At 38.1% G+C, this 57671-nt stretch carries 61 protein-coding genes and 1 riboswitch; of the genes, 21 read left to right on the top strand and 40 right to left on the bottom strand.

The annotated features are described in order from the left end of the window. Positions 1 to 52: 52 nt before the first annotated feature. The 3 genes from RZN25_01310 to RZN25_01300 all read right to left on the bottom strand — a co-directional run bounded on the left by RZN25_01310 (position 53) and on the right by RZN25_01300 (position 2216). Positions 53 to 517 (bottom strand): respiratory nitrate reductase subunit gamma, encoded by a 465-nt coding sequence (locus RZN25_01310; GenBank protein ID MEQ6375473.1) that lies wholly within the window; start codon positions 515 to 517, stop codon positions 53 to 55. A 170-nt stretch (positions 518 to 687) separates the two neighbouring features. Continuing rightward, entirely contained in the window at positions 688 to 1809 is a 1122-nt protein-coding gene (locus tag RZN25_01305) for a TIGR04053 family radical SAM/SPASM domain-containing protein (GenBank protein MEQ6375472.1), read from the bottom strand. Between the two features lie 167 nt (positions 1810 to 1976). Beyond that, positions 1977 to 2216, bottom strand: a complete 240-nt coding sequence (locus RZN25_01300) for a DUF2249 domain-containing protein (GenBank protein MEQ6375471.1) — start codon at positions 2214 to 2216, stop codon at positions 1977 to 1979. 273 nt (positions 2217 to 2489) lie between these two features. On the opposite strand from RZN25_01300, the gene RZN25_01295 reads away from it, so the two are divergent. From RZN25_01295 to RZN25_01275, 5 genes are all read left to right on the top strand, one after another. Then, positions 2490 to 3179, top strand: a complete 690-nt coding sequence (locus RZN25_01295; GenBank protein ID MEQ6375470.1) for a Crp/Fnr family transcriptional regulator — start codon at positions 2490 to 2492, stop codon at positions 3177 to 3179. Between the two features lie 83 nt (positions 3180 to 3262). After that, entirely contained in the window at positions 3263 to 3499 is a 237-nt protein-coding gene (locus RZN25_01290) for a DUF2249 domain-containing protein (protein MEQ6375469.1), read from the top strand. Positions 3500 to 3507: 8 nt separating this feature from the next. Further along, the gene (locus RZN25_01285) at positions 3508 to 3723 is read left to right on the top strand and encodes a DUF2249 domain-containing protein (protein ID MEQ6375468.1); all 216 of its coding nucleotides are present in this window, start codon (positions 3508 to 3510) and stop codon (positions 3721 to 3723) included. A gap of 2 nt (positions 3724 to 3725) precedes the next feature. Beyond that, entirely contained in the window at positions 3726 to 4973 is a 1248-nt protein-coding gene (locus RZN25_01280; protein MEQ6375467.1) for a hypothetical protein, read from the top strand. A 15-nt stretch (positions 4974 to 4988) separates the two neighbouring features. Further along, a complete protein-coding gene (locus RZN25_01275) occupies positions 4989 to 5288 on the top strand; it encodes a metal-sulfur cluster assembly factor (GenBank protein MEQ6375466.1) in 300 nt (99 codons plus the stop codon). 336 nt (positions 5289 to 5624) lie between these two features. On the opposite strand, the gene moaD is transcribed toward RZN25_01275, so the two are convergent. The 5 genes from moaD to RZN25_01250 all read right to left on the bottom strand — a co-directional run bounded on the left by moaD (position 5625) and on the right by RZN25_01250 (position 8160). After that, positions 5625 to 5858 (bottom strand): molybdopterin converting factor subunit 1, encoded by a 234-nt coding sequence (gene moaD / locus RZN25_01270; GenBank protein MEQ6375465.1) that lies wholly within the window; start codon positions 5856 to 5858, stop codon positions 5625 to 5627. Beyond that, positions 5855 to 6325, bottom strand: coding sequence for a molybdenum cofactor biosynthesis protein MoaE (locus RZN25_01265; GenBank protein ID MEQ6375464.1), 471 nt, complete (start codon positions 6323 to 6325; stop codon positions 5855 to 5857). The genes moaD and RZN25_01265 overlap by 4 nt, the downstream gene beginning before the upstream one ends. Next, positions 6322 to 6819, bottom strand: a complete 498-nt coding sequence (mobB, locus tag RZN25_01260; protein MEQ6375463.1) for a molybdopterin-guanine dinucleotide biosynthesis protein B — start codon at positions 6817 to 6819, stop codon at positions 6322 to 6324. Before mobB ends, RZN25_01265 begins: the two co-directional genes overlap by 4 nt. 148 nt (positions 6820 to 6967) lie before the next feature. After that, on the bottom strand, positions 6968 to 7279 hold the full coding sequence (locus RZN25_01255) for a metal-sulfur cluster assembly factor (GenBank protein MEQ6375462.1): 312 nt from the start codon (positions 7277 to 7279) through the stop codon (positions 6968 to 6970). 116 nt (positions 7280 to 7395) lie between these two features. Further along, positions 7396 to 8160 carry an alpha/beta hydrolase gene (locus RZN25_01250; protein MEQ6375461.1) on the bottom strand — a complete coding sequence of 255 codons (765 nt, stop codon included), beginning with the start codon at positions 8158 to 8160 and terminating at the stop codon, positions 7396 to 7398. A gap of 224 nt (positions 8161 to 8384) precedes the next feature. Here RZN25_01250 and RZN25_01245 point away from each other — a divergent pair, with 224 nt between their 5' ends. The 4 genes from RZN25_01245 (at position 8385) to RZN25_01230 (ending at position 10037) form a co-directional block, all read left to right on the top strand. Next, a complete protein-coding gene (locus RZN25_01245) occupies positions 8385 to 9203 on the top strand; it encodes a Cof-type HAD-IIB family hydrolase (protein MEQ6375460.1) in 819 nt (272 codons plus the stop codon). Positions 9204 to 9300: 97 nt separating this feature from the next. Continuing rightward, a complete protein-coding gene (locus RZN25_01240) occupies positions 9301 to 9444 on the top strand; it encodes a hypothetical protein (GenBank protein ID MEQ6375459.1) in 144 nt (47 codons plus the stop codon). 2 nt (positions 9445 to 9446) lie between these two features. Further along, positions 9447 to 9644 (top strand): DUF3813 family protein, encoded by a 198-nt coding sequence (locus tag RZN25_01235; protein ID MEQ6375458.1) that lies wholly within the window; start codon positions 9447 to 9449, stop codon positions 9642 to 9644. A gap of 132 nt (positions 9645 to 9776) precedes the next feature. After that, positions 9777 to 10037, top strand: a complete 261-nt coding sequence (locus RZN25_01230) for a NifU N-terminal domain-containing protein (GenBank protein ID MEQ6375457.1) — start codon at positions 9777 to 9779, stop codon at positions 10035 to 10037. A 60-nt stretch (positions 10038 to 10097) separates the two neighbouring features. Here the strand turns inward: RZN25_01230 and RZN25_01225 are convergent, their stop codons facing one another. Both RZN25_01225 and RZN25_01220 read right to left on the bottom strand, forming a co-directional pair. Beyond that, the gene (locus RZN25_01225; GenBank protein MEQ6375456.1) at positions 10098 to 11006 is read right to left on the bottom strand and encodes a BsuPI-related putative proteinase inhibitor; all 909 of its coding nucleotides are present in this window, start codon (positions 11004 to 11006) and stop codon (positions 10098 to 10100) included. Between the two features lie 63 nt (positions 11007 to 11069). Continuing rightward, on the bottom strand, positions 11070 to 11912 hold the full coding sequence (locus tag RZN25_01220; protein MEQ6375455.1) for a YitT family protein: 843 nt from the start codon (positions 11910 to 11912) through the stop codon (positions 11070 to 11072). A 405-nt stretch (positions 11913 to 12317) separates the two neighbouring features. Between RZN25_01220 and RZN25_01215 the strand changes: the two genes are divergently transcribed. From RZN25_01215 to RZN25_01205, 3 genes are all read left to right on the top strand, one after another. Then, entirely contained in the window at positions 12318 to 13178 is an 861-nt protein-coding gene (locus RZN25_01215) for a DegV family protein (protein MEQ6375454.1), read from the top strand. Positions 13179 to 13326: 148 nt separating this feature from the next. Next, the gene (gene yppF / locus RZN25_01210) at positions 13327 to 13533 is read left to right on the top strand and encodes a YppF family protein (GenBank protein ID MEQ6375453.1); all 207 of its coding nucleotides are present in this window, start codon (positions 13327 to 13329) and stop codon (positions 13531 to 13533) included. A gap of 114 nt (positions 13534 to 13647) precedes the next feature. Further along, on the top strand, positions 13648 to 14514 hold the full coding sequence (locus RZN25_01205) for an SDR family oxidoreductase (protein ID MEQ6375452.1): 867 nt from the start codon (positions 13648 to 13650) through the stop codon (positions 14512 to 14514). Positions 14515 to 14586: 72 nt separating this feature from the next. Here the strand turns inward: RZN25_01205 and RZN25_01200 are convergent, their stop codons facing one another. From RZN25_01200 to RZN25_01170, 7 genes are all read right to left on the bottom strand, one after another. Beyond that, positions 14587 to 16851 carry a glycoside hydrolase family 65 protein gene (locus RZN25_01200; GenBank protein MEQ6375451.1) on the bottom strand — a complete coding sequence of 755 codons (2265 nt, stop codon included), beginning with the start codon at positions 16849 to 16851 and terminating at the stop codon, positions 14587 to 14589. Positions 16852 to 16926: 75 nt separating this feature from the next. Continuing rightward, complete coding sequence (locus RZN25_01195; GenBank protein ID MEQ6375450.1) at positions 16927 to 17958, bottom strand: LacI family DNA-binding transcriptional regulator; 1032 nt, start codon at positions 17956 to 17958, stop codon at positions 16927 to 16929. A 26-nt stretch (positions 17959 to 17984) separates the two neighbouring features. Next, on the bottom strand, positions 17985 to 20357 hold the full coding sequence (locus RZN25_01190; GenBank protein MEQ6375449.1) for a glycoside hydrolase family 31 protein: 2373 nt from the start codon (positions 20355 to 20357) through the stop codon (positions 17985 to 17987). A gap of 28 nt (positions 20358 to 20385) precedes the next feature. Next, positions 20386 to 21906, bottom strand: a complete 1521-nt coding sequence (locus RZN25_01185; protein ID MEQ6375448.1) for an alpha-amylase family glycosyl hydrolase — start codon at positions 21904 to 21906, stop codon at positions 20386 to 20388. 25 nt (positions 21907 to 21931) lie between these two features. Beyond that, entirely contained in the window at positions 21932 to 22774 is an 843-nt protein-coding gene (locus RZN25_01180; protein MEQ6375447.1) for a sugar ABC transporter permease, read from the bottom strand. After that, entirely contained in the window at positions 22774 to 24066 is a 1293-nt protein-coding gene (locus RZN25_01175; GenBank protein ID MEQ6375446.1) for an ABC transporter permease subunit, read from the bottom strand. The genes RZN25_01180 and RZN25_01175 overlap by 1 nt, the downstream gene beginning before the upstream one ends. 60 nt (positions 24067 to 24126) lie before the next feature. Continuing rightward, positions 24127 to 25440 carry an extracellular solute-binding protein gene (locus tag RZN25_01170; GenBank protein ID MEQ6375445.1) on the bottom strand — a complete coding sequence of 438 codons (1314 nt, stop codon included), beginning with the start codon at positions 25438 to 25440 and terminating at the stop codon, positions 24127 to 24129. Positions 25441 to 25768: 328 nt separating this feature from the next. Here RZN25_01170 and RZN25_01165 point away from each other — a divergent pair, with 328 nt between their 5' ends. Next, positions 25769 to 27514: an alpha-glycosidase gene (locus RZN25_01165; protein ID MEQ6375444.1), complete on the top strand. Its 1746-nt coding sequence runs from the start codon at positions 25769 to 25771 to the stop codon at positions 27512 to 27514. A 71-nt stretch (positions 27515 to 27585) separates the two neighbouring features. Here RZN25_01165 and RZN25_01160 read toward each other — a convergent pair whose 3' ends face one another. After that, positions 27586 to 28308 (bottom strand): AraC family transcriptional regulator, encoded by a 723-nt coding sequence (locus tag RZN25_01160; protein MEQ6375443.1) that lies wholly within the window; start codon positions 28306 to 28308, stop codon positions 27586 to 27588. A gap of 267 nt (positions 28309 to 28575) precedes the next feature. On the opposite strand from RZN25_01160, the gene RZN25_01155 reads away from it, so the two are divergent. Next, positions 28576 to 29931 carry an MATE family efflux transporter gene (locus RZN25_01155; GenBank protein MEQ6375442.1) on the top strand — a complete coding sequence of 452 codons (1356 nt, stop codon included), beginning with the start codon at positions 28576 to 28578 and terminating at the stop codon, positions 29929 to 29931. 491 nt (positions 29932 to 30422) lie between these two features. Here RZN25_01155 and asnB read toward each other — a convergent pair whose 3' ends face one another. Then, positions 30423 to 32270: an asparagine synthase (glutamine-hydrolyzing) gene (asnB, locus tag RZN25_01150; GenBank protein MEQ6375441.1), complete on the bottom strand. Its 1848-nt coding sequence runs from the start codon at positions 32268 to 32270 to the stop codon at positions 30423 to 30425. Positions 32271 to 32507: 237 nt separating this feature from the next. Further along, positions 32508 to 32885: a DUF1516 family protein gene (locus RZN25_01145; protein MEQ6375440.1), complete on the bottom strand. Its 378-nt coding sequence runs from the start codon at positions 32883 to 32885 to the stop codon at positions 32508 to 32510. 244 nt (positions 32886 to 33129) lie between these two features. On the opposite strand from RZN25_01145, the gene RZN25_01140 reads away from it, so the two are divergent. Further along, on the top strand, positions 33130 to 34326 hold the full coding sequence (locus RZN25_01140; protein MEQ6375439.1) for an ornithine--oxo-acid transaminase: 1197 nt from the start codon (positions 33130 to 33132) through the stop codon (positions 34324 to 34326). Between the two features lie 466 nt (positions 34327 to 34792). Here the strand turns inward: RZN25_01140 and RZN25_01135 are convergent, their stop codons facing one another. The 12 genes from RZN25_01135 to RZN25_01080 form a co-directional block, all read right to left on the bottom strand. Beyond that, the gene (locus RZN25_01135) at positions 34793 to 35140 is read right to left on the bottom strand and encodes a CPBP family intramembrane glutamic endopeptidase (protein ID MEQ6375438.1); all 348 of its coding nucleotides are present in this window, start codon (positions 35138 to 35140) and stop codon (positions 34793 to 34795) included. Positions 35141 to 35666: 526 nt separating this feature from the next. Then, positions 35667 to 36572: a type II secretion system F family protein gene (locus RZN25_01130; protein ID MEQ6375437.1), complete on the bottom strand. Its 906-nt coding sequence runs from the start codon at positions 36570 to 36572 to the stop codon at positions 35667 to 35669. Positions 36573 to 36574: 2 nt separating this feature from the next. Then, the gene (locus tag RZN25_01125) at positions 36575 to 37540 is read right to left on the bottom strand and encodes a type II secretion system F family protein (protein MEQ6375436.1); all 966 of its coding nucleotides are present in this window, start codon (positions 37538 to 37540) and stop codon (positions 36575 to 36577) included. Then, entirely contained in the window at positions 37540 to 38982 is a 1443-nt protein-coding gene (locus RZN25_01120; GenBank protein MEQ6375435.1) for a CpaF family protein, read from the bottom strand. The genes RZN25_01125 and RZN25_01120 overlap by 1 nt, the downstream gene beginning before the upstream one ends. After that, positions 38979 to 39872: an AAA family ATPase gene (locus RZN25_01115; GenBank protein MEQ6375434.1), complete on the bottom strand. Its 894-nt coding sequence runs from the start codon at positions 39870 to 39872 to the stop codon at positions 38979 to 38981. Before RZN25_01115 ends, RZN25_01120 begins: the two co-directional genes overlap by 4 nt. Positions 39873 to 39896: 24 nt before the next feature. Next, positions 39897 to 40568 carry a Flp pilus assembly protein CpaB gene (cpaB, locus tag RZN25_01110; GenBank protein ID MEQ6375433.1) on the bottom strand — a complete coding sequence of 224 codons (672 nt, stop codon included), beginning with the start codon at positions 40566 to 40568 and terminating at the stop codon, positions 39897 to 39899. Positions 40569 to 40581: 13 nt separating this feature from the next. Continuing rightward, complete coding sequence (locus tag RZN25_01105) at positions 40582 to 41484, bottom strand: pilus assembly protein TadG-related protein (GenBank protein ID MEQ6375432.1); 903 nt, start codon at positions 41482 to 41484, stop codon at positions 40582 to 40584. Positions 41485 to 41487: 3 nt separating this feature from the next. Further along, positions 41488 to 41868, bottom strand: a complete 381-nt coding sequence (locus RZN25_01100) for a pilus assembly protein (GenBank protein MEQ6375431.1) — start codon at positions 41866 to 41868, stop codon at positions 41488 to 41490. Between the two features lie 19 nt (positions 41869 to 41887). Beyond that, complete coding sequence (locus RZN25_01095) at positions 41888 to 42394, bottom strand: prepilin peptidase (GenBank protein ID MEQ6375430.1); 507 nt, start codon at positions 42392 to 42394, stop codon at positions 41888 to 41890. A 180-nt stretch (positions 42395 to 42574) separates the two neighbouring features. Beyond that, positions 42575 to 42775, bottom strand: a complete 201-nt coding sequence (locus RZN25_01090) for a Flp family type IVb pilin (protein MEQ6375429.1) — start codon at positions 42773 to 42775, stop codon at positions 42575 to 42577. A 17-nt stretch (positions 42776 to 42792) separates the two neighbouring features. After that, complete coding sequence (locus RZN25_01085; protein ID MEQ6375428.1) at positions 42793 to 43134, bottom strand: DUF192 domain-containing protein; 342 nt, start codon at positions 43132 to 43134, stop codon at positions 42793 to 42795. Between the two features lie 80 nt (positions 43135 to 43214). Further along, positions 43215 to 43299, bottom strand: a riboswitch (cyclic di-GMP riboswitch). Positions 43300 to 43735: 436 nt separating this feature from the next. After that, on the bottom strand, positions 43736 to 44908 hold the full coding sequence (locus tag RZN25_01080; protein MEQ6375427.1) for a DUF418 domain-containing protein: 1173 nt from the start codon (positions 44906 to 44908) through the stop codon (positions 43736 to 43738). A 335-nt stretch (positions 44909 to 45243) separates the two neighbouring features. Here RZN25_01080 and RZN25_01075 point away from each other — a divergent pair, with 335 nt between their 5' ends. From RZN25_01075 to RZN25_01050, 6 genes are all read left to right on the top strand, one after another. After that, a complete protein-coding gene (locus RZN25_01075) occupies positions 45244 to 45465 on the top strand; it encodes a spore germination protein (GenBank protein ID MEQ6375426.1) in 222 nt (73 codons plus the stop codon). Between the two features lie 12 nt (positions 45466 to 45477). After that, a complete protein-coding gene (locus RZN25_01070; GenBank protein MEQ6375425.1) occupies positions 45478 to 45678 on the top strand; it encodes a spore germination protein GerPB in 201 nt (66 codons plus the stop codon). A gap of 60 nt (positions 45679 to 45738) precedes the next feature. Then, positions 45739 to 46323: a spore germination protein GerPC gene (gene gerPC, locus RZN25_01065; protein ID MEQ6375424.1), complete on the top strand. Its 585-nt coding sequence runs from the start codon at positions 45739 to 45741 to the stop codon at positions 46321 to 46323. A 15-nt stretch (positions 46324 to 46338) separates the two neighbouring features. Beyond that, positions 46339 to 46548, top strand: coding sequence for a spore gernimation protein GerPD (locus RZN25_01060; protein ID MEQ6375423.1), 210 nt, complete (start codon positions 46339 to 46341; stop codon positions 46546 to 46548). Continuing rightward, on the top strand, positions 46520 to 46879 hold the full coding sequence (locus RZN25_01055) for a spore germination protein GerPE (protein ID MEQ6375422.1): 360 nt from the start codon (positions 46520 to 46522) through the stop codon (positions 46877 to 46879). Before RZN25_01060 ends, RZN25_01055 begins: the two co-directional genes overlap by 29 nt. 87 nt (positions 46880 to 46966) lie before the next feature. Beyond that, the gene (locus RZN25_01050; GenBank protein ID MEQ6375421.1) at positions 46967 to 47185 is read left to right on the top strand and encodes a spore germination protein; all 219 of its coding nucleotides are present in this window, start codon (positions 46967 to 46969) and stop codon (positions 47183 to 47185) included. A gap of 47 nt (positions 47186 to 47232) precedes the next feature. On the opposite strand, the gene addA is transcribed toward RZN25_01050, so the two are convergent. From addA to RZN25_01010, 8 genes are all read right to left on the bottom strand, one after another. Continuing rightward, complete coding sequence (gene addA / locus RZN25_01045; GenBank protein ID MEQ6375420.1) at positions 47233 to 50940, bottom strand: helicase-exonuclease AddAB subunit AddA; 3708 nt, start codon at positions 50938 to 50940, stop codon at positions 47233 to 47235. Next, the gene (gene addB, locus RZN25_01040; GenBank protein MEQ6375419.1) at positions 50937 to 54413 is read right to left on the bottom strand and encodes a helicase-exonuclease AddAB subunit AddB; all 3477 of its coding nucleotides are present in this window, start codon (positions 54411 to 54413) and stop codon (positions 50937 to 50939) included. Before addB ends, addA begins: the two co-directional genes overlap by 4 nt. Before the next feature lie 480 nt (positions 54414 to 54893). Next, entirely contained in the window at positions 54894 to 55145 is a 252-nt protein-coding gene (locus RZN25_01035; GenBank protein ID MEQ6375418.1) for a hypothetical protein, read from the bottom strand. A 43-nt stretch (positions 55146 to 55188) separates the two neighbouring features. Next, complete coding sequence (locus RZN25_01030; GenBank protein MEQ6375417.1) at positions 55189 to 55356, bottom strand: hypothetical protein; 168 nt, start codon at positions 55354 to 55356, stop codon at positions 55189 to 55191. A 19-nt stretch (positions 55357 to 55375) separates the two neighbouring features. Further along, positions 55376 to 55630: a hypothetical protein gene (locus RZN25_01025; GenBank protein MEQ6375416.1), complete on the bottom strand. Its 255-nt coding sequence runs from the start codon at positions 55628 to 55630 to the stop codon at positions 55376 to 55378. A gap of 21 nt (positions 55631 to 55651) precedes the next feature. After that, positions 55652 to 56011 (bottom strand): hypothetical protein, encoded by a 360-nt coding sequence (locus tag RZN25_01020; protein MEQ6375415.1) that lies wholly within the window; start codon positions 56009 to 56011, stop codon positions 55652 to 55654. A gap of 175 nt (positions 56012 to 56186) precedes the next feature. Continuing rightward, complete coding sequence (gene lepB, locus RZN25_01015; protein MEQ6375414.1) at positions 56187 to 56726, bottom strand: signal peptidase I; 540 nt, start codon at positions 56724 to 56726, stop codon at positions 56187 to 56189. Positions 56727 to 56803: 77 nt separating this feature from the next. Continuing rightward, complete coding sequence (locus RZN25_01010; GenBank protein MEQ6375413.1) at positions 56804 to 57451, bottom strand: TVP38/TMEM64 family protein; 648 nt, start codon at positions 57449 to 57451, stop codon at positions 56804 to 56806. Positions 57452 to 57671: the final 220 nt, after the last annotated feature.

The following is a 57671-nucleotide window of genomic DNA, read 5'->3' as shown; positions in this document are numbered from 1 at the left end:
CAGTCCCACCACGAGGGCTCGCAGGATGCGAGTCCGTTCGGTGTTGCATTTGTTAAAATTCTGATCCATCCTTTTCCATTTCCAAAGATGGGACGGAAGGGTTTTTAAAAAATGAGAATTGCTGTCTTCCCCAAATAAAGGGAATCGTAATATAATTCATATATTTGGTAAATGGTAATAGTCCTAATAGACTAAATAAAAGTAATCCATGAATTTTAAATAGCCAAGTACTGCCTAGCATCCAATTCATTTCAGGTTGGAAGGTAACTAAACTCATAAACCATCCGGTCATATGATTGATCTGTTCATACGTCCCTAATCCTTTGGCTATTAGACCCGTACCAATCACAAAAACGAATAACCCCAAAAATATATATGACTGCCAGTTGGATTGTGACTCTTTGTTTTCTGTTTCATTTTCCTCAAATTGATCATATTTCCAGATCAATCCCATCAGGAAAATTAAAAACATCATATATGGAAAAACGACCCAAACTATCCACATTGGAAGATTCATTATCTTCCCCCCCTATCGTGATGCATTTCCTCTTGTTACGTATCATAACTTATTTCCACTGTTTTCACTGTGACAATCATCACGCGCAGACAAGAAATAGACAAAATTTATTCACAAAACGTCAATATTTACTAAAAGGCCCGCCTAATGGCGAGCCTTTCTCTTTTTTTCTATGCTTTTTGTTTCCGAAGACCTTTAGGGATATATACACAAAACGGTTCACTTTCCATGTAATCGCCAGTCATTGCATAAGCTCTGGAACGAGAGCCACCGCAAGCATGACGAAATTCACAGACTCCACACTTTCCTTTATATTTATCCGGATTTCTTAAGTTTTGGAAAACTTCAGACTCCCTATAAATTTTGCTAAGTGGTGTTTCTCGAACGTTCCCTGCTTTAATTGGCAAAAGACCACTTGGATATACATCCCCAATGTGAGAAATAAAGACAAACCCATTTCCGTCATTTACACCCTTCGGCGCACGACCTAATCCATCAATAGTTCCTGTTGCTCCTTTATTTAAAGCATCTTCGTAAAAAATCTCTGATCCTTCACTCAAACTTCTCTGTTCTCGCATCTTGTTTTGAATTACCACACGTCTATAATGTTGAGCGGCAGTAGTTTTTATGTCAAAAGGTACACGTTTAGAAAGTTCATATAGCCATTGAAAAGTCTTTTCATGTTGCACTGGCGTAATCATATCCTTTTCCTGACCGCGCCCTGTTGGGACAAGGAAAAATACGCTCCATAAGACACACTCTAAAGACTCTACCATTTCAGCCATTTCATCTAAATAATCTATATTATAATTAGAAATTACCGTATTAATTTGAATAGGTAGCTCAAGTTCATGGAGATATTTAATGGCATTCATCGTTAAATCAAACGATCCATCAGTTCCTCTGAAATGATCATGAATCTTGGCATTCGGTCCATCAATACTAAAGGCCCATCGAGCTAGTCCTACTTCCTTTGCACGCTCCATCGCCTCTTTTGTTACATTTGGAGTTGCACTTGGCGTCATGGAAACACGAACTCCCTTATCGATTGCATACTTGGCAATGTCAAATACATCTTCCCTCATTAAAGGATCTCCACCAGTGAACACGAGCATTGGATTACCCATACTATGAATCTCATCAATTAATTTTTTTCCTTCTTCAAATTTTAATTCAAATGGATTCCGCTTATATTGTGCTTCTGCTCTGCAGTGAAGACATTTTAATTGGCAAGCTCTTGTTAACTCCCAAATCACAATGAATGGATTTTCATCGTAGTTTTGAGGAAACATGAGAAATCCCCCCTCTATTTAAATACAGAACGTAAATTGTTATTTCCACTATGTTCATGTGTCCATTGTACATGGTTCTTTTTGCGAACGTTGTGACGTATCTCACAGATAGAATTGTCAATAAGGAAAAAAGCTACCTAAAAATAGGCAGCTTTCATAATGAACATCTATTTTTTTGATATGGCAACTCTCCATTGCATAGGTCCTTCTTCAAGATATTGCCATTCAAATTGGTCTTCACGCTCTATCATAAACTGATAATGAAGTGGGCGTGGATCATGGTCATTGGTTAACTCCATAACCTCTCCTGTTGCTAAACCATCAAATACTTCAAAAATTCTTGGATGACGAAATCTTGGTTCAATCTCTGGTGCGTAAATCTTGGCTGCAAAAGTATCTTTATTCATAGTAATCTCTCCTTCAATAATGTTTAACTACAATTGGAAACTCGTTTCCTTTTCTTGCTTCTCTCTATCTGACCCTTATAATACTCTCCTCTATTAGTTAGGGCTGTGAGCTAGAACAAACGCAGGGTGTGTTTTTCATCACATCACTCACTTTTCAGACAATAAGTTTAAAAAGTGTTCATATTTGTTTATTTTTCTCTTCCTACATAATGGTACACTCAATAAGAAGATACTAACATAACCATAGTAGAAAATAAGACAGGGGGAGACATAGTGGCGCACACTTCCGTAAAAGAATTACTTCACAATGTACCATTATTCAACGATTTAACTGAGGAAGAGATGACACCTATTTTAGATATGGCGATGACACGTCGTTATCGCACTGGATCACATGTATTTATGCAAGGAGACCCATTAACCAATGTATACTTTATCGACCAGGGTCTTGTTAAAATTTATAAAACTGATTTTCATGGAAAAGAGCAAATTGTGAATGTCCTTCAACCTGGTGATATGTTTCCTCATGCAGGTTTTTTTAGACAGGACCAATGCCCAGCTCATGCAGAGGTAGTAGATGATATTATTCTTATCTATATCCCGATTCAACTTTTTGAACAGTTTTTAATCAAAAACCCCGAGATTTGTATTAAGTTGTTTCGTGTTTTAGGTGATAAAATAGTAGATCTGCAAAACCGTTTAGAGGAGCAAATTCTTCATAATACGTATGAACAGATCATCATGCTTTTGCTTAGACTTGCTAAACTTTATGGTGAAGACCAAAATGGTGTTGTTCGTTTAAACAACTCATTTACCAACAGAGAACTAGCTAATATGATTGGGTCAAGTCGAGAAACAGTCAGTCGTACATTAACTCAACTTCGTAAAAAAGAGATGCTTGATACAGACGAGGCTGGAAAATTTATTTTAAAACTTGAAGAATTGGAAGAAGAATTATTTTAATATGTGATCCACATCACTACCTCCTCTATTGAAAATAATTATCATGTAGATAGAATCAAAAATCTTAGATGAGGTGATAACTTATGGAAAATCAAACTATTGTTGAATTAGATGTTCGTGAAGATTTGAAATTAAAAAATGATCCTTTCCACAAGATCATGGGAGTCGTTGGTGGGTTGAAAGGTGGAGAGGTATTTGTTCTTCACGCACCTTTTAAACCAACACCATTATTGGGTGTTATGAAAAAGAAGGGATTTTCCAATAAAGTTGAGGAAATAGACAGTAAGCACTTTAAAGTAACATTTTACAAAGAAGGGTAGTGATCTTAATGATCCTCAATAATCGTGGGCTAGAACCCCCACAACCGATGATGAGAACACTCGAGGCGCTCGAAACCTTAGAAGGTGGAGAAACCCTTGCTATAATTAATGATCGTAGACCTATGTTTTTATTTGCTGAATTAGATGAGCGAGGCTATAGCTATGAGACTGAGGAACAAAAAGATGGAAGTTTTAAAATCACAATCACTAAGCCGGGTGGATAATCATGGGACCTGGACTGAGCATGAAAACAGAAACAAATGCAAAACTTCCTTTTTCCTTTATTTTATTTAGTCTCATTGGCTTTATTACCGCACAATGGTTTTTATTTTCAAATAGTGAATTTCTAGCACAAGGTATTTACAGAACACCAAATCTATGGATGGCTGCCCATTTTCTCATTTTAAGCTGGGCAGTAATGGTTGTCATGGGAGCCATGTATCAACTGGTACCAGTCGCTTTTCTTACCCCCATTTGGAGTGAAAAATTTGGATTTTTTCAGTTTGTAGTTACCGCGATAGGAATTATCGGGCTTTCCGTCACCTTTAGTATTCGCCCTACATTTGCCATTTATCCTGGTATTCTAGCAATTGTAGGTATTCTACTTTTCTTGTTCCAAATGTTTATGACCATTCGAAAGCAAGAGAAGAAGACAATAATAACAGGATTTGTTCTTTCTGCACTTGTGTTTTTCTTTTTAACCATAGTAGCAGGTGGTGCCTTAGCCGCAAACTTTGCATTCGGTGTCCTTATCGACCATGAGCCATTATTTTACTCGCACTTATTATTTGGGATTACGGGTTGGTTTACCCTACTCATCTTTGGTTTTTCTTATAAGATGGTCCCTATGTTTAGTTTAAGTCATGGTTTCAAACAAAGATGGGCTATAAAAGCACTAGCATTTTATTTAATCGGGATGATCATTCTTTTTGCAAGCTTTTGGTTAGAAAAAATGCCTGTTGCTTCTGCAGGTTGGTTTATCTTATGGCTGGCTTTTAGCCTGTATGTTCTAGATATGCATGATATTATTAAACGTCGCTTAAAAAAGAAACTTGATCGACCATTCCAATTTTCCTTAGTTGCTATTATGTTAGGTTGGGTTCTACATGGAATCTTATTTTTTACAAGTATTCTTGCACCTACCGATCAAAAGCTTTGGAGCCTTTGGGTCTATCTTTATATTATGATGTGGATTATTTTCAGCATTTTAGGTTATCTCTATAAAATTGTTCCTTTCCTATGGTGGACCTACAAATATTCTGCCAAGGTTGGGAAGGAAAAAGTTCCTGTTTTGAAGGATATGATTAATGAAAAAATGGGAGTTGTTTTATTCCTTTCCTTTAGTCTTAGTATGGTAGGGATTGGAATTTCCGGATTTACCTCCTTCGAAATGGGGATGCAGCTATTCCAAGGAATTCTTTTAGTAACCACTATTCTTTATAGCGGAACCATCTTTATAGTTTTGAAAAAATAGAAGGGAGTTTTTAGGATGACATTAGAAGAGCAGGTTTGGGAATCTCTTAAAGGGGTCATTGACCCTGAGTTAGGTATAGATGTTGTGAATCTCGGTCTAGTATATGAAGTCAATGTAGACGATGAAAATAATGTATTTGTTAAAATGACGCTAACTACACCTGGTTGCCCTTTGCATGACAGTATTGTTAATGGGGCAAAATCCATGATTCTTTATCTAGATGAAGTTAATGATGTAGACGTTCAGCTCGTATGGGAACCTGCATGGAGCCCAGATCGAATGAGTAGAGAAGCAAGAGAATCATTAGCGTTTTAAATATCGAGTTTGAAGCCCGCCGTTTCAGGCGGGTTTTTTACAAGATAAGAAATCATAAAATTTGTCTAGCTCCAGCGAAAAAGCTTCATCGAGTAATCTTCGCCCCTAGTAATCGCACAAAGGAAAGTTACTTAGAGCTACTTCGCAGAAACAAGTGATTTTCTTGTTTCAAAGGTTGCTTGCGCTTTTCTTATTGGCTTTATTAATTTGTGCTCCCTTGCCCCTATGAAGAATAAATTTTGAGCTTCTCCTCACCGATTTGTACTTCATCGTCCTTATGAATTTCAATATAAAAAGCCACCTATTCCAAATCGGTGGCCCTTCCCTTCAATATAATCAACCTCCACTAACTGGAGGAATAAAGGCTATAACATCTCCTTCATTCAGTATAGTAGTGTCATTAGCATATTCTTCATTGACAGCTACCATTGCACGGTCAATCGACAACAATTCGTATCGATCCTTTAAGAAAGTGCGAACCTCTTTCACTGATTTTCCCTCTCCGTCTATTTCCAACTCAGGCTTTCCAACGGTTTCCTTCAACTGAGCAAATAATAGTGCTTTTATCATGATAAGTCCTCCTGTTCAGGCTTCCCACTAGGATAGGATTTTTTTTCTAACTGATCTCCAATCCACTCTTGTCCATTCTCCCAATGTTCTTTTTTCCAAATCGGTACGATCTCTTTTATTCTTTCAATCGCATATCGACTGGCTTCATAGGAATCTGCTCTATGTGGAGTGGATACAGCAATAACTACAGCGATATCCGTTATATCTAAATGACCTACTCGATGAACAATAGCCGTTTTTGCATCTGGCCATTTTTGTTGAATCTCATCGCCAATTTGCGCAAGTTTTTTTTCAGCCATTTCCACATAGGCTTCATACTTTAAATAAAGAGTCTTTTTCCCCTTGGTAAATTCTCTAACGGTTCCAATAAAAGTATTAATGGCCCCGGCCTCTCTTCGAACAACCAGTTCAACTACTTCATTTGTATTAATGGGTTTATCAGTGATCCAAAATAGCTTATCCATTATTGAATTCTCCTTACTATCCATTTTTTGATCATGGAAATATATTCTTTGTCTTTTGTTAACAAATAAAAATCGTTCCGTTCTTCATGATGTATTCTACATATAACAGAGGTACAACTGCCAAGCAAACTCTCATCCTCCTTATTTCTATATATAACTGCTTTAGGAAAGTCCGCTTCTTTAAATCCCTCTACGATCACAATCTGCATCCCCTCATAAAATGAAAGCAATTGATCCAGAGTCCAAGAACCTGTCATATCCAGTTGAAACAATCCATCGCCTTCTACACCTGAGATAATGGCTCCTGCGTGGCGGTGACGACTGCTATCGGTTCCTGCAGGCAAGGTTGGCTTCCCACCATGTCCATGATGCTTTAAAGTTCCAACCTTAAGATCTTCTTTTGTTAACTCACGAACTAGCTTTTCCACTAAAGTGGTTTTCCCACTATTTTTATAACCAATCACTTGAAAAACAATAAAAGGATATGTGCTATTCATTTCTATGTCTCCTTGAGCAGGATTAACACTACACTCACTGAAATTCATGCATCTCTATTGTAAACTATTTTTCATCGAAAAAAGGGAATTTTTATCGTTTGTCAAATAAAAGACAAAAACCCCTGAATATGTTCAGGGGTTCATACCATTAATCTGGAATACCAAGAGCTATTTTCGCATAGCGGGACATACGATCCTTTGTCCATGGAGGACTCCAAACAATGTTTACATTAATCGCATTTGCCTCAGGAATATCTTCAAGTACACGTCGTACATCCTGTTCAATATGTCCCGCTAATGGGCAGCCCATTGCTGTTAAGGTCATCGTCACAGTAACGACACCATCGTCATCCATATCGACATCATATACAAGGCCAAGGTTCACTATATCGATCCCAAGCTCGGGATCGATAACATTTTCCAGGGCACCCAAAATATTTTCTTTAAGTGCTTGATCCATAGGTACTTCCCCCTTTTTCATTGATCACTCTTATTATAACCAAAAACAGGGCCTGTTTGAAATGATCCAGATCACTTTATTTTATTTCTGTAGGAAAAACTTTTCAAATATTGGTTTTAAAGATGAAGTTCAAACCATTCAGCAGTTTCCATTAAAGCAAAACGACTTGTCTTATGGTCTCGACCAGGTTCACGAAGAAAACGGATGTTTTCAGGATTTTTATAATGTTTAATAGCAGCATTATAAAAATCATAGCTATGGTCAAACGGAACGGTACGATCTGCATCCCCATGCCAGAAAAACAGCGGTCGCCCGCCTATGGCTTCCATATTTTGAGATAAGTCGATTTTGGTTAAAGACTCCCTAACCTCTTGAAGTTCCTCATCTGAGAACGGAATATTCACTCCATTTTTAGAAGCTCCTTCTAATAAATAATCAAAAAAGCGAACTGTCTTAGGAGATCCCATTAAGCATGCACCAACCTTAATCCAAGGATACATGACTAATGCTGCACAAGTCGTAATGCCTCCCATAGAAGTACCAGCTACTCCAAATCTTCCGTCTAACAACAATCCTCTTTCTTCTAAATCATCCTTCAAAGTTTGAATATCTTTTAGGTTTTGGTTTACAATATCCCAAAAAAGGATGTCCATCTCATTATTTGAGAGTTCATTTTTTCGTTCTCCGTGATAAAGACAATCCATAAGAACCACTCGATACCCTTTACTTGCTACCCAATAAGCAAGGGATAAATTGATTTCCTTTGAACTTGTGAACCCATGAATATATAACAAAGTTGGAAGTGGCGCATTTTGATTATGATCTTCTGAAACGATTAATAAAGGAATGTCATAACGTGTTTCCTTATTGACTACTATCATTTTTTTACTTCCTCTCAGTAATTTATCCAATTCCTTTTATTGTAACATGGTATCATTTTCCTTTTAACTTGAAAAGTAATAGGGATCTTTTCTTTACACATCCTTGAAGTCCATATACACTATATTAGAAAACTGGTATCGCCATTCCTTTTGGCAAAACCTTAATTGCATATTTATCCAGGTAAGAAACTCCATACTTATCTGTTACATACGAGGTGAGAAGGATGAAAAGACATTTAATTACGTTAGATTTGGACGGAACACTACTGACAGATGAAAAGGTGATCAGTCCACTAACGAAGAAAGTAGTACTTGAAGCGATACAAGAAGGACATATCGTTTCCATTGCAACAGGGCGTCCTCATCGTGCAAGTATTAATTATTATCATGAATTAGGACTAGACACTCCCATGGTTAACTTTAATGGAGCTCTTATACATCATCCAACAGATCGCAGATGGGATGCTATTCACTCTCCAATGCCTCTTCGAACAGCTAAGCTAATTATTCATCGAAGCCAGGAAGTAGGGGTCAAAAACATCCTTGCAGAAGTAATGGATGATGTTTACTTACATCAATATGATGAAGAATTTATGGAAATCTTTCACACAGCGGCAGATGAGAGCCCCATTAGAATAGGAAGTTTGTTATCCGAATTAAAAAGTGACCCAACCTCCTTGTTAATCCATCCATACCCTGAGCAGGTTCAAGAGCTACGAGCCCATCTAACAGATGAGCACGCAGAGCTTATAGAACATCGAAAATGGGGAGCACCTTGGAATGTGATTGAAATAGTAAGAGCAGGACTAAACAAAGCAGTTGGTGTTCATAAAATCGCCCATTATTATGGTATTTCAAAAGAAAATATCATTGCTTTTGGAGATGAAGATAATGATCTTGAAATGATTGAATATGCGGGAATTGGCGTTGCTATGGGAAATGCGATTTCCGAATTAAAGGATGTTGCTACCCATGTTACTGGATCAAATGAAGAAGATGGAATTGGAAAGTTCTTGATGGACTACCTGAAGATCAAAGTATAGCTTCCATCCATTCCCTGTCATATTTAGGCCTTCATTACCTCAAACTAATAGGGAACGCACGCGTTGGCGTTCATGCTTTCTAAATGGGGGGATTATGTTGGGTACAAAGTCTAAACGTTTTGTTCAACAAAGTGTAGATGCTGTTAAGAAGCATGATGAACGTTTTCCTTATCGTGAAAGATTTACTGACAAAGAAAGAAAACGTGAACAAGTAGACCAGCATACACTAGGAGGGTTTTAGTCATGGCAATGGCCAACCAACTTTTCCAGGAAGCAAAAGAAGCAGTTAGCCGTATCACCAATGCTGGAGGCGGAGTTTCAGAAAATGAGCGTCAGATTGCACGCGATGTTATACAAGCTGCCTATCAGAACGCTTCCTCTGAGGAGCGTCAGGAGCTTCAACAATTGGAACAACGTCTTCAACAGCATGGGGAACTGTAACCCCCAGCTGAGGCCGGCACAATGCCGGCCTCTTTTTTTCACAAATCTGAAGTCTTCCTTTTCCTCTTCTGGATTGGACATGTTATGATTACAATAATTAAAATAAAAATATATATTGGGGAGGAATTTGAGATGTCAATCAATGTTGAAACAACACCAAATCCAAATGCTATGAAATTCACTTCAGATTCAAATTTTTTCGAAGGTGATGGCAGCGTTTCTGTCATGAAGGGACAAACAAGTGATTATACAATTATGAACGAATTGCTAGCACTTGATGGAGTAGACAATGTATTCGGTTATCAGAACTTTATAACTGTTAATAAGGGGTTTAATGCCGATTGGGACCAACTTCTCCCACAAATAGAAGCGATTTTTTCAAAAAACGAATAGGAAATTTTTAAAAAGCTATCTTCCCGAAGAGAACCTCTCCAAAGAAGATAGCTTTTTATACTAAAATTTTTCCAATGGAATAATCCATTCATTTGTTGGATTTCCATCCTTTGGACTTGCTTCAAAAAGTACCATAGTGAGTGTTCCGTTTTCAGGTAAATTACTCTCATCAATTTCTACTTTTATTTCAAAGTCTGACCATGCAGGTGCACCTGCATTTACTTGAACCGGAGTATCTCCAATTAATTTGTAGTGCCCATCTTCCACGTTATACATAAAGGACCCCTCAAAGACTCTAGCTTCTCCAGTAACAGTATAATGTCCATTTTCACCTGTTACTTGAACATCACGAAACGCACTGTTAGATAACTGTGGGATTTCAAAACTTTTTTCTACGGAAAATGGATTTTGGTCAATTGGCTTATCATTGATAGACATCTGTAATAAGGTTACCTCTGCCTCGTAACTACCACCTTCAATGGACTCTGGAAGGGCCCATTCATCCTTCCAGAAAAGTTCCTCGTCAATGGAAAGTTCCTCATAAATTAAAGCCTCGGTAAAGCTTTTACCTTCTGAAAATTTATAGACTTCATTCCCCTCACTATCCTTAATGATAACTTCAAACTGTTGACCAGATGAAAATCCTAGTTTCACCACATCCGAATGATGGTTAACGAGCTTCATATCAACCACGACTTTTTCTTGTGAAGGGGTTATCTCTACTGCGAAATCTATTTTTTCTAATAAAGCAGAGATGTCTTCTTGAACAGAGTTTGATCCATCCGTATCTGTATTGTTTCCATAAGGATCTTGGTTCCCATCAGAATCTTGGATGGGCTCACCGCTACCTTCATCTCCACTAGTTGCATCTCCATCATTATAGGACGAATTGTTGGAGGCTGAATCAGATGTTCCACAGGCACTAAGAATAAACATTCCAACGAATAGAAATATAGCCCACTTTTTCATTTTACCTCTCACCTTTCTCTTTATCTTATTAGTCGTAGAAAAACGAAAAAAGTTGCAGTAGGCTTATTCTTTTCGGAAGAAACCAAATATCCCCGCAGTTTGTACGATATTCGTAAACGCATTTTGATCCTCTTCTTTAATAATTCTTTCTAAATCATAGAGTTCGTATCTGGTCACAACAATCATAAGCATTTCTCTATCTTGATTAGAGTAGACTCCTTTAGCCGGAATGGTTGTAATCCCTCTGACCATTTTAGAATGAATGGCATTTGCTAATTCTGTAGCCTTGGTAGTAACAATGAGGGCAGTTAACTTTTCATGACGAGTATGAATAGTATCAATAATTCGTGATGATACATAAAGGGTGACAAGGGTATAAAGAGCTTTTTCGGCTCCATATAGAAGTCCTGCAGCTGTAATAATAAAACCATTCATAATTAAAAAATAAGAACCAACTGGGCGATCCTTCATTCTGGACAACACCATTGCGATGATATCCATTCCTCCAGTAGAGGCCCCCCATTTCAGCGTAATACCCACACCTACACCAGCTACTACCCCGCCAAACACTGCATTCAATAAAATATCTGGCGAGAGACTAACCACTGGAATGAGTTCAAGAAAGAGTGTAGATGCACCAACAGATAATAAACTGTAAATCGTGAAGCCTTTACCAACCTTAAGCCATGCAAGGATAATAACGGGGATATTTAAAAGGAGGAGCAATATCCCTGTTGAAACAGGAAACCCTGTATAGTCCATAGAAATGCTAGACAAGAGCTGAGCGATTCCGGTAAAACCACTTGCATAGACATTAGCTTCAATTAGAAAAAGATTTAAAGATAATGCATTCAATAGAGCACCAATGATTACGATCAGCAATCTTTTTGTTTCCATAATAAACACAAATAGCCACCTCACTGCTTGTATTCTTTCCTCTTTTTGACGAAAATAAAACCTATCATCAGCTGTAAATAAAGTGAAACTTCAATCAGTGGCCGTCCCCCCACTGGATTGTTAGCACCTGAAGGCCCTTGAACCTATCGGACATTTACGGATGTTTATCCCCCACCTACTCTTTTCGTTCACTTAAAACTTGAGGTGAGGTATTACTCCCATGAAAATAAAACATTAAATTTTTCATCCTTGTTGATGAAGCTTGCTTCATGGTTGGCTGCCCGTTCATGCGGGATAAAAGGCGAACTTTATGAATTTTGCGCTTTTTTTCTAAAGTAATGCAGAAATATTTTGACGTTATTCTAGGAAAAGCTTACACTTAAGCTAATAAGTAATTGGATAGAAGGTGAATGTATGACGGTTAAAATTGTGGCAGATTCAGCATGTGACTTACCTAATGAACTTTATCAAGAATATAACATAAAAATGGTTCCCCTAGTCGTAACGTTGGACGGACAAGAATATGAGGATTCAGTAACCATCTCACCAAAGACAGTCTATGATGCAATGAGGTCAGGAAAAGCCCCAAAAACATCCCAAGTTTCTCAACAGGCCTTCCGTGAAGTTTTTATGGAATACGTACAGAAAAAGATTCCATTAGTTTACTTTGCTTTTTCATCGGAACTGTCTGGAACCTATCAATCAGCTAAGATCGTTCAACAAGAAATAAAAGAAGAATATCCGGATGCAGAGCTTCACGTTGTAGATACGAAAGGTGCCTCCTTAGGGTATGGACTAGTTATTGTTCGTGCAGCTCAACTAGCTATAGAAGGAAAAAGCGTTGAAGAAATTATTACAACTGGCCTTTACCACGCAACACATATGGAACATATCTTCACTGTTGACGATTTAGAATACCTTTATCGTGGGGGACGAGTTAGTAAAACAGCAGCCTTCGTTGGAGGTCTCTTAAAAATCAAACCTCTATTAGACGTTGAGGATGGGAAACTTATTCCTATTGAAAAAATACGTGGAGCAAAAAAGGTCTTAAAGAGAATGGTAGAAGTCATGGAAGAACGTGGAAAAGACTTTGAAAACCAAACCATTGGAATAAGCCATGGGGATGATCTTGAAAATGCTGAAAAATTAAAAGAACTAATCCAGGAAAAGTGGAATTGTAAAGATTTTATCATCCATACTGTTGGAGCTACCATTGGTGCCCATTCAGGTCCAGGGACAATTGCCTTATTCTTTTTAAATGATGATTATAAATAAGATTTAATGAAGTAAAAGTGGAATGAAAATTATCACTACTTCTTTTTTCGATTAAATTCGATGTTTATTGAAAAAAATGTCGTTCAATACCCTCTTCAATGTTCGGAAAATGATTGATACCATAGAATACATATAAGGAGGGATTTTCGTGCAGTACAACGAACTAGTTTCAGCCTTTAAAAAGGTACATCAAACAGGTCCAGACTCACCGAACTCATTATTTGATTTTTGCCAAAAATTGTATATTTCTGGCCAATTATCGAGTCAAAACTATCGCAAATTACGGAAAGTATTGCATGAGAAAGGTGCAACCTCAGCACACGATACGGAAGAAATAGAAAAAGCAACCAAATAATTTAAAATTCATCGAGACTGCCTATGCGCAGTCTTTTTTTTGTGATTTGCGTTTCATTCATAGGAGTTTGGGCATCGGGGAAAATATAAAGAGATTGTGAAGGAGGTATAACAATTGATTGATAATATACAAGGTCAAGGCCAACCGCCACAACACCAAGATCGACAACCTGGTCTTGAATCCCAAATGAATCCTCTACCGGAGGTCATTAAATCTTCCTATAAGCCAAGTGGAAAGCTAAAAGGAAAAGTCGCAGTTATTACTGGAGGAGATAGCGGTATTGGTCGTGCGATTTCGGTTCACTATGCCCAGGAAGGCGCAAATGTCGCAATCGTATACTTAGATGAACATGAAGATGCAGAAAAAACAAAAACAATGGTGGAAGAAACCGGCCAAAAATGTCTTTTGATAAGTGGAGACATAGGAAATTCCGCTTTTTGCGAAACTGCCATCCAACAAGTGTTAAATACTTTTGAAAAAATTCATATTCTTGTGAATAACTCGGCGGAACAGCACCCTCAGCAAAGTATACTGGATATTACAAACGAACAATTAGAGAAAACTTTCCGAACCAATATTTTTGGCTACTTTTACATGACGAGGTCCGTTTTGCCACACTTATCAAAAGGTGACTCCATTATCAATACAACATCTATTACGGCTTATAAAGGAAATAAAACTTTGCTAGATTATTCATCAACAAAAGGAGCAGTAACATCCTTTACTCGATCCTTAAGTCAGAACTTGGCCAACCAAGGAATTCGGGTAAATGGTGTAGCCCCAGGTCCAATTTGGACTCCTTTAATCCCTTCTACTTTTGATGAGCAACAAGTTGCCCAGTTTGGTACTACTACTCCTTTGAAACGAGCTGGACAGCCTAGTGAACTGGCACCTGCTTATGTCTACTTAGCCAGTGACGAATCATCTTATATGACAGGACAAATTCTTCATATTAACGGAGGAACGATAGTGAACGGATAAAATCCAAAGTACTTCTATCCCATTTGTTGTTTAAAAAGGCTTCCGCAACAACGGAAGCCTTTCTTTGAAATTCTATACAGTTACTTTTTTCCCATGAAGATTTAGTACAAGATTATCCCCATTTTCCTGCGCAATAGTAGTTCCCTCATGGTTAACCTTTACTTTTAGTAAGTGACCTCTGAAGTTAATTTTAAAAGAATATTCTTTCCATGCCTTTGGAACAAATGGAGATAAATAAAGCTCACCTTCCCGAACTCGCAGACCAGCAAACCCATGAACAATAGATAACCAAGAGCCTGCCATACTTGTGATGTGCAACCCATCCTCAGTATCATTGTTATAGTTATCTAAATCAAGTCTTGCTGTACGTAAATACATTTCATAAGCCTTTTCTTCTTCTCCTATTTCAGCAGATAAAATAGAATGAACACAAGGAGATAAAGATGATTCATGCACTGTTAATGGCTCATAGAAAGCAAAATGGCTTCTTTTTTCCTCTACAGTGTAGCGATCATTTAGAAAATACATTCCTTGAAGGACGTCAGCTTGCTTTATATAACAAGATCTAAGGATGCGGTCCCACGACCAATTTTGGTTAATGGGTAAATGTTTTGGATCTAACTCTGCAACTGGAAGCAACTCTTTATCCATAAATCCATCTTGTTGCATGTAAAGTCCTGTTTTCTCATCAATTGGATAGTACATCCGATTATGAATATCTTTCCACTTCGCCAATTCTTCATCAGAAAATCCTAATCTACTGCTTAACTGAGCATATACCTTAGCATGATTTCCCTTCACCCATGCAGCAGTTTCTAATGTGTACTCAAGCGTCCATGCCGCAATTCTATTAGTGTAATAATTGTTATTGACGTTATTCTCGTATTCATTAGGACCTGTCACACCAAGCATCATATACACTTCTTTTCGCGGATTCCAATGGACTCTGCTTGCCCAGAACCGGCTAATTTCAACCAATACTTCAAGCCCATACTCATGCAAGTATTCTTGATCACCTGTATAGTTCACATAATTCCAAATTGCATGTGCAATAGCACCGTTTCGATGGATTTCTTCAAACGTGATCTCCCATTCATTATGAGACTCTTCCCCGTTCATGGTTACCATAGGATAAAGGGCACCTTCAAGTCCAAGTTTTGCAGCATTTTCCTTTGCCTTCTCCAATTGTTGATATCGGTACAACAATAGATTTTTGGAGATGGATGAATCTGCAGTACTTAAATAGAACGGTAAACAGTAGGCCTCTGTGTCCCAATAAGTACTTCCACCATACTTTTCTCCTGTGAAACCTTTCGGACCAATATTTAAACGAGGATCTTCTCCGGTATAGGTGTTATATAGTTGGAAGATATTAAAACGGATTCCTTGCTGCGCTTCTGCATCTCCTACAACTTCAACATCCGCTTGATTCCAGCGCTTTTCCCAAGCGCTTTTCTGTTCAGTGAAAAGCTGTTCAAAACCCTTTTGTTCAGCAGTTGCAATGAGTTTTTCACCTTCAGAAACTAGATCTTCACGACCATAATCTCTACTAGTTGTAACTGCAATATATTTATTAAAACTTACTTTTTCATTCTTTTTAACTTGAACTTTGTAAACATGATCCACATACTCTTCTTCATCATGAGATTCAGAAACCTCATGATGAAGCCCACCGGTGGCAGCATAGGACATAGTAGTTGTTACATCGAATTCTGTTTTTCTTGTTCGCATAGTTAAACTTCCACCATTTGAAAAAACTTGATGATGAATAGGTTCCCAGAAATCCTCATCATAGTTTGCATCTTCATTACGAACCTCTCCATTTAAGAACGGAATAAAAGTTATTTCACCGTCAAAATTCAGAGGTGTAACCTCATAGTTTACAGCTACTATCTGATGATCTACAATCGAGAAAAAGCGGGTAGCTTTCGCTAATATCTGCTTGCCACTTTCGCTCGTAGCACGAAAAGTTCGAACTAGGTATCCATGTTGCATATTGAGTGTTCGTTCAAACTCGTCAACTTTCCATGTATGAAGATCGAGTTCTTCATTCCCCACAAACACTCGAATGCCAATAAAATTAGTAGCGTTTAATACTTTTGCAAAATATTCAGGATAGCCGTTTTTCCACCACCCTACACGAGTTTTGTCTGGATAGTAAACTCCACCCACGTAAATTCCAAGATGAGTATCACCTGTATACGTTTCTTCAAAATTTCCACGCATTCCCATATGACCATTACCTAAACTCATCAAACTCTCCGCAAGACGATTGTCATCGGGGTGCAATTCTTTTTCAATGATTTTCCATTGATCTACTTCGATTAATCTTTTCAAAAATCTTCACCTCTATTATACTGAATAGCGCAAACGATTGCGCATCAAAGCTGCGAAAAGCTCGGATTACCCGAGCTATGTTTGATTCACTTTTCTAGAGTAGGTTGAGCTTCTTTCTACAATCTCAAAAGGAACAATAATACGCTTAGACGGTTCATTTCTATGCTTTGCTTTTTCAATCAAACACTTTGTTGCTTGGACACCTAACTCATGGATATGAATATCCACAGTAGTAAGTGGTGGTCTTGTCAGTTGAGAAAGATAAACATTATTAAAGCTTACGATTGAAATATCTCTCGGAACATTCAACCCAAATTCTTCAAGCATTTGAATAACTCCGAAAGCCATCAAATCATCGGCGATTACTAAACCTGTGGGTGGGTCCATTAAGTTAAGAAGCTTATAAACAGCCTCTTGCCCTCCAGATTGTAAAAATTCAGCATGAATATGATACTCATCTTTAACAGGAAATCCTGCTTTTTCTAAAGCTATCTGGTAACCTCTCATTCGGTCTAAAGTTACAACTAACTCGGTATCCCCACCGATAAAAGCAATACGTTCATGACCCAATTCAATCAAATGATTGGTTATTTCCTGTGCTGCACTTAAATTATCATTATCCACATGAGAAATGGAATCCATCTGTTCATATGGCTTTCCAATGACTACAAAAGGAAATTTATGCTCAATTAAGAAATTCCTGACCTCATCCTCCACACGAGAATAAAGTAGGATGATTCCATCGACACGGTTGCCTTGAACCATTCGAAGAACCCCTTCAAAGATCTCCTCATCCGTTTGACCAGTGGATATATAAAGAGAATAATCTTTGTCGTGAGCCACCGAACTTATTCCTCTTAGGACCTCCGGAAAAAAGGGATTCTGTAAGGCTTTATCACTTGAAGGCATAACCACACCAATAGCTTGTGTCGATTTATTAGCTAGACTTCTAGCATTCACATTAGGATGGTATCCCAACTCTTTCATTGCCTTTCGAACCTTTTTCTTTGTTGCCTCACTAATCCTGGGGTGGTCAGCTATAACCCTTGATACGGTGGATGGAGCCACACCAGATACATTAGCAACGTCCTTAATTGTCACACCCATGTCGATTCATCCTTTTCTCATTACTACTATAGAATTGGAACGGTAAGTGTTATTTGGTTTTCCTTATCTACAGCTATTTTTTGCATCTTGCCATTGATATAAATGGATTCCCTACCTTTTAAATCATGGAAGACGATTTTATAATTTTGATAATCTGGCTGATACTCGCCTAGACGTTCCTTAACTTGCACTTCTATTTTACCTTTTTCAAATAAAAATGAAATGGTTTGTTTTAAAAATTGTTCGGATTCGTAACCAAAACTTTCCCCATCATCATCATAGTGGTGAAGTTCATAACTTCCCTGTTCTGACGGATATACATGAATTTCACAATCAGTTTGAGGCTCCATTGTAGATAACCGCACATTTCCATGTACAATTGCCGAGCCTTTCCTTATGAAGATCGGTAGTTGATCAAGCTCCGCATGAATAAGGTGAGTATCATTTCCTGAAAAAGTTTCTTCAGTATCGTACCGAATCCAATCACCCTTAGGTAAATAAACAACCCTATCTGTTGTTTTTGGAGTCATAATAGGAGCTATAATCACATTATCTCCAATCATAAATTGATCAGAAATGGAATAGGTCTTGACGTCATTTGGATACTCAAGAAATAAAGGACGCATCACGGGAGCCCCTACGTCATGGGCTTCTTTAAACCATCGATAGAGTTGAGGCAACCAACGATAACGTAATTCAATGAATTTTCTCATGATATCCTCATGTTTATCACCAAATTGCCAAGGCTCTTGATAACGAAAACCAATAGCTGAATGATTTCTAAAGTATGGTGTAAAGGCACCTACTTGAGTCCATCGAGTCAACAACTCAGCATTTGTATCGTGTGCAAATCCCCCCACGTCTGGTCCTGTAAATGCAACACCCGATAACCCTAAATTCATACACATTGGCAGTGACATCTGCAAATGTTCCCAAAAGCTCCGATTATCTCCTGTCCAGACAGCAGCGTATCGTTGAATCCCTGAAAAGCCAGCACGCGTTAGCAGAAAAGGACGCTTACCTTGTAGAAGTTTTTTCATCCCTCCATAAGTTGCTTCTCCCATTAAAAATCCATATAAATTGTGAAGTTCTCTATGAGTCTTTGGGTCACCATCATTTCGGTGGACAACTGACAAATCCATGGTTTTTGACTCGTTAAAGACGGCAGGTTCATTCATATCGTTCCAGATACCTTCTATTCCAAGGTCGGAATAAAACTTGTGATTTTTACCCCACCACTCTCTGACTTTCTCGTCCGTAAAATCAGGAAATGCACTTATTCCTGGCCAAACTTCACCAAAATAGAGATCTCCCTCAAGGTACTTACAGAACATATCCTGCAAGACACCTTCCTGGTACGTCAGATATTCAGGTTCTTTCTTAACTCCTGGGTCCACGATTGGAACAATCCGAATCCCAGCTTCTTTTAAATCTTGCACCATTTGTTTTGGTGAAGGGAATCTCTCAGAATCAAAAGTAAAGACTCGGTATTCATTCATATAATGAATATCCAGATAAATGACATCAACTGGGATCTTTTTTTCTTTAAAAGTATTCGCTAATTCTCGGACCTCTTGTTCCGTTTCATAGCTGTATCGTGATTGATGATAGCCTAATGCCCATTTCGGTGGGATAGGCATCCGCCCTGTTAAATAAGTGTACTGTTCAATAACATCTTTTGGTGTAGGACCTGCAAAAAGAAAATAATCGAGCTGCCCGCCCTCTGCAGAAAAAGAATAGTGATCTTCCTCAGACTTCATGTCAAAAGATGTTTTAAAGGTGTTATTAAAATATAAGCCATGTGCCTTCCCTTCTCTAAGAGTCATAAAATAGGGGATTGACTCATAGAGAGGATCTGTTTCAGGATTATGGGGCGCATAAACATCTGTATTCCACATTTTATAGGATTCGCCTCGCTTTTCTAAGAAGCCCGCTTTTTCTCCAAATCCGTAAAAATGATCTTGTTCTTCCATTACTTTGTACCCGATAACTTCCCCGGACTCATTAAACCCCATACCTCGGTCGTCTTCATAAACAAGGGCGCGACCGTCCTTATCGTAAAATCCAACCCGAAATGGATTTTTTTGAATTTCAACTTGTAGCATATCGCTTGATAATAAAATGTTTTCATCCGTTTCTTTTACTTGGACTTGGACATGTTTTGGATTCCCAATAACAGCCTTTGTTGTCTTGTGATCCGGCATTTGTTTCGGGTTCATAATGACCCTAACAATATCCTCGCGGTAAAAAGAAACATCGACCCATCCATGTTGACAAACAAAAGACATCTTATCTTTTGAATGATGGAACTTAATCAATGACCCAATGTCATGGTAAGATGTTTTTCCTAATTTTTTCTTTGCTCCTGGATGGATCGCAAAACTAGTCTCTTCTAGCATACGCATCCCCCTCTTTCTATGGTAAGCTCTAGTTGGTTTTGTTTTTTCGAGATGTCACAAAAACAAACCCGATAAATAAAAGAATGACAGCACCTATAGAGAATACAAACAAGAGATTCACACCTTGATCCTCTTCTATTTTAAATATTTCTACAGATTCAGGACCTACCCCGATTTTGTATAGATTATCATCATTCATTCTTACCAGATCATCATTTAGGAGTCCTCTTAGCTGATACCCCTCTTCCAAATCTGAAATTTCTGCACTTTTTTCACTTGTACTATTATTAATCGCAACGTACAGGGTCTCTTCATCGTTTTCTCTCTTAAAGACCAAAAATCCATCCCCTGCTTCAATCTCTTCCATTGTTCCATTAACTAAAGCAGGGTGTTGATCTCTAATCGTTGAGAGTCGTTGCAAATGTTTCTCGAGTACTCCATCTCCACTATTAAAATCCATCATTTGACGGTTATCGGGGTCATTTCCACCTTCCATTGGAACCTCTGATCCTTGATAGATGATAGGGATCCCGGGAGTTGTATAAAAGTAAGATAGCGCCAATTTCCATCTTGCTTCAGGTCTCTGTTGCTCCGATAAAGCAAGAGTCGTAAATCTCGGATTATCATGATTATCTAAAAATTTACCTAATAAATATGGACGCTCATAAAATGTTTTATTTCGATTCCAAACGGACATTAGCTCACTAAGGTTTTGATCGACCTTTTTAAAGGAATTTGTTGCAGCTTCATAGAGTGGATAGTCAACAAAAGTGTCAATCCCAGTATTTTCATAGTCAGCAATATACCTTGGATCACTATTCCAAACTTCTCCAAGTAAAAAGAAATCTTCTTCAATGTTCTTTACAAAAGCGGAAAATTGTTCCCAAAAATCCCTTGGTACATGCTTCACAGTATCTAAGCGAAATCCGTCTACACCTGTTTCCTCAATCCAAAAACGAGCGGAGTCAAATAGGTACTCTCGAACTTCTGGATTTTCCGTATTTAAATCAGGTAAACCAGCTAACCATGCAGTTTCCAGTACTTCTTGATTTTCGCCCATCATCTTTTTTTCTGGATGAAACCAATCTTCTTTCGTTGGGTCTTGTAACCAAGGATGATTGTATCCTGTGTGATTCACGACAAAATCAAATATAACTTTTATATCTCTTTTATGAGCCTCATCAACAAGACGTTTAGCATCCTCTAGTGTCCCAAAGTGTTCATCGACGTTTTTAAAATCTTTAATCCAATAGCCGTGGTATCCACCTTCCATATTATCCATAATGGGAGTTAACCATATCGTTGTAAAACCCATACCTTTAATGTAATCAAGTTTTTGAATGATACCTTCAAGATCCCCCCCGTGATAAGCGCGAGGGTCATTAGGGTCAATATCAAAATCATTATCCGACGTTCCATTCATAAATCGATCCACCATAATGAAATAAATACGTTCGTCTTCCCAATCGTGCCCCTCTTCACCATATACACTGATAGCTGGTATGAGAAGTGTAAATATGAAACCAAGAACAAATAGCTTTTTTTTCATAAAACATACTCCTATACAATCAAATTTACCCCTTTGTCGCTCCAGATGTTAATCCTGAAATTAAATAGCGTTGTAGTAAAAGGAATACTAAAGCGATAGGTACAGCTATTAATATAGCACCAGCAGCAAACCTTGTGAAGTTTGTAGAAAACTGCTGATTGATAAAGTTGAACAACCCTAAGGCTAACGTGTAGTTTTCTTTACTACTCAACACAATTCTTGGGAGCAAGAAATCCATAAATGGAGCCATAAAATTGAATAGGGCAACAACCGCTAAGATTGGTTTTGCTAACGGTAGCATAATGCTAAAGAAAACTTTAAAATGTCCTGCTCCATCAATACGCGCTGCTTCATCCAATTCTCGAGGAATCGTGTCAAAATATCCTTTAACAAGCCATGCATTAAATGGAATTTGACCTCCAATGTAAATTAGCATTAGGCCATATAAGCTATCTAGTAATCCCATGATGTTCAGGAGAATATACAAAGCTACCATTCCCATTAAAGCTGGGAACATTTGCAAAAGCAAAAAGGCATACAAGCCATACTTTCTTCCAACAAATTGATAACGAGAGAAGGCATAAGCAATTAAAGCTGTTAAAAATACTGAAACTGCTGAGTTCACAATGGCTACATACAGACTATTTTTATACCAAATCAAATAATCACTATTTGGATCTGTAAATAACCACTTATAATGTTCAAGTGACCAATTGTCAGGAATCATTTTTGTCGTATACATGTTTGTTCCTGGATTTAAAGAAATTCCAACTGTCCATAATAGTGGATAAAAAATGATGACAGCCATAAATAAAAAAAAGAGATAAATGAGGGTAACTTCAATTTTTGACTTCATTTTTGCACTCATTAGATTTGTCCCTCCTCTTTAAAGGATGCCGTTCTTCTAAATTGGAAGAAGGCAAAGATAGATACAATTAATCCCATAATAATGGTAATAGCTGCTGCCATATTATAGTTGTTTGTATCAAAGGTAAGCTTATAAACCCAAGAAATTAAAATATCGGTACCTCCTGCGTTTTGTCCACGAACTGCAGGTCCACCTTCATTGAAGAGGTAGATAATATTAAAGTTATTAAAATTGCCTGCATACTGCATGATTAACAATGGCGCAGTTGAAAACAGGACAAACGGGAATGTAATATTCCTGAATTTTTGCATTCGGGTTGCCCCATCTACGTCTGCTGCCTCATACATATCAGTAGGAATACTTTGAAGTACCCCTGTGAATAGGGCAAAAACGAATGGGAACCCAAGCCATGTTTGGATTAATATAAGTGCAATCTTAGACCAGAACGGGTCTAACATCCATGGAACTGCCATTCCCAGTGGTCCTAAAATCTCTCGGTTAATGGCGCCAAATTCTCCATTAAATAATGCCGAGAAGATTAGGATAGATACAAAAGCTGGTACAGCCCAAGGCAGGATAAGCACTGTCCGAATAGTACGTTTAAATTTAATACGTTTATCATTAACTAATAAAGCAAGGAAGAGGCCTAATGCAATTTGCAGTGTAGTTGCCACTACAGTCCAAACAACCGTCCATGTAAATACACTAAAGAACGTATCTTTCCAGATCCCTGCTTCAAGTAATTTTCCGAAGTTAGCGAAACCTACCCAATCCAAAAGGTTACGAGGTGGTGAATTATAAAGATTGTAGTTTGTAAAGGCTAAAGAAATCATGAATAGTAAAGGCAAAATAACTACAAATACAAGCATGATAAATCCTGGAAGAATAAGCATATAAGGGAAACCCTTGTCATATGTGTTTTTCATTTCTTGCACTAAGGATGGAAGCTTCTCCCCCTTGGCAAGCTTAATTGCATCCTTTCTCGCATCAACTACATTGAAAATATACAAAGCAATGGCAAAAGCTAAAACTAAAACAGCAATAATCCCTTGAATTAACAAAATAATGGAATGGTCAACTCTCGGAATCGTACCAAGGGTGACAATTCCCCATAAACCAATATTTAAGAAATCATACATAGTGATAATAAAGGCGGCTTCAATAACTAAAAAAAGTAACCCTTTAACAAATCTACGGTTGTACAATTGACCAAGGCCAGCAAAAAGAATTGACAATACGAGTGCTACAGTTGGATTATGTTTTCTTATGTTTTTTTGTCGTGGACTAGCCATCTTTAATCCTCCCTTGTAAGAATAAGGTGGATAGGACAACTCCTATCCACCTTCTCCTTTTTATTGTCCGCTTGCAGCAGCAATATTATCCTGAATAATTTGTACAGCTTCGTCTAACACTTCTTTTGGATCATCACCGTTAGCGATGAATTGAAGCGCAGCATTAGCTGGGTCCCAAACTTGTTGCATTTGAGGAATACCAGGCATTGGCTCACCATAAGAAGCTTGCTCTAAGAAAGCAGCCACAATTGGATCCCCTGTAATAGCTGGGTCTTCTAAAGAATCATTACGTGCAGGTAATTCACCAGCAGTTGTAAAGTAGTTAATGGCTTCTTCAGTGTTAGTTAAATATTTCATTAATTCAGTAGCCCACTCTTTATTTTCAGAGTAGTAGGAAAGCATGAATGTCTTCACACCTACGAAAGATTTTGGATGCTCACCATTTTCAAGTAATGGAAGAGCTACAGCACCCAGACTGTCACCAAGAGCTTCTTTATATTCACCCATCATCCAAGGTCCATTAATAACTGTTGCAACTTTACCATCTTTAAATAGACCATTTAAGATATCTGCAGTTATTTCTTTAGGCATATATCCATTCGTAAACCAGGATTGAATTAATTCTCCACCTTTTGCAGCGCCCTCATTATTCAACCCGATGTCAGATGGATCATAAGTTCCATTATCATTAGCAAATACATAGCCGCCATATCCAGCAAAGTATGGATACATAAAGTAGAAGTTATTTGCTTCTGCTAACATACCGTACTCATCATTTGCAGTATTTGTATAATCTTTCATAATTGTTTCAAGTTCTTCCATAGTAGTTGGAACTTGATCTCCAATAATATCTTTATTGTAGTATAAAGTATAAGTTTCTACTACAGCAGGAACTCCCCATGTATCTCCTTCATAAGTAACAGCTTGGATAGCCGTATCTGTGTAATCACCGGCACTGTCTCCAAGATCAACTACTTCTGCAAGTCCGCGGATAACAAGGTCACCAATACGGTCATGTGGTTGGAAGAAAATATCAGGCCCATTTCCACTTGGTCCATCAAGATCAAGTTTCTCTACTTGATCAAGCATTGTTACACCTTCAACATTCACTTCAATTCCAGTTTCTTCTGTGAATCTAGAAGCAGAAGCCTCAATAGCTTCTATTTGATCTTCTTCATCATTCATCCAGATAGTAAGTGATTCTGGTTTCTCAGGCATATCTGAAGTTGCTTCGTTATTCCCCTCATTAGTTCCTTCATTCTCAGTTGCTGCATTGTCATTACCGTTATTAGTGTCTTCTTCACGGTCTGGTCCACATGCAGCCAGCACAGCAACAAGCATTAAACTAAATAGTACTAGTAACGCTTTTTTCATTAACGACCCCTCCATATAGGAATTTTTATTTTGCACAAACGTTTGCACAAACTGAACAATTAAAAATCGCTCTGCCGTTTGTGAAAGCGATTGCACTGTTTGATTACAATTCAAATTATGCCATGGTTTTTTAAATTTGACAACCTTTTTTTTAAATAATTTTTTAGGGCCATTCCCTCAATTTAAAGCACTTTTCATGTAATCCTTTTAAACCATTGACTTTTAACAAAGAATAAACTAGTCTAAAACCAAATAAAGTTGCGTTTTGTACCTATATGAGCAATCGATTGCACAAACTTGACCATAAAAAGAAGAAGGGATGTTAAACATGTTAAAAGAAGGTATATACCACCGTCCTAAAAATAATTTTGCCTACAGTTACGACAAAAAAACCATTCATATCCGTCTCCAAACTAAAAAAAATGACGTCCAAAAAGTAGATTTAATTACAGGTGATCAGTATGAATGGGAAAACGATAAATGGGTATATCATACACAACCCATGGTGAAGAGTGGGTCAGATGACTTATTTGATTATTGGTTTGCTGCCTATGAACCACCATTTCGAAGACTCCGATATGGTTTCGTCATTGCTGATCAAACAGAAACTACCGTCTATACAGAAAGAGGGTTTTTTGATCAGCTCATAGAGGATCCTGCTTATTACTTTTCTTTCCCATTCTTAAACGAAATTGATGTGTTTGATGCACCTGATTGGGTAAAGGATACTGTTTGGTATCAAATTTTTCCTGAACGATTTGCCAACGGGGACAGACCCAACGATCCTGAAGGAACACTTGCCTGGGGAAGCGAAGAACCAACTCCTACCAATTTCTTTGGTGGGGACTTCCAAGGTGTTATGAATCACCTGGACCATTTGGTGGATTTGGGTGTCAATGGAATTTATTTCACCCCGATATTCAAAGCTTATTCAAACCATAAATATGACACTATTGACTATATGGAAATTGACCCACAATTTGGGGATAAGCATACTTTTAAAAAATTAGTTTCAGAATGTCATGCGCGAGGCATTAAAGTTATGTTGGACGCTGTTTTTAATCACAGTGGCTATTATTTCCCTCAATTTCAAGATGTTCTTAAAAAACAAGAAAAGTCTGAGTATAGACATTGGTTTCATTTAAGGGAGTTTCCGATCCAAACTGAGCCGAAGCCAAATTACGATACCTTTGGTTTTGTTGCTTCCATGCCTAAGCTGAACACAGAGAATCCTGAAGTAAGAGATTATCTGTTAGATGTCGCGCGTTATTGGATTGAAGAATTTGATATTGATGGATGGCGTCTAGACGTTGCAAACGAAATTGATCATTCTTTTTGGAGAGATTTTCGCCGAGTTGTTAGAGAGGCAAAACCGGACGCCTATATTTTAGGGGAGATTTGGCATGACTCCATGCCTTGGCTTCAGGGAGATCAGTTTGATGCGGTTATGAATTACCCATTTACCCATGGAGCTATTGAATTTTTCGCAAAAGAAGCCATGTCTGCTTCCCAATTTGCGAATACCATTACCAGAGTGATTCACGCTTATCCTGAAAACGTGAACGAAGTCGCTTTTAATTTGTTAGACAGTCATGACACACCACGTGTTCTCACACTTGCAGATGGCAACAAAGATCGAGTGAAACTTCTTTATTTATTCCAACTTTCCTTTACTGGGACGCCTTGTATTTATTACGGAGATGAAATTGGAATGGCTGGTGGACAAGACCCGGGTTGCCGCAAATGTATGGTTTGGGAAGAAAAGGACCAAGACAGAGAATTATTCAATTATCTTCAAAAATTATTAAAATTACGGAAAGATGTTCCTGCTTTTGGAAATAACAGCACCTTTAAATTTTTGTATACCAATGATGATACGAATGTAGTTGTATACGAAAAAACATCTGGATCCCAAAGGCTTCTATTTATTCTGAATCGAAATGACCATGAACAAATGATGGATCTAAGTTCATTATCTTTAGGTTCAGGTAAAACCCTTTTAGGTAATGACCAAGTAGATTTACAACAACAACTTACCCTTAGTCCCTACGGATTTGTAGTTGTAGAACTTTAGGATCAAAAAGTTAATCTAGGAAAGATGATTCCAATGAGGAATCATCTTTTTTCTATTTTGGCCCACGCCTATTAGTTTCTCTTCATGAGTTCCCTGTACTCTATCGGAGTAACACCTTCGTATTTTTTAAATAACCTCGAAAAATAGGTTTGTTCTTTAATACCAACATCGTGAGAAATAGCAGCTACTTTTAAATCTGTATTTACCAAAAGATGCTTTGCTTTTGTAATTCTAAATTGATTCGCGTACTCAACGGGAGAAAGTCCGGTCGTTTGCTTCATAACCCTAGCAACATAATCCGGATGGAAATGCAGTTCCTGAGCCATTTCTTGAATACGGAACTCTTCTTGATAATGTTTTTCTATATATTGAATAGCCTGCTGAGCTATGTTTTCAGATGATGTCGGCGCATCAAATCCTTCCTTTTGAATGTGGACCAGAACCTGCTGAAAAATTGGCTGTTCTTCTATTCGTTCTAATGGATGAGTACTTTGATGAGCATATAAAAGTTGATCCAAAATCCTTTCCAACAGTAGTCGATGTTCCACTTTTTTCTTTCTAGGAAGAATCCATCGATATTCTCCTGGTTCTAAAAAGGTTGATTCCTTTTGAAGAATCTCAGACCATACCATAGTTGACTTTTCCAACAATTGAATAGGCGCATTCGTTGCAAAATGAATCCAAGTGTAAATTGTTTCCTCTTCGCACCCTTTGTGACCATAATGCTCAAAGCCTGGAACAAGAAACAAATATTCCCCCTCATGAATCGTATGAGACTGGTTATTCTCGGTCATATGGAGAGCTCCTTTATGTACATACAAAAAATCAAATATCGAAAAAGTCCTGCAGAAATGCATCATGCCAGGACGATAGGTTGCTCTGCCCGCCTTTATAAAAATGGGAAGCGGAGGAGAAGCGAAAGAAACAAAAGAAACCATTTTCAGACCTCCTTTCAAGTCGGAATTGTATAAATGTTTTCGGAATCCTCTCTTTCTATTATACATAACACAAGGTACACTATGTTTTATTGTTTTTTCGGAAATGTTACAAGGAGGTTAACTATGGACCAACAACACCAAAAGAAAAAACTAACCCTATTTACGTTAACATGGCCCATATTTGTAGAAGTTCTTCTCCATATGCTTATGGGGAATGCCGATACCTTAATGCTCAGTCAGTATTCGGATAATGCAGTAGCTGCAGTGGGAGTTTCCAACCAAATTTTATCCGTCATTATAGTTATGTTTGGTTTTGTGGCCACAGGGGCGGCTATTCTTGTTGCCCAGAACTTAGGGGCAGACCGGGAGAAAGAAGCTGGAACAATTGCGATGACCTCTCTTGGGTTGAATTTATGGTTTTCACTTGCTTTAAGTATAGGGCTCTTTGTTTTCTCAGAACAAATCCTAGGAATCATGGATCTTCCAAAAGAACTAATGGGTGAAGCTAGCGTTTATATGACCGTCGTAGGTGGTCTGATCTTTGTTCAAGCCATGATTATGACAGTGGGTGCAATATTAAAGAGTTATGGATATACCAAGGATACGATGTATGTCACTATTGGGATGAATATCCTAAATGTAATTGGAAACTATTTTGTAATCTTTGGTCCCTTTGGATTCCCTGTTTTTGGAGTAGTGGGGGTAGCATACTCAACTTCTATTAGTAGATTCATAGGGTTTCTTGTTTTGTTATTCCTTTTACTGAAACGTAGTGAAGGCTCTCTTCCTATTCGGTCCTTTTTATCTTATCAAAAAGCACACGTCAAAAGCTTATTGCAAATAGGAATACCATCGGCAGGTGAACATCTTTCATATAATGCGAGTCAGATGCTCATCACCTATTTCATTGCCCAAATGGGAACAGTAGCTATAACAACGAAAGTGTATACCCAAAACATTATGATGTTTATCTTTCTTGCGGCTATCGCTATTGGCCAAGGAAATCAAATCTTGATCGGTCATATGATTGGAGCAGGCGAAATTGAGGATGCATACAAACGATGTATCCGAAGCCTGATTCTGTCTATTTTTATTTCAATAGGTATGGCTGGTATTGTACTGTATTTTGCCCAACCCCTTTTAGGGATTTTCACTAATAACGAGACGATTATTGCAGAAGGGGCAACTCTTTTATTATTAACTGTTATTTTAGAACCTGGCCGTGCCTTTAATCTTGTAGTGATTAATTCATTAAGGGCAGCGGGGGATGTTCGTTTCCCTGTGTATATGGGCATCCTATCCATGTGGGGAATTAGTGTTACTTTTGCTTGGTTTTTCGGACTCTATCTCGGCTGGGGATTGGTCGGAGTATGGATTGGGTTCATAGCTGATGAATGGTTAAGAGGAATCATCATGTTGTATCGTTGGAAAGGAAGAAAGTGGGTTACAATGGCCTTTGTTTCTAAACAGACGACCTGATAGTGTAACTTTCTATTGAAAAAGTTTGGTTAATTTTAAATTGTACCTAGGGTTGAACTAGTGTTTAATTAACCATCCTTTTATTGATTTTGATGAACATGATCGACCTTTGGATGTTGTATGCTCAACTTTTAATCTATGGGCTCAAATGTAAGACTCAATGCGCCCAAAACAAAGTTTATGCGCAGATATCACTTGAGGTATGCTCAAAATTTAATGTTTTATGCTCGGGTTTTTCAGCACTATGCTCAATATACTGTTGCTATGCTCACTCCCATGAGACAACGCGTGAATTGTTGAGTATATGCGCAACCTTCAAGAGTTTTATGTGCAACTTTCTTGAGTTAATGCGCAGGTTTTAAGAAACTGTGCGCAACAATTAAACTTATAGGTCATCAATGCTCAAAAATTAGCGTCAACGCGCACCAAACAACCCCATTAGAGCTAATTAACCAAAAACCCCAGGCTTTATCTAGCCTGGGGTTCCCTATTTATATATCAATCTCCACCTTATATTTTCGTAACCAATGGTCGATTTGACCTAAATGAGCCAAAAGCTGAGGACCAGTCATTAGTTGACCATACCAAGGAGTTTGGATGGATTTCCCTTCACTTCTAACAAGTTCCTCTATTTGTTTTCCATCAAAAATATCAAATAAACGTGAGTTGGGATCCTCCAAAATTTCATCCATCCACTTAACCACTGCTTTTGTATAAGCTGGGTGATGAGTTTTGGGATAAGGAGCCTTTTTGCGGTATAAAACCTCATGAGGAAGAATACCTTCCAAGGCTTTTCGCAAAATCCCTTTTTCTTGATCCCTATAACGCTTCATTTCCCACGGTACATTCCACACATATTCTACAAGTCTATGATCACTAAAAGGAACACGAACCTCCAGACTTGCACCCATACTCATACGGTCCTTGCGATCTAGCAAATTGGTCATAAACCAATTCATATTCAGATAGAACATTTCTCTTCGTTGCGCTTCTTCCTTTGAATCCCCATCAAAGGTAGGGGTTTCTTTTACCGTTTCATAATATCGCTGAAGCATATAACTATTTAAATCTAGTTTATCTCGCATTTCTTTATTTAGTAAACCATAACGAACTTCTGAAGAACGAATCCATGGAAATCCTTCTCTCTCCAATTCCTCGGGACGATAAAACCATGGGTAACCACCAAAAATTTCATCAGCACATTCACCTGACAAGGCTACAGTAACTTCTTTTTTAATTTCTCGGCAAAACCAGAGTAAGGAAGAATCAACATCGGCCATTCCCGGTAAATCTCTTAACTCCGTTGCTTCTTTGAGCAAATCAGCCAAGACTTCGTTATCCATTACTGCAGAAAAATGATTCGTTCCATGCTCTTCTGTCATTTTAATGATAAATTCTACATCGCTGTTGGGCTGGAACTTACTCTTTTTAAAATATTTTTCATTTTCCTCAAAATCAATAGAAAAGGTTGGCAATGTAGCACCTGACTCTTTTTTTAATTTTTCAGCTGCAATTGCAGTAATCGCGCTAGAGTCAACGCCACCTGATAAGAAGGTGCCAATCGGAACATCAGATATAAGCTGGCGTTCAATGGAATCCTTTAATAGAAAACGAATATGGTCAGCGGTTTCCTCTAGGGATTCTGTATGCTCCTTGCTTTCTACATTCCAGTATCGATTGACTCTCCATCCATTGGCATTCAATGTCCCTATATGTCCCGGACGAAGCTCATGGATATCTTTAAAAACACCATGCCCAGGGGTTCTTGAAGGTCCTAAAGCAAGAATTTCACTAAGCCCTTCTTCATTGACCACAGGTTTAAGTTTCGGATGAGCAAGTAAAGCCTTTATTTCAGAAGCAAATAATAAACTACCGTTTTCATAATGGTAGAACAATGGTTTTACCCCTAAGCGGTCTCTTGCTACAAACAACTCTTGTGCCTTCTCATCCCAAATGGCAAAAGCAAAAATACCATTCAGTTTATGGACACAATCTTCCTTCCATTCCATATAACTAGTGAGTAAAACCTCTGTATCAGAATGGGATTGAAAGCTCCATCCATGTTGAACCAGTTCTCTTCTCAAATCTTCTGTATTATATAATTCTCCATTGTAACAAAGGACATATTGATGTCCATCATGTACTCTCTGCATGGGTTGACCACCACCAGTTGGATCGACAACAATTAATCGTTGGTGACCAAAAGCTGCACGCGGGCTGACCCAAGTATTGGCTTCATCAGGTCCACGTAGTTCAAGCTGTTTCGCCATTTTCTCTACGGTGTCCCTCTGGGATGTAAGGTCTTTTTGAAAATCAGCCCAACCACTAATTCCACACATGTGATTCATCCTTTCCTAATACCTAATCATGTTTATGTGTTTTTCCACATAAAGGTTCCACAAATTTAGGATATAGTAAAACCTTATAACTATATGTATATAATTGAACATGACAAAATATGTAGGGACGAGTTTTGCTAATAAAAAACATACATGATGTGAACTCACACCAACTAAAACTGTAAATTTTGATAGTATAAGAAAAGCACTACCAATAAAGGTAGTGCTTCCCATTAATTAAGGTAAAAAACCAAGTTCTAAACGACCAAATCCTAAAACTAACGTAATAGCTAAAGCAATAATCAATTGGATCCAGTAGCTTAATGTAGGCTTGTCTTTTCCCATTTTGACAAGAATCATTTCCATAGAAAAAATTACCCATAAACCAGCTAAAGCTTTTACAGTAGCTTCGCCAAGATTTCCTGCACCTTGGAAGTATAAGCTATATAAATAGCCTCCTGAAATAATGATGATTACATACACGAGACGTAAAATCATGTGAAGAATTTTGGAGACTTTCTTTTGGCCTGTCTTCAAGAAAATGACGGCTAGAAGTATAAGCACAATAGCTAGTGACCATCCACCAACATGGGAGTGGATCATTCCTTCGATCATTTATGTATCCTCCTTTATATTGTCCAATATAGAGCTTCTACCCTATCATAGCATGGAACATAGAAAATATGAATTTTTTCTATCCCTCGAAGCCTTTTTGGAAAAAAATTACATTAGTAAGCCTTGGTAGCGAATGCCATAACTGTACGTATGGAAAGAAAGTTTTGTACATTCCCATCTACCAAGGAAAAAACGCGAAAAACCTGTTATAATGGGAAAAGACTATACCATTAGGAGGGATTAAATGGCACGATCAAGTCAAGAAATCATTGAACAAACTCAGCAATTTGGAGCTAAAAACTATCATCCACTACCCATTGTTATCTCTAAAGCAGAAGGAGTTTGGGTTGAAAATCCAGAGGGCAACCGTTATATGGATATGCTCAGTGCCTATTCAGCTGTAAACCAAGGTCATCGGCATCCCAAAATTATTGACGCTCTTAAGAAACAGGCAGAACGTGTAACCTTAACATCTAGGGCTTTCCATAATGATCAGCTTGGGCCTTGGTTTGAAAAGATTTGTAAGCTTACAAATAAGGATATGGCCCTACCAATGAATACGGGAGCCGAGGCTGTTGAAACAGCAATAAAAGCTGCCCGTCGCTGGTCATATGATATTAAGGGTGTCGAAGAAGATCAAGCAGAAATCATTGCTTGTACTGGGAACTTCCATGGAAGAACTATGACGGCTGTATCCCTTTCCTCAGACCCTGAATATAAACGCGGATTCGGACCAATGCTCCCTGGAATTAAATTAATACCTTATGGAGACATAGAGGCTTTAAAGAATGCTATCACAAAGAATACTGCTGCATTTCTTATCGAGCCTATTCAAGGGGAAGCAGGTATTGTCATCCCTCCCGAAGGATTTTTGAAAGAAGCAAGTGAATTATGTAAAGAGAATAATGTTCTCTTTATTGCTGATGAGATTCAAGCAGGTTTAGCGCGTAGTGGAAAAATGTTTGCTTGCGAGTGGGAAGATGTTGACCCTGATATTCTGATCCTCGGCAAAGCTCTTGGAGGGGGAGTTTTCCCAATCTCATGCGTGGTTGCAAATCAGAAAATCCTTGGCGTCTTTAACCCGGGTTCTCACGGTTCAACTTTTGGAGGAAATCCATTAGCTTGTGCTGTTTCTATCGCTTCCTTAGAAGTTATTGAGGAAGAGAATCTAGCTGAACGCTCCCTTGAACTTGGGAATTATATGCTAGACGAACTAAAAAAGATTCATAATCCTAAAATTAAAGAGGTCCGAGGGCGTGGATTATTTATAGGAGTAGAACTCACAGAACCTGCCCGCGGCTACTGTGAAGAACTAAAAGAAAAAGGATTACTATGTAAAGAAACCCATGAAAATGTGATCCGATTTGCGCCACCGCTTATCATCGAAAAAGAGGATCTTGATTGGGCATTAGATAGAATAAGAGAAGTTTTGGAAGTGTAACGCAAAGATGATTCCTCCTCCTCGAGGAATCATCTTTTTCAATTTGAAAGACTTGGCACCTATCTATGTGCGGTGAATGAAAATTTTGGCACGCAACCAAGAAAAGTTGCACCTAACTTGCTTAAATGGAAGAAAATCGTCACTGAAAATCTCTATATTGTCACATAGAAAGGGAAAGTATGGCACTCAAACAAAGATAATTACTCCCAAGTGAAATGATTCGCACACAAACCATAAAACCGTCACTATGAATAAAAAAACTGTCACTTAAAACTAGTTTTTTAGCACATAGACTTTTGAAATCATCACCTTAAGTCAAAATTCATCACCCAATGACTGATAGTAGCACCTAAAGGGATCAAAAAGCACTAAAACAACCAAACAAGATGGAATTTCACTGAATAAACATTAAGTCGCTTATGGCATTTTTGTTCCACTAATGAAATTCTTAACACCTAATACCCCTTCATAGCCCAGGGCCAAACATAAGCATTAATGCATTGAATAATGCGTGCACAAGGATACAAACTTCAATCCCATATTTTCTAAAAGCATAACCCAAGGCCAATCCAAGAGGAAAAATTTGAGCAAACTTTATCCATTCTGGATCTATAGTATTGGCATGTGCGAACGTCCATAGTAATGAAGAGATAATAATAGCTCCCCAATAATTATTTCGAAAGAATTTAAATTTACTAGCGAAAAAGTTTTGAATGCCGAGTCTGTATGTAATTTCTTCAATGATAGCTCCTTCTATTACAATGACCCATGAAATAAAAGTCGGGGTAATATCCACCACGATATTGGGATCCATATCAACAACCCTTCGAATGGTCGCGGATAACTTAGGATCTGTTACCGCAAAAAGAATATAAGAAAAAAGCAGAACTGAAAATAACGATAAAAATAAGCTTTGCTCGCAAATGCTCTCTCCAGTTTTTGAGTTGAAATGGTGATAGCCCAATGTCCCTTACATAGTACATTCCAACAAAAGCAGATACATAGATCCTTCCTAATTAGAGTAACTCTCCCCAAATGATAGTAAAAGGAGATACCATACTAAGCCCTTTAGTAAACAAAACTATTACTTCCATGATGAACTCAAGAATAGTAATGGGCCATCCATAATAAGACGCATGACTTACAGAAGTTTTTTTCGAAAAGAAATCTCCAACAAACCATATAGTCAATACCAAAACAATGATTGCAGAAAGAATGGCTACTATAATTTTGTTTGCCCCCCTTCATTAAAACCGCAGCACTCTTCAATGAAGGATAAAAAATACACGTCTTTGTTTTCCTATAATTATACAGGAAGGACAGGCAGGTGAAAAAATCTTTTATTGGAAAGTTTCCAAAAACTGTATAACTGCTGGTCCTAGCAAAACAACGAAAAGGCTAGGGAAGATAAAAATAATCAGCGGAAAAAGCATTTTGATAGGAGCCTTCATTGCGGTCTCTTCTGCACGCTGTTTTCGTTGCTCCCTGACTTCAACAGATTGAACTCGTAAGACCTGAACCATTCCTATTCCTAGTTTTTCAGCCTGAAGGATGTGGCTAATTAATACCTTGATTTCATCAAATGTTAACCTATCTTTTATACCACTTAAGGCTTCCCTTCTTGTTTTTCCAAGCCGCATTTCTTCCAGACATCGTTGGAATTCAGAGGATAAGACTCCTGGTTTTTTCATTACGACACGGCTCAACGCTGAATCAAAACCAAGACCCGCCTCTAAACTAACTGTTAACAGGTCTAATACATCTGGTAATTCTTTTAAGCCTTTTATATTCCGGGCTTTTGCTTTTTGACGAAGATAAAATTTAGGTAAAACTCCTGCTAAGGCAAATCCAATGAGTCCAAGGAAAACAGCTCCACCAATAGGAAGGCTGAGCAGCATCCCATACCCAATGAATACCAATGGTAATAAGATATAGAGTAACAATTGCAATAGACGATACTCGACCGGGGACATCCCATGTGGATTACCTGCCTGCAAAAGGAGTAGTTCTATTTTATCGGTTTTATCGCCGGGCATTCTTTTACGGAATGTCCGTTTCCATGCCTTCCACGCAGGAAGTAATAATCTTTTAGAGAACGGGATCTCCTCTTCCCTATCTTTAAAGGAGATAGGCTCCCCTATCACAAGAGCTAATCTTTTTTTTACCTTGATTCTTTTCTCGGCACGCAAGGTATATAAACCATAAATGAGACAAACCATTGCTAAGAAAAAACTTACAAAAACCATAGCTACACCTCAATCGTTGTGATTTTTCGGATGAGGATAAACCCTATTGTTGCAGAAAACACACTCGCACCTATTAGAATTTGACCAATAGGATGGGTAAAAAGTGAACCAATATATTCTGGTTCAATTAAATATAGAATAAAGGCTAATACTACTGGTAAAAGTCCAATGACAAGACCAGAAAGTCTGCCTTGTGCTGTTAATGTTACTACTTGCCTTTGAATCTTAGTTCGATCACGGATGGTATCCACAATTTTATCTAACACAGTGGCTAGATTCCCACCAACTTGCCTTTGTATAATGATCGCTTGGATCATTAATTCTAAATCTTGACTTGGCATTCTTTCATACAGACCATGAAGAGCATCTTCTAAAGTACTTCCATATTGCATTTCACGAACTACTTGTTCGATCTCTGATTTGATCGGCTCTTCCCCTTCCGCAACGACAGTTTGTAAGCTTTGTGGTAAACTGAATCCCGCGCGTAAAGATCCAATCATGGTGGAAAGCATATCAGGAAGACCCTCGTTAAATTCCTTCATCCGCTTTTTCTGCTTCCGTTTAAGGAACCATTTAGGAAGGATAAAACCAATCATTCCACCAGGAGCTACCAGTAAAGTTTGTTCTGTAATGAGATAGAGAAGTAATCCGCAAAAAGCAATGCTTATCCATTGAAAAAACAGATACTCTTCTACTTTAATTGGAATCCCTGATTTTTTAATCATGTCCCCCAATTGGTTCGTCTTCTTCCGAGTCAAAACTTTTTCAGCAATCGTCTTTCGAGCCAGTCGAAAATCGACCATTTCTTTTAACTTTTTTGGATCTACTTTAGACTTTTCTTCATGTTGAAGAAAATGTTTCATTCGTTTCTCAAGTCGTTTGTTACGATTAAACATGAGCTGCATAAGACCTAAAGTGAAAAAGATGACTGAAAACCCGCCAAGAATCACAATATAATAGGGAGTCATTATCTCATCCACTCCTCTTCTGGGATAAATACACTCGACGGAATAGTGATTCCTGAAGCTTGTAATCTCTCATAAAATTTAGGACGAACACCAGTAGGAAGAAGTTTTCCAATAACACGTCCTTCCTCATCGACTCCCTGCTGTTTAAACGCAAAAATATCCTGAAGAACAATCACATCTCCCTCTAATCCTTGAACCTCCGTAATATTAACAATTCTTCGGGTTCCATCCCTTAGGCGTGTCTGCTGAATAATGAGGTCTAGAGCTCCAGCAATCTGTTCTCGGATGGCTCGAACAGGTAAATCCATTCCTGACATTAGGACCATCGTTTCTAAACGAGATATCATATCTCTTGGGGAGTTGGAGTGCCCAGTTGCTAGAGATCCATCGTGACCTGTATTCATGGCTTGAAGCATATCAAGTGCTTCCCCTCCACGAACCTCTCCAATGACGATACGATCAGGACGCATACGAAGGGAGTTTCTTACTAGCTCACGGATTGGTATTCCGCCTTTTCCCTCGATATTTGGTGGTCTTGACTCAAGGGAAATGACATGATCTTGACCTAATTGTAATTCTGCTGAATCCTCGATCGTCACAATACGTTGGTCCTCTTGAATAAAGTTAGACAGCACATTTAATGTCGTAGTTTTTCCAGAGCCGGTTCCTCCACTAACAAAAATATTTAAATTTGCCTTTACACAAGCTTCTAGGAAAATGGCCATTTCATTTGTAACGGTCCCAAAACGTATCAAATCATCAATCGTAAAAGGATCCTTAGAAAATTTTCGTATAGTAACGGTTGGTCCATTTAAAGCTAAAGGCGGAATGATGGCATTCACACGAGATCCATCCGGTAAACGGGCGTCAACCATTGGAGAGGATTCATCGATTCTTCTTCCAATCGGTGCTACGATTTTTTCAATTACATTCATGACATGTTCATTATCCCGAAACTGTACGGCTGTTAGTTCTATTTTTCCATTTCTCTCCACATACACTTGATTCGGACCATTCACCATAACTTCAGATATATCCGGGTCCAGAAGAAGTGGGTTGATTGGTCCAAATCCAGTCAAATCATTGATCAGTTCACTAACAACTTTTTTTCGATCCACTTGTCCCCGAAAGGTTTCGTTTTCCTTCATAATTTCAATGGCCATCGCATCAATTTTTGGAATGATTTCTTCAATATCAACTTCATTTAAATCTTGAAGAATCTGTTTATGTAAAATGTTTTTCAATTCTTGATGCTTGGACAATAATGGTTTATTTTTTTCACTTTTTGTTGTTTTAGATTTTGGACGCTGTGTTTCGCGAAAGGCTTGAAGTAAATCTTTCTTTTCAGCAGGTGAAGCTTCCACTTCCGGTTGCAAAACAATAGGCTGATCGTCCATGCCCTTTTCTTTATTTTTCTCTTCAATTCTTTGTAATAAACTCATGCATTCCCTCTCCTTCCAAAGGGATGAAGCCACGATTTCCCTGATGAACCCTTTTTTGTTGGTTCTTCTTCTGTCTGTTCTTGTTTTTGATTAAACTTTTCTCTAAACCCTTCTTTTTTAAAGGCAAGAGACATATCAGTTTTTGAATAAAGTCTTTCTGCCATTTTGAAATAAGCTTTTGCAATTTCTGTTTTCGGCTGATTTGTAACAAATGGAACTCCGATGTTTAATGATTGAGTAGAGGTTTGAAAGTCGTTCGGAATATAGATTGGATCATCAATTCCTAAAATGTCTGTCACATCCGTTGGTTTGATTACACTTTCCATTGTGGCACGATTAATTACTAACGTAACTTTATGAGCTAGGCCTAGCATATCAAAGGTCTCAAGCATCAGTTTCGTATTTTTCAATGTAGACATTTCAAGATTGGTCATACAAAGAATCTGATCAGCGAGCTCGAACATATTTAAATTATTCTCATGAAAACCTACACCAGTATCCACAATGGTAAATTGGTGATGATCGGTCAAATACGTCAGAACATCTGTAATAACATCTGGAACGATTAAGTCGGCGTATTCTGGACGGTCTGGTGCAGCTAGAACGCGAATTCCCGACTCATGACGATTCAAATAACTTAGAACGGATTGAGAATCTAGTGTTTTATCCTCCACTATATCTTTTAAAGTAAAGGTTGTATGTAAATCGAGAGACAAGCTAATGTCTCCAAATTGAAAATCACCATCAACTAAAGATACCATCATATTTTTCTTGCAAAGAGCGGCTGCAAGATTAACTGCTAGCAAGGTCTTTCCAACCCCGCCCTTTGCAGATGCAACCACTATTAAATCTCCTCTTTTTTTCTTTTTAGTGCTTTCATGAGATTCCATAAAGACCCTCCCCTTCCTAGGAGATCACTCTTTTTCTATTAATTGTGAATGTAAAATAAGATGAATACTTCCTTCTTGTGAGGCTTTGATTAAACGAACAGATTCCTCTTTCGTTATTTCTAAGGTAACCGCACTATATTCCACATAGTCTTCTCCTTTTTCCACCTCTATCAATCTTCTTCCAACTGCCAATACTCGAACATTTTCTAATAGAACCGTAGATTTGACCTCATCCTTTTCCCCCACTTTTTCAACCTTAGAGGAAATGACATCCACGTAATTCTCTGGCTCTATCAAATTCGAAACAGACTGAACAAAATTTACACCAATCGAAGCGGCACGCTTGCCATCGGTTATTTTCTTTGCAACATACAACTCTTCTTCCTTTTCCGACTGAGCATCGTGACTTAAAAACATCTCTCCATCCACCATGTCTGCTGTTGCATATTTTCCAATAATCTCTTCCTTTGTAAGAACACTATTAGGATGAACTGAATTTTCTGCTACAGAGGTCAGTTTTAAGTTCCCATCTACAATTTTTTGCCCTTTTTCAATATCCCCATTTGCAGATACTACTTGGACAAGGGTTGATTCTCCAGCTGTTGCAACCTCGTAGTCTTGCAAATATTCATATAGTAAGTATGTGGTGACTCCACCTAGTAGTAATGCTAAAAAAAGCATCAACTTCCCTTTCATATCTGTCACCCCCCTATCTCGTCAGTCGTATTGCATAGGCACCATTTCCTGAGGCATCAGGTGCATATGATCCTTTTCCTGCTTTTTCTATAAACATTCCTGTAATGCTTGTATCTTTGGGATCCATTGGTGCTGTGATCAAGAAGTAAGCAAAACCTGTAATCTTGACCTCTTTTAACTGATTTTGATCTATTCGGAAAGGTTCATAGGTTGGAATCAGTAGGACTCGGGAACAATCACGTGGTATTTCTTCTCCTGGAACATAAGGACACTGAAGCAATTTTTCTTCAACAGCTGTTCTCGTTTTTCCGGCCACATTTCCGGTTTGTGTTTCTAAAATATCCCCGGTTACTAGTTCCTCTTGATATCCAAACCTTAAGTTATCCTCATAGGTTGCTGCTCCCGATCCACCAAGGGCAAGAATTCCAAAGTTTCCTGTATTAACATCTGTTTGGTCAACTTTCAATTTGTACTCTCGATATAATTCGAGAGGAACACTATCATCAATTCCGAGCGGAGCTGCACCCTCCGCTTTTCCCATAACGCCTAAAGAAGCAATTGCTTCAGCCCTTATAGCAACTGTGTCGATCCCGAAAAGTTTAGAAAATATAACTGGTACCTCTTTTTTAACTAACACCTCAACTCTGTCATCTGGAAAGCTTTTCAGACTTTCTAAAATATTAGGCTCCCCGTGTTCTTCTAAAATCTTATGCACAATTGCATCTACTTTTGGCAAATCACCTGTTACCTCTTGTGCTCCAGATAATGCAGCAGCATTAGCTATCTTTTGCAAGCTGCGTTTTTCCATATATAAATGTGACCCGTCAATAACAAAACCGGCAATCGTTAAAAGAAGCATAAAAGCCAAAGCTACAATGGCAAGTGCGCTCCCATCTTCCTTTTTTATCCATTTCATATGTTATTCCACCCTTATCGTTGATTCAGTTGTAATAGAGAAAGGGGAAGGGAATAATTGTGAAATAATAGGAGTCATTAGTGAAAAAGGCAAATCCAGTTTAACCGTTACGTAGTCCCCCGAATTTCTGGTCAATCCATCAGGAGTAATCGTGACCTGTAAATTATCAGCCTCAGCATGAGATTTGGCAAAAGTAGTAACCTCTTGATCTGTTCCTCCTAACCCAGCTACTCTTACTGTTTCTTGAGCAACTTGGTGCATTTCAGTATAGGTATAAATCACCCTGCCAAGATCCAACATTCCTGCCAAAATTAAAAGAAGAACAGGTAATACAATAGCCATCTCTACAAGCGCTTGTCCTGACTGATCTCTTTTAAGCCTCATAGATTCGTTCTCCCTCCCTTTATAGTGGGATATAAATGGTACAAATGGCACCAATCACAATAGCCACTCCGTATGGATAAGTGATTTGAGAAACCTTTGTTTTTATAAAATCCGTCCGTATTTTTCCTTGAAATAAGAAAATAAAAAAGTACATGATCCCACGCAATCTCTCTTTTGCTCCTTTTTGAAACAATATTACAAGGATAGCTAAGAGACCTCCTACCAATGCCATGTAAAGGGCTGTGGTTAGAACGAAGAAAACTCCCTTCCAAGCTCCAATTAATCCAAGAAGCTTTACATCTCCGGCCCCCATGCCACCCATAGCAAAAGGGATGAATAAGATAGCCATTCCTACAAGAAGTCCTAGTAAACTTGATCCAAGTCTTTGCCAACCATCAAGGTAAACATTGGAGGCCAAAGATAAAATTAGACCTGGAAGTAAGACCACATTATAAATTTTTCTGCTTTTGATATCCGTGATAAAACAAACTAGTAAAATGATTAAAATGATCGAATCTATGATCATTACTCCACCTCCTGAATATGAACATATGTATTTCTTTTTTTTGAAAAAAAGCCTCACGTCGATGGAAACGTAAGGCTTCATTGGAAGGAGTTGGTCTTTTTCAAAGGAAATGAGGCACTAAAACTCGTTATACTCCGGTGTAATTAATGCTCCACTGTCCGTACCTGGTGCTAAATCTGTTCACGGAGTAGTTGTTGTTGAACTATCTCCTGATACAGCTGTTGAAATTGCGTCTTGCGCGTTTTGGAATAATGTAACAATCTGTCCTCTAAGGGCAACCAAAATCCCTACAACCGCAACAGCAATAACACCCAACACGATACCGTACTCAGTCATTCCTTGACCTTCTTCTTCAACAAACAATCTTTTCAACATTTCCATTCCTTTCATCTCCCTTTTCATTTTTGGAATTGTAACGTTTGTCCAACAGCAAGTTCTTTTTTTTGAACGATACCAGCTTGGAATTCAAAGACCGAAGTTGCGTCAGACCGTGAGCGCCCAAACCTAAAAGGTCCCATGTGTTCCTCGATCGCGATAATTCGTAGGTTGTCATCCACATAAACCACATCGATTGGAAAACGCATGAAACAGGTATGAACCGATCGGCAAGGTCGAATATGTAGAGCCTCATCTTCTGGGAGATCTCGATCAAGCATTAGGCCTTTTAAACGATGAATAAAATCATATGCAGTGCGAACTTTCTTTACAACTATTGAACGATCTTCCCCATAGAGAAGCATCTTTCTCCCTCCTTTCCCATAAAAAAATAACCCTGCCTTTACCGAAAGGGGGTTATACGTACATACTTCACCCTAAATCTTTCGGTAACTGGCTGACATAGGCGAATGCCCTTAGTCCCTGTAGCTTTGCGTCACTGGTTTTCACCAGTTTTGCCTTTATCGAGATTCAACTAGGTGGTTCAATTTTGTTGAATCTGATCTGGTTACAGCATAGCTTGTCCCCATGTCAAAAGAAATCGAACTACGCGCTTATTTTTAACAATCAAAATCATGATGAATCCTGCCTAACCCAGCTAAAATCTTAGATACAAAAGTCATAAATGTTTTTCCTTCATTTCCAATAATATGAAATCTAGTAAATCAAAAGAAGGGAAAAGGACTTCAGTTGGTATAATTAACCATTTTATTGGCCCATCACCCGTTGTTAGTTCCTTTTTCCCGCAATTGTTTATTGGCATTCTATTTAGGTATCTAATTACCCAAAAATGTACCGGGATTATCTTCCTATTCCACTATATTGTTAGTAATTTTTGAAGAAAATACTAAAAAAATTGTAGATTTTGGTTGTTAAATTCATAGATTCTGTCAGAAAAAGGCCCCCTTAGGAGACCTTTTCATTTCTAAATCTTGGCTTACTTTTATATGTTACATACCGAAGCACCCACTCCGCTGGACCCATTTGGAACCATTTGAGCCATACTGTACTCAAAATAAGTTGAACGAGATAGATTACTACTGCAAAGGCAACACTCTCTAGGGGGGTAACCCTTCCATAGAATCCTAAACCTACCGAATAGAAAAGGAAAAAACAGATAACCGATTGGCTTAAATAATTGGTTAATGATAAGCGCCCCATGTTAGCTAACGGCTTAAATAAAGTTTGAAACATTTTTTTCTTATATAGTAAAACAATCGTTAACAGATAAAAGATAGCTGAGGCTGAGCCACCTATTTGGATTCTAATATAGGTTGACCATGAAGGATTCCCCGCTAATGTAGGAGCCAATTTAAATAATAAGAATAGTAAGCCCATTACCCACCATATATGAAAAAGAATTTTGTAATTCAACTCAATGTCGTGGAGCCACTTCTTTCTTGCAAAAATCATCCCCAAAAGAAACATCGGCAGAATGGATAAGACAACTTGAATAATATAAAAAGGATCAATCATATAAAACCAGTCATTCCTGTTCTGACTCCAGACCTCGAATAACGTTCCCGATTGATAATTCTCCAAAGATAAACGAATTGCATTTGTATCAATATACCCTGGCCCTGGGTATAACAAAAGCATAAACGTAATCAGCACAGTTGGAGCAATAAAACATGTTGCAACCCATATTCCTACTGAAAGATTACTTCGCTTATAAAAAAATAAGAGTAGAAAACCAATCCAGCCGTAAAAAAACAAGATGTCCCCATGCCATAGAAAAAGCGCATGGAAAAGACCAATGAAGATGAGCATGGTGAATCTTCTAGAAAGCGCAGCAGCAGAATGCCCTGTTCTTTGCTCTAATTTCTCCTTCATCATCCAAAACCCAAACCCAAATAAAAAAGAAAAAAGAGTATAAAAGCTAGCCTCAAATAAGATTTGAGTCCAATCCTGGACAATATGATCTAATTTCGAATCCCAGTAAACCCCTTCTCCCCCATAAAGAAAAAAAGGTGCGTTAAATGCAGGTACATTCACCATTAAAATACCGAACAAAGCAAACCCTCTTGCTGCATCAATCCAAGGAAGTCGTCCTTGTTCACTATGAACCTGTAAATCCATACATACTTCCACTCCTTACTAGATAAAGTTCAACTTCAATCAATGGCCGTCCCCCACTGATTAGGTATGACTAACCAATCGGACATTTACGGGCAGTTTATCCCCCACCTACTCTTTTCGTTTCCCTTAAGACTTGAGGTGGGGGTATTATTCCCATGAAGACATTAAATTTTCCATCCTTGTTGGTGAAGCTTGTTTCATGGTTGGCTGCCCGTTCATGCGGGATAACTATCAATATATTCCATTCATTTGCGCCTTATATGTTAAAGGAAAACTCACTAAAAACGAACACTATAAAACTACTATTCATACATTGATATGAAGGGGGTATGCCTATGCCTGCGATCGTAGGAGCCGTAAAGGTAAATAGCGTTTCAACAAGTAGTATTTTTAACATTGGAGACGTATATCACATTTCACCTTTTAGCCAAACCAAAACCTATGCAGGTGGTGGCTCCTTTAACACAGGACACGGTCTTCAAATTGATTTATACTCTTCATCAACCTACGTTTCTGATAAAGATGTAGTTGATCAGTCCATTATGAATACGACTTAGGAGTGATTTCTGATGGCTATAACCATCCATCAATCCATCCAAATTAACTTGCTTAAAATAGGTTCCATCTCCAATTCATCCTTCGTCCAAATAGGAAGTAGCGGGAGTATCCAAGCCCTTTCCAATCTTTACAATACAGGTGGTTTCACAGAACCCGCTCCTGAAACAGGTGAGTTGCTTGAGACTACTGGTCCATTAGTTCCCCTGACGTAACAAAATGAAAAATACTTCATAAAATACCATAGACATTTGCCTATGGAGGGGAGCCTTTTTATGTATACAAACTGGACACAGTGGAGTCAAACTGTTCAGCAACAGCTTCAAGCTCAAAAAACCAAAATGGAACAATTAGAGAATCAAGTTCTTGAATTAGAAAAATTAGTCAATCAAATTCGTCAAGAAAGACCTGGTCAGACTATTGAAAGAATTGAATATAAGTTTGATCAACTCAAAATAGAAACATTAGAAGGCACTCTAAACATTGGGTTATCTCCCACGGATTTAGGAGACCCTGATACATTTACGCTTTCAGGTGACCCAATGTTTCAGCCAATTGAAAAAACTCCCATTGGTCAAGAAATTCAAGCCAATCTTCAACAATATTTGAATACCCGTGGACCTGAGATGATTGAAGAAGCAGCCAAGAATAAAGGAAGGTCTCTTGATCATCAGCTGGTTAACACCATCATGGAAGATATATACAAACAATTACCAAAACAAACAAAAAACTATATCACCCAATACCCTGAACTAAATGATCCTAAGCAAAAACAAAAAACCATACAAAAAATGATGAAAGATTTTGACCAAGAATTAAAAACTTCCCTACACCGTTTTTTTAACGAAAAGAACTCCTAAAAAGGAGGTACCATCATGGGATTAACTATACACAACCATGTTTTGCAGGTTGGTCATATTGAAATAATTGGGATTACGACTTCATCAGTTTTTCTAGTCGGGGATAATGAATCCATTGTTTTATCTTCCATCTATGACACTCCACCTGAATCATTAATTATCTCTCCTACAGGAATTTATGAGGAGGAAACTACCAATGAAGAAACGAACAACCAAGGTGAATAGCCTTCTTATTGATTCTGAGTATTCAAGTACCGTTTTAGCAATTGGAGATACCTTTAAAGCATCTCCTCTTTCTTTGACGATAGCTGTGCAAAAAAAGTTTCCGGTTTTTTTTGAGGATCCTTTTGATTTTCATGAATTTTCCCTGTTTAAACAAGAAATTCCAATTCCAAGTCCTACTTTAGTTGACCAAAAACATATTCATCACGATTCAACGATAGATGTTCAATCTATTCATGTATTGGGGGTTGCCTCTGCATCTCAAATTAATATTGGAAGCTTAGATCATTTATTTTCAGAAGCCAGAGTGAAACATACTAGAATCTATTATTAAATTCAAGAGATTCCGCTTTTGAATGGAACAATCCTTTCCTTTCTTTCATAAAGTAGTTAGAGAGCATTATAGAGGAAGGTGTAAACCATGCCCTCAATCGTAGGACCAATCAAAATAAATAGCGTCGATGGCGGGGCCATCAATTTTGGGGATGCCTTTTATCTCTCACCAAAATCAACTTCAAAAACAGCAAGCGGTTCTGGAAGCTTTAATACAGGTGATTTTATTGTAACCAATAATGGTGTCAGTTCAACAAACCCTCTTGATCCCGATGTGAATGACCAAAATCAAGCAGGAAATGCATAATTTATTTTCTTTAGAAAAATGAGGACCCCTATAAAGGGTCCTCATTTTTATGCCTCCACTAGAACAGAAGCCGAGAAAAAGTACAAGTACTTTTTCTTTATAGGTTTCTTCCAAATCCTTTCAATCGCTCTTGCATACATTTCTAATTGTACGGCATAGCGCTGTTGTAGTTCAGTTGCTTTCTGAGAAGTAGGAATTTGGTCTGTCTTATAATCTAGTAAAATCCAACCGTCCTGATAAGGAACGAGGCAATCTACAACTCCTTGAATGAGCACCCGTTCCTCTTCCCCTTCCCATTGAGCATATACCTCACTCGCAGGTAAAGTTAAACTAAAAGGAACCTCTCGAAAAAGGCTTGGGCTCTCAAGCATCATTATCCCTATTGGAGTTTCAAAGAATTGGAGAATAGCAGTTATATCCACACTATCTCCTTCTTCTTGGCTCATGACTTCTTTAGTTACTAGCCCTTGGATAAATTCTTTCAGTTCTTCCTCTGAATAAACACGATCAAATGGAAAATGCTGCATCACGGTATGCATTGCACTTCCTCGCTCTGTAGGAGTTAATTCTTTGTTCTTTTGCATAAAGCGAGGTCTAGCTAAAATAGGCTTTTGGATAGAACGTATATACTGTTCATCACTATATTCATCCTTCAATTCCCTTTGACGTTTAATTTCTGTCACCGTTTGTTTCGCTCGATAATCAGAGGCCTTTTTAAAAGGATACTCATAAGTCAGTTGTTGATTAATAAATGGGTCAACTGCATCCTGGTTTAGAGGTTCCCATTTTTGGATAGCCCTCCATAAATCTTCATGTTTATCTTCATCTAAAATGGAGGAACCCCCTAATTGTGAACCATGAAGTAATGTGATTTGCCAAGTGGAACTATCCTTACTAATGGTTGGATCTATATGATTTACTTCATGTTCATCTCTTAAAGGAACTGCCTGTTGATGTCGAATCAGCGTTGCCCCCACCCAATCTAAATAAGTTTTTGCCCGCAATCTTTCGTATGGAGGTAAAACTAGATCTTGATGGTCAAGCATTTCTTTCCAGCGTTCTTTTTTCTTTTCGAGAGAGTTGACACTGCCAATCATAACAAGTTTTTCTTTTGCCCTTGTTAAAGCCACATATAATACCCGCATTTCCTCTGCAAGCATTTCCTTTTGCATTTTACTTTTGATCCCATGGTATAAAAGAGTAGGATACATGATTCTTTTTTCTGGATCTATAAATTTAGAAGCGAATCCCCAATCTTTATGAAGGAGAAATTTTCTTTTTAAATCTTGCTCATTAAACATCTTATCCATCGCTCCTACAATGACTACCGGGAATTCTAAGCCCTTACTTTTATGAATAGTCATGATCCGAACCACGTCTTCTTGTTCCCCTAATGCTCTTGCAGCTCCCAGGTCCTCACCCTTTTTCTCCATACGTTCTATAAATCTCAAGAATCGGAATAATCCTCGGAAGCTAGTAGATTCATATTGCCGAGCACGGTCATATAAAGCTCTAAGGTTTGCTTGTCTTTGTTTTCCACCAGACATTCCGCCAACAAAATCATAGTATCCAGTATCTCTAAAAATACCCCAGATTAGCTCTGATAATGCTCCATGTTTGGCCAATCTTCTCCATTCTGCAAATTGTTGGAGAAATCGATCAACTTTTTTCCATATCATCGTTTCTGAAGATTGCTGCTTATGATATTCTTTTAAGGCCTCAAAAAAAGGACTGCGTTTTTTGGTTAATCGAATTTCAGAAAGCTGCTGCTCATTTAGGCCTACCATAGGAGACTTCAAAACCGATGCCAGTGGGATATCCTGTAAGGGATTATCAACGGTCTTTAAGAGACTTAACATCACTTGAATTTCAATTGCCTCGAAGTATCCACTGGATAGCTCGGCATAAACTGGAATCCCTTGCTTTTTTAACTCCTCCACAATGGAAGGAGCCCATGTCATCGACCTTAACAGAATCACGATATCTCTATATTGAATATTCCTTAATGTACTCGTCTTTTTGTCTACAACCTGCATCGAATGTCCAGATTCTTTCCCTATCCATTTTCTGATTTGCATCGCATAGGCTCGCGCCTCAAGCTGCGCTTTTTCTAGATCCCGATAATTTTCAGTTCCCTCTTCATCCGTTTCCTCATGCTCCTGACGATCAATGATCATAAGCTCTGCATCGACTTCTGGATTTGGGAATTGATCATAATCTTGATTACTATAGATAAGTTCAGCTGCTTCGTCATAGACAAGCTCACCAACTGTTTCATCAAAAAGTTGACGAAAAATATAGTTAGCACCTGCCAACACTTCTTTACGACTTCTAAAATTTCGAGCTAAATCAATTCGAAGTCCTTGTGATGGGTCATGGGCAAAGGCTTTATATTTATTCACAAACAAGGAAGGTTCCGCATGGCGAAATCGGTAAATACTTTGCTTTACATCTCCTACCATAAACAAATATCCAGATTCCTCTCCTTGAACCAATAATTGCAAAATCGTTTCTTGAACTAGGTTCGTATCCTGATATTCATCTACTAAGATTTCATGAAACTGCTTATGAAATTCTTTAGCTACAACAGACGGGATGACATCATTTGGTGTCGAACCTTCTTCCATCAATAGCTGTAAACAGTAATGTTCTAGATCACTAAAATCAACGAGGGCATTTTCTTTTTTCGTCTGTTGAAAACGATCACCGAACTCCTTGACTAATTTCATAAGATGCCCAATCACTGGTTTAAGTTTTTCTAAATCTTGGAGATGAGCAGGCAAGGAACGAAGGAACCATTGTTCTAACATACTTTGCCACAACTTTTTATAACGATTCCTTATATCTTTTACTTTTTCCTTTTTATCATCATTGACATCCACTCGCTTAGCCGACAGCTTTGCAAACCCTTTAATAGAAGTCGCCCATTCCTGTAGCTCCTGCCAAGAATAATTTAGTATTTTCCTAGCATCTTCAAAAATGAGTAAATCCTGCTCTACAGCTTCTGCATAGTGATAGGGACCATCCTTTTCCCGTGTGATTTGTAAAGCCTTTTGACATTCAGAAATCATATATTCTAACTGGAATTGTACATCTTTCTTCAAAAGATCTAACCAGTCCAGCTCTTCTTCGGAAACAGATTCCTTCACATCATATGCATTCACTATCCCATCTAGCCAATAATGAGGCCAAGGGTGTTGTCTAGAGAATTCGTAGAGTTGAAGAATTAAATCTTCTACTTCCGCATCACTGCGGTCACTAGAGAAACGCTCAACCACTTCAAAGAAAAGATCACGGTCTTCTCCTTCTTCTCCGTACCACTTTTCAAATAATTCTTGTAGAATTTCTTCTTTTAACAAATCTCCTTCAATTTCATCCAGCATTCGAAAGTGAGGATCTAAATCTAAACGAAAGGCGTACTTTCTCACTACATCCATACAGAAGGAGTGAAGGGTTGAGATGGACGCTCGTTGTAATAAAGAAAGCTGCTTTTTTAAGTGTATGGAAGATGGCTCCTGTTCGAGTGCCTTTTCTAAGGCTGCTCCCACACGATTTCTCATTTCTTGAGCCGCCGCATTGGTAAAGGTAACCACAAGTAACGAATCAATATCCATTGGGCTTTCCTTGTTCATAAGCTTTTGTATAATGCGCTCTACTAAAACTGCCGTTTTCCCAGACCCAGCAGCTGCGGCTACTAATATATCTTGCTGTCCGGAGTAAATGGCTTGTTCTTGTTCAGGCGTCCACTTCATCACTCTTCCTCCTTTCTCTTCAATTCTGCCCAGACCTCTTCATCTTTAAAATCCTTTAATAATCGGAACTCGTTATTTTCCATTGTCGGGTCAAATTGACATACAGATCGATACGAACAAAATGTACATGCTGATTTTTGCTTTTGTTGAAATGGATTTAATTCCACTTTTCCATTTGTTATATCAAGACCTGCTTGTACCATTAATCCTCGAATGTAACGTTTTAATTGGTCAAAATTCTCTTCCTGTGCCGTACGTGAATACTGATAAAAGCCACCATTTTTCTTTAATCCAACAGGTATGATAGAGCTCGATCCAGAATCAAGTTGTGTATCCATCATTCGAACGACATCTTCATTTTCCAAAAGAAGCCCCTGCATTTTGAACTTCTTGAAAATTTCCTGCTCAATCTGATCGTCTGAGAGTTCTTTTTCTTCTGAAAGCATTGGATTATGGACATGGAAATATAATACACCCGCCGGAGATGCCTTTAATCCGAGCCACTGTTCAGCATGAGTGAGAACAACATCCAAATACGTAAGCATTTGAAGAGACAGACCATGATATATTTCAGAAAGCTTAAGTCCTTTCGAGCTTGACTTATAATCTATAATTCTTAAAAAGAGTCGATCATCCTCCTGTGCTTTTTCCACACGGTCAATTCTTCCTCTTAGCTGAATTTTATAGCCGTTTGGAAGTGGGAGATCAACAGGAGGTAACAATTCATTTGGACCAAAACCTATCTCAAACCCTACTGGACTAAAAAGACTTGCTTTTGCTTGTTGACTAATGACATAAGCTGCTCTTGCAATTACTTGCTCCAGCTTTTTTTGAATATATTGATACCGATTGGAGCTGGCTAAGATTTGGTGCTGTAGGATAGGGCCTAACTCCTGTACAGCTTTTCGAGCGTAAGCGTCCGTATCCTTTTTAGATACAAGCTTCCAATCTCCCCCATCCTTCATTATCCATTCCGAAATCTTTTTTAAAGCTTCGTGAAACAGTTGTCCAATATCAGGTGCCTCTAATTGAAATATCGGTCTTTCATTAAGGCCCAACCCGTACTGAAGAAAATGCTTGTATGAGCAGCTGAAATAACTCTCCAGCCTGGATACGCTTGTCTGTAAAACTTCTGGGTAGAGTTGCCTTGTTGTCGTTTCCTCTAAACTAACAGGTTCATTTTGATAGAAAAGACTATGAAGAATAACTTTAGCAGGCTGATCCTCGGGTTGTGACAAATACCAGTGAAGAACCCTCCACCATTTTTCATGAATCGGATACCCTCGTTTACTTCTAGCTAGCTCAGAGGTTAGCATAGACAAAGTTTTTTCCTTAGTAGTGATGAATGGATCCACATCTTGCGCTTCTTCCGCATCTTGTAAAAGAAGCTCCTGTCTTGCTTTAGGGAATATATCCATTGTTCGTTTGATATAGGAAGATGGTATCTTTGTTTTTCCTTCCTCATCACTAAGCGTATAACTGACCCATAAAAAATCCGATGGGGCAGTAAAAGCCAAATAGATATAAAATCGATCGTCTAAAAGCTGTCTTTTATTAGAGTCAGCAAGCTGCATTCCATGACCCTTAAGTAGTTCCCTTTCATTTTCTGATATTAAACTATCAGACGGTGGTTTCATTGGCCATAAACCTTCATTTACTCCTAGTAAAAAAGCAGCGCGCATTCCGGAAATCCGTGACTGATCAACGCTTCCCACAATGACGTGGTCCATACTTGGTGGAACATGGGCAAATTGCAAGGATTCAAATCCAGCGTCAACGATGGTACGGAAAGAGGATAATGGAGAGATTTCTTCTCCTATCATCTCCACTAGTTCATCAAACAATTGGATGACAGCAACCCATACCTGTTCCTGCTCCCGTCCTTTTTCTAATTCTCCTCTTGCATCAAAGTTACTTCTCCATCGCTCCAAAGTTTGAGGTGCATTTATTTTTTCTAACCATATATAGAGGGATTCACACTTTTCTTGTACGGTTTTACCACTTCTCAATTGTTCATCAATTGGTGCCAACCATTCTACCACTTGCATTCTATAGGCCTGCAATCTTTCTTCCATCTTCTTTTCTTCTTCTGTTTTTGCACCTAGATTGAAGCCTTTAAACCTTTGATAAGTCCAGGACTTAGCATTCATCCATTGACTTTTTGAACGAATCCCATACTCAAGAACATAATTTTCTAGTTCATCAATGGCTTCTGAGGTGAGTGGAAACTCTTCATTAGTAGGAGGAATCAGACCTGTTTTTAAAATTCGAAACATCGCATCATACTTCCAATTTCCTTCCACAAGCTCCAATAAGGAGCGAAGCACTTCAATGAGTGGATGATTTAGCATTGTCCTTTTTACATCAATAAAAACGGGAATGCGATAATCTTCAAACACGGTAGCAATTAAGTCATGGTATACCTCTGGTTGACGGATAAATATAGCTACATCTTTATATCGATAATTTTTTTGGCGAACTAAAGAAAGGATTTCTCGAGCAACCCCTTCTACCTCTGCCCTTGGATTAACGCTTTGCCCTATGACTAGAGGAACTTTGTCTATATACGCGGGAGCAGGACGATCGTCAAAATGGTCAGCTAAGTGAACTAAATATGGCTGAGATGTCTGATGGTTCACTAGGACAGGTTCCTCTATTGGGATACCTATTTCTTCTGCAATTTCACGGACTTGTTCATGAGTTGTCGTTGCTTGATAAAATAAATCAAGCTCTTCAGGTGTTCTAAAACTTGTAGGATCAACTGTGACCGCAAGAGTAACTCTCCGGACCTTTTGCATCAACACTTGAATAACTTGAAGTTCTTGGGGTGTAAAGCGATAAAAGCCATCTAAATAGATGGTCGCTCCTTCTAACTCCTTGGAAGAAGGAATTTTATCAATGAGCATTTGAAGGCGGTCTTCCGCATCCATATAGTGATGAACAAGTTCACTAGAAAGAGCTTCATAGATTTTACTCAAATCATGAAGCTTGTCCATTAAACTATTTTCTTGCGGTGTCGTATGCTGAAACTGTTTCATCTGCTGTATTTGATCCTTTAAAAGTTCTGGAGTAACACAGTATCTTTTGAGTTCAGTAATCATTCCTTCCAACTGATCCATAAACCCCTGTTTTTCCACTGCTTTTTGGAAAACCTTATACTCCCCCTTTTGCTCGTTCGTAATTTTACGGAGTAACATTTGGATTCCAGTAGAACTAATGTACTTTCTTATTCCTCCACCTGTCTCTTGAAAAACTCTCCACGCTAAGCGTGAAAAGCTAAACACTTGAGCACGAATGGTCCCTTCCAATTCCGAACTTTTTAGTAGTCTATATTCCTGTTGAAAGGTCATCTGATCAGGAACTAAGTAAAAAATGGACGGCCCTTCAGGACGTTGCTGTAACTCTCTTTGAATTTCGTGCAGTATCCATTCACTATTATCTTTACTTGACTTGCCTAAAATAAATCGAACAGACATTAGCCTTTCCTCTCCTTCCATTATGAAAAACGCAAGCTCCCTTCAAAACAAGAAAATCACTTGTTTCTGCGAAGTAAATTCTCGAGAAGCATTTCTTGTGACCATCGACGTAAGGCGGTGAGGCCCACAGGATGTGGGTCACGTAGGTGTAGTGGCGAATTCAACCTACGTTCCTTATTTCTGAGATAAAGGAAACACGGTTCACGAGGGCTCGCAGGATACGAGTCCGTTCGGTCTTGCAAATCATTCCGGTGGGACGAGTAATCGCAGCCCCAACACGATGTCGCGTTTTTAACCGAATCTCCTTCATCGATGTTGACTTATCGAAGGAGAGGAGGGAACCGACTCTAGTCGATAGGCTGCCCCTCGAACAAGAAAAAGCACTTGTTTCTGTGAAGTAGCTCTATGTTGCTTTCCTTACTCGGGGCAAAAACTTCGAAGATTACTCGATGATGCTTTTTCGCTGGAACTAGACAAATTTTATACTTTCTTATTATTACGTTCTACTTTTCCAGAACCATTTAATGCACTTGTGTTTCGAGGATGGACTCTAGAAATACGTATACCTGCATAATGAGCCATTTCTTCTACTTTATGTTGAATCGCCGTTTTACGCCAATAACGTAATTTGAAACGAAGTTTCTTAGCACCCCAAAAACTTTTCGGTATCTTCATTTTATCTAGGAATTCGAAGACAACGACATCATAATTATGTTCTTTGGTGAACTTTATAATTTCATGCGAAGTATGGGTAATAATTTGTTTCTGTAACCCATTAATTGTTAGGTGCAGCTACCCAACCAGATGGACGTTGTACTGTACGCAATTTATTCGTTAATCGAAGCAAACGGTCTTTTTCTTTAGCTTGGTTACTAAACTTACGAGCTAAGATAGTTCCTTTTGCGTCGAGAATGGAACAAACTGCTGAATTATTAATTCCCAAGTCTACTGCACATACGGATCTAGGTCAATACCTTGCGTAGCTCAAGTTTTGTATCACTTAACTTTACTTTAGATGTATAAGTAAAGTGTAAAAAGTATTTCTTGCCAACCTTAACACGCTTAGGATTACACTCCTTCCAATCCCAAACATCCCGCTTATATAGGTCTTGTTCTTTAAATTCAATATCCACCCATACCCAATTATGGTTGTGAAAGACTTTGATTTGAGCGGTAGCATCAGATGTTCTCTCAAACATATTGTTTTTATAAAACACTGGAAACTCTTTGTGATGTAATTATAACGCAGGTGGATTCTTTTTAAATTTCTTTCCTTCGTAAAGGACTGATTCCTTTTCTTTTAGCCATTTTTGGTAGTTTGAACGATAACTTTTCACTTTGCCAAAAGCAGAAGCTATCGCACTTCTTCTAAAGTAAGAAGGGAATTTATAAAAACGAAGGTTGAATTCTATATACTTTGGAGAAGGGTTTGATTTGGTGGTATGGATGTTCTTTACAGTAATTTCATCTAAGTTATCAAATTCTTTATCTATGATGTCGATGATAAAACTTAATGCTTCGTTATAAATGAATAAGGTTTCATCAAAAATACGAGAATGATTGGTAATTTTATGGCTTAGTGTTTTTGCGACTTCCATCATTAAACCCCATTACCAAAACATATGTTCTATGGCGAAGTATACCATATAGATGTTTTAGTTGTAAACGTAAAAAGATATGACTGATTACAAAACTATTATTTGGATTTTTCACCTTTTCCATTTATACACTACACAAACAAAAAAAGCCTTCACACGAGTGAGGGCTCTATCGTTAAAAAGCAATAGCTGCTTGGGAAATCGGCCAATAACGCGCATCTACTTTTCCGACAACCAAATCGATTGGCACAAATCCAAACTTCCGGCTATCCAAACTTCTCTGTCGATTATCTCCCATTACAAAAATATATCCTTTAGGTATCGTCGCTTCCCCAGTAATTTCTTTAAGGGTAAAATCCTCAGTTAATTTTCCTACAGCTTCCTCCCGGAAAGGCTGAAGATAAGCTTCTTCTTGGAATTCTCCATTTACATACAACCGATCATTTTTATATTCAATGGAGTCTCCCTCAATTCCGATTACCCTTTTGACATAATCGTCTTGCTCGTTACGATGAAAAACGATGACGTCAAATCGATTGACATCCTTCCAATCATAGATCACTTTATTAACCATAAGCAGATTTCCATCATGTAGGGTTGGTTCCATAGACTTACCATCAACCACATAGGTTGCGAATAGTAGGGTTCTTACAGCGTAGGCAATAACAAAAGCGATTAAAATGGTTCGGAGATAAACCCATAACTGTTTTCTCATTCCATCTCCTCCAAACAATAATCTCTCAATTCATTTTACCATTATTCCCTCTATTCAAACAATTTAAACAATTCAATTTACTTACTTTTTGATTCAGATTTAATTCTATTTCTTTGAAGTCTCCGTTCCACATATTTTCCTATGAACCAGAACAATAAAATACAGATCCCAATAACCACGGATTTAACGGGACTTTCTGCAAATGATGTAATGCTTGTACCGATATATGAAACAGTAAAAATCATCAAAGTCTTACCCAAAAAAACAGCTAAGACAAATTGTTGAAAGTTTACTCTTGATAATCCCGCTACAGTATTAATAACGGCAGAGGGAGAGAACGGAAAACACAAAAGTAAAAAAATCGGTCCGAAACCATGGCTTTCCACCCAATACATCACCTTTTGAACCTGGCGATTTTTACGAATAAATTGGATCGGCTTCCAATCTCTTAAGCCACGAATAATGGTGAAAACAGCTATTGAACCTAAAGATGCACCTAACCATGAAAGGAAGAATCCCTGAAACAATCCATATGCCATGGAATTAGCCATAACAAAAACCACTGCAGGAAGGAAAGGTAAAAAAGCTTCCGAAAAGGGGAGAAGGATTCCAGGTAAGGGTCCCAGTTTTTCATAGCTCTCTAATATTTGTAGAATTGACTCATAATATTTTTCATCTTCAATCAAAGTTTGAATTTCATTAAAATTAAACACAGATAATATCATATCAATTTCCCCTAACTAGAACATCCCCTTTATTATAATATATTCCTCCCCATGAAAACACTTTTTGAAACATGCTTCACAAAAGATTTTGCACCTTGACAATTTTCTATATATAGCTCACCAAGAAATCCTTAAGAAGGATGGGTCTTCTTTTTTATACGATCAAACGACTACTTATTTTTTAGAGCCAACGGACAAAAATCCAAGACCCCTGATAATA

It is taken from the genome of Bacillaceae bacterium S4-13-56 (assembly GCA_040191315.1).
Taxonomy (GTDB): Bacteria; Bacillota; Bacilli; order Bacillales; family JAWJLM01; genus JAWJLM01.
The sequence above is the reverse complement of the archived record's forward strand: the minus strand, read 5'-3'. Positions and strand labels throughout refer to the sequence as shown.

Bases quoted from the DNA above. Each gene is read 5' to 3' on its own strand.
- RZN25_01310 (MEQ6375473.1), bottom strand. From the start codon at position 517: ATGAATCTTCCAATGTGGATAGTTTGGGTCGTTTTTCCATATATGATG.
- RZN25_01305 (MEQ6375472.1), bottom strand. From the start codon at position 1,809: ATGTTTCCTCAAAACTACGATGAAAATCCATTCATTGTGATTTGGGAG.
- RZN25_01300 (MEQ6375471.1), bottom strand. From the start codon at position 2,216: ATGAATAAAGATACTTTTGCAGCCAAGATTTACGCACCAGAGATTGAA.
- RZN25_01290 (MEQ6375469.1), top strand. From the start codon at position 3,263: ATGGAAAATCAAACTATTGTTGAATTAGATGTTCGTGAAGATTTGAAA.
- RZN25_01285 (MEQ6375468.1), top strand. From the start codon at position 3,508: ATGATCCTCAATAATCGTGGGCTAGAACCCCCACAACCGATGATGAGA.
- RZN25_01280 (MEQ6375467.1), top strand. From the start codon at position 3,726: ATGGGACCTGGACTGAGCATGAAAACAGAAACAAATGCAAAACTTCCT.
- RZN25_01275 (MEQ6375466.1), top strand. From the start codon at position 4,989: ATGACATTAGAAGAGCAGGTTTGGGAATCTCTTAAAGGGGTCATTGAC.
- moaD (MEQ6375465.1), bottom strand. From the start codon at position 5,858: ATGATAAAAGCACTATTATTTGCTCAGTTGAAGGAAACCGTTGGAAAG.
- mobB (MEQ6375463.1), bottom strand. From the start codon at position 6,819: ATGAATAGCACATATCCTTTTATTGTTTTTCAAGTGATTGGTTATAAA.
- RZN25_01255 (MEQ6375462.1), bottom strand. From the start codon at position 7,279: ATGGATCAAGCACTTAAAGAAAATATTTTGGGTGCCCTGGAAAATGTT.
- RZN25_01250 (MEQ6375461.1), bottom strand. From the start codon at position 8,160: ATGATAGTAGTCAATAAGGAAACACGTTATGACATTCCTTTATTAATC.
- RZN25_01245 (MEQ6375460.1), top strand. From the start codon at position 8,385: ATGAAAAGACATTTAATTACGTTAGATTTGGACGGAACACTACTGACA.
- RZN25_01235 (MEQ6375458.1), top strand. From the start codon at position 9,447: ATGGCAATGGCCAACCAACTTTTCCAGGAAGCAAAAGAAGCAGTTAGC.
- RZN25_01230 (MEQ6375457.1), top strand. From the start codon at position 9,777: ATGTCAATCAATGTTGAAACAACACCAAATCCAAATGCTATGAAATTC.
- RZN25_01225 (MEQ6375456.1), bottom strand. From the start codon at position 11,006: ATGAAAAAGTGGGCTATATTTCTATTCGTTGGAATGTTTATTCTTAGT.
- RZN25_01215 (MEQ6375454.1), top strand. From the start codon at position 12,318: ATGACGGTTAAAATTGTGGCAGATTCAGCATGTGACTTACCTAATGAA.
- RZN25_01195 (MEQ6375450.1), bottom strand. From the start codon at position 17,958: ATGGGTGTGACAATTAAGGACGTTGCTAATGTATCTGGTGTGGCTCCA.
- RZN25_01190 (MEQ6375449.1), bottom strand. From the start codon at position 20,357: ATGCTAGAAGAGACTAGTTTTGCGATCCATCCAGGAGCAAAGAAAAAA.
- RZN25_01185 (MEQ6375448.1), bottom strand. From the start codon at position 21,906: ATGAAAAAAAAGCTATTTGTTCTTGGTTTCATATTTACACTTCTCATA.
- RZN25_01180 (MEQ6375447.1), bottom strand. From the start codon at position 22,774: ATGAGTGCAAAAATGAAGTCAAAAATTGAAGTTACCCTCATTTATCTC.
- RZN25_01175 (MEQ6375446.1), bottom strand. From the start codon at position 24,066: ATGGCTAGTCCACGACAAAAAAACATAAGAAAACATAATCCAACTGTA.
- RZN25_01170 (MEQ6375445.1), bottom strand. From the start codon at position 25,440: ATGAAAAAAGCGTTACTAGTACTATTTAGTTTAATGCTTGTTGCTGTG.
- RZN25_01165 (MEQ6375444.1), top strand. From the start codon at position 25,769: ATGTTAAAAGAAGGTATATACCACCGTCCTAAAAATAATTTTGCCTAC.
- RZN25_01160 (MEQ6375443.1), bottom strand. From the start codon at position 28,308: ATGACCGAGAATAACCAGTCTCATACGATTCATGAGGGGGAATATTTG.
- RZN25_01155 (MEQ6375442.1), top strand. From the start codon at position 28,576: ATGGACCAACAACACCAAAAGAAAAAACTAACCCTATTTACGTTAACA.
- asnB (MEQ6375441.1), bottom strand. From the start codon at position 32,270: ATGTGTGGAATTAGTGGTTGGGCTGATTTTCAAAAAGACCTTACATCC.
- RZN25_01145 (MEQ6375440.1), bottom strand. From the start codon at position 32,885: ATGATCGAAGGAATGATCCACTCCCATGTTGGTGGATGGTCACTAGCT.
- RZN25_01140 (MEQ6375439.1), top strand. From the start codon at position 33,130: ATGGCACGATCAAGTCAAGAAATCATTGAACAAACTCAGCAATTTGGA.
- RZN25_01135 (MEQ6375438.1), bottom strand. From the start codon at position 35,140: ATGGATCCCAATATCGTGGTGGATATTACCCCGACTTTTATTTCATGG.
- RZN25_01130 (MEQ6375437.1), bottom strand. From the start codon at position 36,572: ATGGTTTTTGTAAGTTTTTTCTTAGCAATGGTTTGTCTCATTTATGGT.
- RZN25_01125 (MEQ6375436.1), bottom strand. From the start codon at position 37,540: ATGACTCCCTATTATATTGTGATTCTTGGCGGGTTTTCAGTCATCTTT.
- RZN25_01120 (MEQ6375435.1), bottom strand. From the start codon at position 38,982: ATGAGTTTATTACAAAGAATTGAAGAGAAAAATAAAGAAAAGGGCATG.
- RZN25_01115 (MEQ6375434.1), bottom strand. From the start codon at position 39,872: ATGGAATCTCATGAAAGCACTAAAAAGAAAAAAAGAGGAGATTTAATA.
- cpaB (MEQ6375433.1), bottom strand. From the start codon at position 40,568: ATGAAAGGGAAGTTGATGCTTTTTTTAGCATTACTACTAGGTGGAGTC.
- RZN25_01105 (MEQ6375432.1), bottom strand. From the start codon at position 41,484: ATGAAATGGATAAAAAAGGAAGATGGGAGCGCACTTGCCATTGTAGCT.
- RZN25_01100 (MEQ6375431.1), bottom strand. From the start codon at position 41,868: ATGAGGCTTAAAAGAGATCAGTCAGGACAAGCGCTTGTAGAGATGGCT.
- RZN25_01095 (MEQ6375430.1), bottom strand. From the start codon at position 42,394: ATGATCATAGATTCGATCATTTTAATCATTTTACTAGTTTGTTTTATC.
- RZN25_01090 (MEQ6375429.1), bottom strand. From the start codon at position 42,775: ATGGAAATGTTGAAAAGATTGTTTGTTGAAGAAGAAGGTCAAGGAATG.
- RZN25_01085 (MEQ6375428.1), bottom strand. From the start codon at position 43,134: ATGCTTCTCTATGGGGAAGATCGTTCAATAGTTGTAAAGAAAGTTCGC.
- RZN25_01080 (MEQ6375427.1), bottom strand. From the start codon at position 44,908: ATGGATTTACAGGTTCATAGTGAACAAGGACGACTTCCTTGGATTGAT.
- RZN25_01075 (MEQ6375426.1), top strand. From the start codon at position 45,244: ATGCCTGCGATCGTAGGAGCCGTAAAGGTAAATAGCGTTTCAACAAGT.
- RZN25_01070 (MEQ6375425.1), top strand. From the start codon at position 45,478: ATGGCTATAACCATCCATCAATCCATCCAAATTAACTTGCTTAAAATA.
- gerPC (MEQ6375424.1), top strand. From the start codon at position 45,739: ATGTATACAAACTGGACACAGTGGAGTCAAACTGTTCAGCAACAGCTT.
- RZN25_01060 (MEQ6375423.1), top strand. From the start codon at position 46,339: ATGGGATTAACTATACACAACCATGTTTTGCAGGTTGGTCATATTGAA.
- RZN25_01055 (MEQ6375422.1), top strand. From the start codon at position 46,520: ATGAAGAAACGAACAACCAAGGTGAATAGCCTTCTTATTGATTCTGAG.
- RZN25_01050 (MEQ6375421.1), top strand. From the start codon at position 46,967: ATGCCCTCAATCGTAGGACCAATCAAAATAAATAGCGTCGATGGCGGG.
- addB (MEQ6375419.1), bottom strand. From the start codon at position 54,413: ATGTCTGTTCGATTTATTTTAGGCAAGTCAAGTAAAGATAATAGTGAA.
- RZN25_01020 (MEQ6375415.1), bottom strand. From the start codon at position 56,011: ATGGAAGTCGCAAAAACACTAAGCCATAAAATTACCAATCATTCTCGT.
- lepB (MEQ6375414.1), bottom strand. From the start codon at position 56,726: ATGAGAAAACAGTTATGGGTTTATCTCCGAACCATTTTAATCGCTTTT.
- RZN25_01010 (MEQ6375413.1), bottom strand. From the start codon at position 57,451: ATGATATTATCTGTGTTTAATTTTAATGAAATTCAAACTTTGATTGAA.